42 protein-coding genes and 12 tRNA genes are annotated in these 49,128 nt (G+C 64.1%); 44 read left to right on the top strand and 10 right to left on the bottom strand.

The window, feature by feature from the left end:
• Window position 1: 1 nt before the first annotated feature.
• The 3 genes from AB7849_RS05150 to AB7849_RS05140 all read left to right on the top strand — a co-directional run bounded on the left by AB7849_RS05150 (window position 2) and on the right by AB7849_RS05140 (window position 522).
• Window positions 2-77, top strand: a tRNA-Gly gene (locus AB7849_RS05150).
• Between the two features lie 216 nt (window positions 78-293).
• Window positions 294-369 (top strand) — tRNA-Gly (locus AB7849_RS05145).
• Window positions 370-448: 79 nt separating this feature from the next.
• Window positions 449-522: transfer RNA gene (locus tag AB7849_RS05140), tRNA-Cys, on the top strand.
• 80 nt (window positions 523-602) lie between these two features.
• On the opposite strand, the gene AB7849_RS05135 is transcribed toward AB7849_RS05140, so the two are convergent.
• Together AB7849_RS05135 and nhaD are read right to left on the bottom strand one after the other, a co-directional pair.
• The gene (locus AB7849_RS05135; protein WP_008214705.1) at window positions 603-1,814 is read right to left on the bottom strand and encodes a cation:proton antiporter; all 1,212 of its coding nucleotides are present in this window, start codon (window positions 1,812-1,814) and stop codon (window positions 603-605) included.
• A 39-nt stretch (window positions 1,815-1,853) separates the two neighbouring features.
• Entirely contained in the window at window positions 1,854-3,248 is a 1,395-nt protein-coding gene (gene nhaD / locus AB7849_RS05130; protein WP_008214703.1) for a sodium:proton antiporter NhaD, read from the bottom strand.
• Between the two features lie 338 nt (window positions 3,249-3,586).
• On the opposite strand from nhaD, the gene rnk reads away from it, so the two are divergent.
• The 3 genes from rnk to epmA all read left to right on the top strand — a co-directional run bounded on the left by rnk (window position 3,587) and on the right by epmA (window position 7,859).
• Window positions 3,587-3,997: a nucleoside diphosphate kinase regulator gene (gene rnk / locus AB7849_RS05125; RefSeq protein ID WP_008214702.1), complete on the top strand. Its 411-nt coding sequence runs from the start codon at window positions 3,587-3,589 to the stop codon at window positions 3,995-3,997.
• A gap of 491 nt (window positions 3,998-4,488) precedes the next feature.
• On the top strand, window positions 4,489-6,903 hold the full coding sequence (gene ligA, locus AB7849_RS05120) for an NAD-dependent DNA ligase LigA (RefSeq protein WP_008216618.1): 2,415 nt from the start codon (window positions 4,489-4,491) through the stop codon (window positions 6,901-6,903).
• A gap of 11 nt (window positions 6,904-6,914) precedes the next feature.
• Complete coding sequence (epmA, locus tag AB7849_RS05115; protein WP_008216621.1) at window positions 6,915-7,859, top strand: EF-P lysine aminoacylase EpmA; 945 nt, start codon at window positions 6,915-6,917, stop codon at window positions 7,857-7,859.
• Window positions 7,860-7,899: 40 nt separating this feature from the next.
• On the opposite strand, the gene aqpZ is transcribed toward epmA, so the two are convergent.
• Window positions 7,900-8,634: an aquaporin Z gene (gene aqpZ, locus AB7849_RS05110; RefSeq protein ID WP_008216623.1), complete on the bottom strand. Its 735-nt coding sequence runs from the start codon at window positions 8,632-8,634 to the stop codon at window positions 7,900-7,902.
• 293 nt (window positions 8,635-8,927) lie between these two features.
• Here aqpZ and AB7849_RS05105 point away from each other — a divergent pair, with 293 nt between their 5' ends.
• Entirely contained in the window at window positions 8,928-10,253 is a 1,326-nt protein-coding gene (locus AB7849_RS05105; RefSeq protein ID WP_369500679.1) for an MFS transporter, read from the top strand.
• A gap of 182 nt (window positions 10,254-10,435) precedes the next feature.
• Here AB7849_RS05105 and AB7849_RS05100 read toward each other — a convergent pair whose 3' ends face one another.
• The gene (locus AB7849_RS05100; protein WP_008215432.1) at window positions 10,436-11,122 is read right to left on the bottom strand and encodes a DUF2461 domain-containing protein; all 687 of its coding nucleotides are present in this window, start codon (window positions 11,120-11,122) and stop codon (window positions 10,436-10,438) included.
• A 20-nt stretch (window positions 11,123-11,142) separates the two neighbouring features.
• Window positions 11,143-12,588 (bottom strand): exodeoxyribonuclease I, encoded by a 1,446-nt coding sequence (gene sbcB, locus AB7849_RS05095; RefSeq protein WP_008215431.1) that lies wholly within the window; start codon window positions 12,586-12,588, stop codon window positions 11,143-11,145.
• Between the two features lie 246 nt (window positions 12,589-12,834).
• Between sbcB and orn the strand changes: the two genes are divergently transcribed.
• The 4 genes from orn to AB7849_RS05075 all read left to right on the top strand — a co-directional run bounded on the left by orn (window position 12,835) and on the right by AB7849_RS05075 (window position 16,842).
• Window positions 12,835-13,395: an oligoribonuclease gene (gene orn, locus AB7849_RS05090; protein WP_008215429.1), complete on the top strand. Its 561-nt coding sequence runs from the start codon at window positions 12,835-12,837 to the stop codon at window positions 13,393-13,395.
• A gap of 31 nt (window positions 13,396-13,426) precedes the next feature.
• A complete protein-coding gene (folP, locus tag AB7849_RS05085) occupies window positions 13,427-14,335 on the top strand; it encodes a dihydropteroate synthase (protein ID WP_369500677.1) in 909 nt (302 codons plus the stop codon).
• 73 nt (window positions 14,336-14,408) lie between these two features.
• Window positions 14,409-15,782, top strand: a complete 1,374-nt coding sequence (gene glmM / locus AB7849_RS05080) for a phosphoglucosamine mutase (RefSeq protein WP_008215425.1) — start codon at window positions 14,409-14,411, stop codon at window positions 15,780-15,782.
• A gap of 124 nt (window positions 15,783-15,906) precedes the next feature.
• Window positions 15,907-16,842 (top strand): isopenicillin N synthase family dioxygenase, encoded by a 936-nt coding sequence (locus tag AB7849_RS05075; RefSeq protein WP_008215423.1) that lies wholly within the window; start codon window positions 15,907-15,909, stop codon window positions 16,840-16,842.
• Between the two features lie 27 nt (window positions 16,843-16,869).
• On the opposite strand, the gene AB7849_RS05070 is transcribed toward AB7849_RS05075, so the two are convergent.
• Both AB7849_RS05070 and AB7849_RS05065 read right to left on the bottom strand, forming a co-directional pair.
• Entirely contained in the window at window positions 16,870-17,544 is a 675-nt protein-coding gene (locus AB7849_RS05070) for a DUF6445 family protein (protein WP_008215420.1), read from the bottom strand.
• 55 nt (window positions 17,545-17,599) lie between these two features.
• Window positions 17,600-18,406 carry an SDR family NAD(P)-dependent oxidoreductase gene (locus AB7849_RS05065; protein ID WP_008215419.1) on the bottom strand — a complete coding sequence of 269 codons (807 nt, stop codon included), beginning with the start codon at window positions 18,404-18,406 and terminating at the stop codon, window positions 17,600-17,602.
• Between the two features lie 115 nt (window positions 18,407-18,521).
• Here AB7849_RS05065 and tpiA point away from each other — a divergent pair, with 115 nt between their 5' ends.
• The 29 genes from tpiA (at window position 18,522) to AB7849_RS04920 (ending at window position 43,504) form a co-directional block, all read left to right on the top strand.
• Window positions 18,522-19,271, top strand: coding sequence for a triose-phosphate isomerase (tpiA, locus tag AB7849_RS05060; RefSeq protein WP_008215417.1), 750 nt, complete (start codon window positions 18,522-18,524; stop codon window positions 19,269-19,271).
• A gap of 19 nt (window positions 19,272-19,290) precedes the next feature.
• Window positions 19,291-19,731, top strand: coding sequence for a preprotein translocase subunit SecG (gene secG, locus AB7849_RS05055; protein ID WP_008215415.1), 441 nt, complete (start codon window positions 19,291-19,293; stop codon window positions 19,729-19,731).
• An 18-nt stretch (window positions 19,732-19,749) separates the two neighbouring features.
• Window positions 19,750-19,834 (top strand) — tRNA-Leu (locus tag AB7849_RS05050).
• Window positions 19,835-20,030: 196 nt separating this feature from the next.
• The gene (locus AB7849_RS05045) at window positions 20,031-21,275 is read left to right on the top strand and encodes a tyrosine-type recombinase/integrase (protein ID WP_037101932.1); all 1,245 of its coding nucleotides are present in this window, start codon (window positions 20,031-20,033) and stop codon (window positions 21,273-21,275) included.
• A 101-nt stretch (window positions 21,276-21,376) separates the two neighbouring features.
• Complete coding sequence (locus AB7849_RS05040; protein ID WP_369500676.1) at window positions 21,377-26,293, top strand: DEAD/DEAH box helicase; 4,917 nt, start codon at window positions 21,377-21,379, stop codon at window positions 26,291-26,293.
• A gap of 141 nt (window positions 26,294-26,434) precedes the next feature.
• Window positions 26,435-26,713 carry a hypothetical protein gene (locus AB7849_RS05035; RefSeq protein ID WP_008215410.1) on the top strand — a complete coding sequence of 93 codons (279 nt, stop codon included), beginning with the start codon at window positions 26,435-26,437 and terminating at the stop codon, window positions 26,711-26,713.
• A gap of 8 nt (window positions 26,714-26,721) precedes the next feature.
• On the top strand, window positions 26,722-27,420 hold the full coding sequence (locus AB7849_RS05030; RefSeq protein WP_008215408.1) for a hypothetical protein: 699 nt from the start codon (window positions 26,722-26,724) through the stop codon (window positions 27,418-27,420).
• A 188-nt stretch (window positions 27,421-27,608) separates the two neighbouring features.
• Window positions 27,609-27,836, top strand: coding sequence for a helix-turn-helix transcriptional regulator (locus AB7849_RS05025; RefSeq protein ID WP_369500675.1), 228 nt, complete (start codon window positions 27,609-27,611; stop codon window positions 27,834-27,836).
• Complete coding sequence (locus tag AB7849_RS05020; protein WP_008215405.1) at window positions 27,833-28,027, top strand: hypothetical protein; 195 nt, start codon at window positions 27,833-27,835, stop codon at window positions 28,025-28,027. The genes AB7849_RS05025 and AB7849_RS05020 overlap by 4 nt, the downstream gene beginning before the upstream one ends.
• A gap of 50 nt (window positions 28,028-28,077) precedes the next feature.
• Window positions 28,078-28,500, top strand: coding sequence for a hypothetical protein (locus AB7849_RS05015; RefSeq protein WP_008215402.1), 423 nt, complete (start codon window positions 28,078-28,080; stop codon window positions 28,498-28,500).
• Between the two features lie 410 nt (window positions 28,501-28,910).
• Window positions 28,911-29,306 (top strand): hypothetical protein, encoded by a 396-nt coding sequence (locus AB7849_RS05010; protein ID WP_008215400.1) that lies wholly within the window; start codon window positions 28,911-28,913, stop codon window positions 29,304-29,306.
• On the top strand, window positions 29,303-29,935 hold the full coding sequence (locus tag AB7849_RS05005; RefSeq protein WP_008215398.1) for a hypothetical protein: 633 nt from the start codon (window positions 29,303-29,305) through the stop codon (window positions 29,933-29,935). The genes AB7849_RS05010 and AB7849_RS05005 overlap by 4 nt, the downstream gene beginning before the upstream one ends.
• Window positions 29,936-30,553: 618 nt before the next feature.
• Window positions 30,554-31,519, top strand: a complete 966-nt coding sequence (locus AB7849_RS05000; RefSeq protein WP_008215396.1) for a LysR substrate-binding domain-containing protein — start codon at window positions 30,554-30,556, stop codon at window positions 31,517-31,519.
• A 41-nt stretch (window positions 31,520-31,560) separates the two neighbouring features.
• Entirely contained in the window at window positions 31,561-32,706 is a 1,146-nt protein-coding gene (locus AB7849_RS04995) for a pyridoxal phosphate-dependent aminotransferase (protein ID WP_369500734.1), read from the top strand.
• Window positions 32,694-33,497, top strand: a complete 804-nt coding sequence (locus AB7849_RS04990; RefSeq protein ID WP_369500674.1) for an amidohydrolase — start codon at window positions 32,694-32,696, stop codon at window positions 33,495-33,497. The genes AB7849_RS04995 and AB7849_RS04990 overlap by 13 nt, the downstream gene beginning before the upstream one ends.
• A gap of 132 nt (window positions 33,498-33,629) precedes the next feature.
• Window positions 33,630-33,706, top strand: a tRNA-Arg gene (locus AB7849_RS04985).
• Between the two features lie 170 nt (window positions 33,707-33,876).
• A tRNA-Pro gene (locus tag AB7849_RS04980) sits at window positions 33,877-33,953 on the top strand.
• A gap of 22 nt (window positions 33,954-33,975) precedes the next feature.
• A tRNA-Arg gene (locus AB7849_RS04975) sits at window positions 33,976-34,052 on the top strand.
• Between the two features lie 21 nt (window positions 34,053-34,073).
• Window positions 34,074-34,150, top strand: a tRNA-His gene (locus AB7849_RS04970).
• A 13-nt stretch (window positions 34,151-34,163) separates the two neighbouring features.
• A tRNA-Lys gene (locus AB7849_RS04965) sits at window positions 34,164-34,239 on the top strand.
• Between the two features lie 228 nt (window positions 34,240-34,467).
• Window positions 34,468-34,553: transfer RNA gene (locus AB7849_RS04960), tRNA-Leu, on the top strand.
• 86 nt (window positions 34,554-34,639) lie between these two features.
• Window positions 34,640-35,932: a trigger factor gene (gene tig, locus AB7849_RS04955; RefSeq protein ID WP_008215389.1), complete on the top strand. Its 1,293-nt coding sequence runs from the start codon at window positions 34,640-34,642 to the stop codon at window positions 35,930-35,932.
• A gap of 38 nt (window positions 35,933-35,970) precedes the next feature.
• On the top strand, window positions 35,971-36,600 hold the full coding sequence (gene clpP, locus AB7849_RS04950; RefSeq protein WP_008215387.1) for an ATP-dependent Clp endopeptidase proteolytic subunit ClpP: 630 nt from the start codon (window positions 35,971-35,973) through the stop codon (window positions 36,598-36,600).
• 106 nt (window positions 36,601-36,706) lie between these two features.
• The gene (gene clpX, locus AB7849_RS04945; protein WP_008215386.1) at window positions 36,707-38,005 is read left to right on the top strand and encodes an ATP-dependent Clp protease ATP-binding subunit ClpX; all 1,299 of its coding nucleotides are present in this window, start codon (window positions 36,707-36,709) and stop codon (window positions 38,003-38,005) included.
• A 175-nt stretch (window positions 38,006-38,180) separates the two neighbouring features.
• Complete coding sequence (gene lon / locus AB7849_RS04940; protein WP_092704875.1) at window positions 38,181-40,688, top strand: endopeptidase La; 2,508 nt, start codon at window positions 38,181-38,183, stop codon at window positions 40,686-40,688.
• A gap of 343 nt (window positions 40,689-41,031) precedes the next feature.
• Window positions 41,032-41,304, top strand: a complete 273-nt coding sequence (locus AB7849_RS04935; protein WP_008215382.1) for an HU family DNA-binding protein — start codon at window positions 41,032-41,034, stop codon at window positions 41,302-41,304.
• 19 nt (window positions 41,305-41,323) lie between these two features.
• A tRNA-Val gene (locus AB7849_RS04930) sits at window positions 41,324-41,398 on the top strand.
• Window positions 41,399-41,405: 7 nt separating this feature from the next.
• A tRNA-Asp gene (locus AB7849_RS04925) sits at window positions 41,406-41,482 on the top strand.
• Between the two features lie 102 nt (window positions 41,483-41,584).
• A complete protein-coding gene (locus AB7849_RS04920) occupies window positions 41,585-43,504 on the top strand; it encodes a SurA N-terminal domain-containing protein (RefSeq protein WP_008215380.1) in 1,920 nt (639 codons plus the stop codon).
• Window positions 43,505-43,757: 253 nt separating this feature from the next.
• Here AB7849_RS04920 and AB7849_RS04915 read toward each other — a convergent pair whose 3' ends face one another.
• On the bottom strand, window positions 43,758-45,014 hold the full coding sequence (locus AB7849_RS04915) for a transglycosylase SLT domain-containing protein (protein ID WP_237711920.1): 1,257 nt from the start codon (window positions 45,012-45,014) through the stop codon (window positions 43,758-43,760).
• The gene (gloB, locus tag AB7849_RS04910; protein ID WP_008215377.1) at window positions 45,011-45,775 is read right to left on the bottom strand and encodes a hydroxyacylglutathione hydrolase; all 765 of its coding nucleotides are present in this window, start codon (window positions 45,773-45,775) and stop codon (window positions 45,011-45,013) included. The genes AB7849_RS04915 and gloB overlap by 4 nt, the downstream gene beginning before the upstream one ends.
• A gap of 205 nt (window positions 45,776-45,980) precedes the next feature.
• Here gloB and AB7849_RS04905 point away from each other — a divergent pair, with 205 nt between their 5' ends.
• The 3 genes from AB7849_RS04905 (at window position 45,981) to dnaQ (ending at window position 47,984) form a co-directional block, all read left to right on the top strand.
• Window positions 45,981-46,667, top strand: a complete 687-nt coding sequence (locus AB7849_RS04905; RefSeq protein WP_369500673.1) for a methyltransferase domain-containing protein — start codon at window positions 45,981-45,983, stop codon at window positions 46,665-46,667.
• Between the two features lie 145 nt (window positions 46,668-46,812).
• A complete protein-coding gene (gene rnhA, locus AB7849_RS04900; RefSeq protein ID WP_008209854.1) occupies window positions 46,813-47,268 on the top strand; it encodes a ribonuclease HI in 456 nt (151 codons plus the stop codon).
• Window positions 47,265-47,984, top strand: a complete 720-nt coding sequence (gene dnaQ, locus AB7849_RS04895) for a DNA polymerase III subunit epsilon (RefSeq protein ID WP_008209852.1) — start codon at window positions 47,265-47,267, stop codon at window positions 47,982-47,984. Before rnhA ends, dnaQ begins: the two co-directional genes overlap by 4 nt.
• A gap of 199 nt (window positions 47,985-48,183) precedes the next feature.
• Here dnaQ and AB7849_RS04890 read toward each other — a convergent pair whose 3' ends face one another.
• A complete protein-coding gene (locus AB7849_RS04890) occupies window positions 48,184-48,537 on the bottom strand; it encodes a hypothetical protein (RefSeq protein ID WP_008209850.1) in 354 nt (117 codons plus the stop codon).
• Between the two features lie 214 nt (window positions 48,538-48,751).
• Here AB7849_RS04890 and AB7849_RS04885 point away from each other — a divergent pair, with 214 nt between their 5' ends.
• Window positions 48,752-49,099, top strand: a complete 348-nt coding sequence (locus tag AB7849_RS04885) for a hypothetical protein (RefSeq protein WP_369500671.1) — start codon at window positions 48,752-48,754, stop codon at window positions 49,097-49,099.
• The last annotated feature ends 29 nt before the right edge of the window (window positions 49,100-49,128 follow it).

The following is a 49,128-nucleotide window of genomic DNA, read 5'->3' as shown; positions in this document are numbered from 1 at the left end:
TGCGGGAATAGCTCAGTTGGTAGAGCACGACCTTGCCAAGGTCGGGGTCGCGAGTTCGAGTCTCGTTTCCCGCTCCAGATTTCGGATTGAAGCCCCGGCCTTTTGTCGGGGCTTCGCCGTTTGATGTGCGCGAGTTTGCATGGTGGAGAGTGTCTTTTTGCTTTTGCCGAGCCGCTGGGGAGACTTCTCGCGAGGGTGCCGGAGTGCCGATGCGAGCCGGAAGACAGTGGCGAAAGATCTCGCCGCGGGGGCTTCCCATCCGGCATTCTTCTGCTAAGATAACGGGCTCCGATGCGGGAATAGCTCAGTTGGTAGAGCACGACCTTGCCAAGGTCGGGGTCGCGAGTTCGAGTCTCGTTTCCCGCTCCAGTTTTTTGCAAAACCTCGGCTTCCCGGGGTTTTGTTTTATCGGCGACTGTCATCGTCCTGATGATGGCTCGCACGCAATGGCCAGGTGGCAGAGTGGTCATGCAGCGGACTGCAAATCCGCGTACGCCGGTTCGATTCCGACCCTGGCCTCCATTGCACATCGAACAGCCGGCCTTGTCCGGCTGTTTTTTTGTCTTGCGCAAACGGAGCGCCGAGGCTCCTCCCCTTTTCGGTTACTGGCCGGATTCTCGTGCGGAGTCCGCCGAGGCATCGGCCGGCGCGGCGTGGCGCAGCAGCCACGCCAGTATCGGTGGCGTCACCATGGCGGTGAGCAGGGACATCGCCACGATGATCGCGTAGATGCGGTCGCTGAAGACACCAGCGGCCAGGCCGAGGCTGGCGATCACCACGCCCACTTCGCCACGCGGCACCATGCCGAAACCGACGATGGTGGCGCTGCGCTTGCCCAGCGAAAGTGCTCCGAGGAAGCCGCCGGCCAGCTTGGACAGAATCGCGATGACGGTGACCACCAGCAGCATCAACAAGGCTTGGCCGCTGGCCAGTTCGGCCAGGTTGATCTTGGCGCCGGTGATGACGAAGAAGAACGGGGTGAGGAACGCCAGCAACGGCAGCGTCTTGTGTTCGAGTTCGTCGCGCTGGCGTGTTTCCGAAGCGATCATGCCGGCGAGGAAGGCGCCGATGATCGCCGCCAGGCCGAAGCGGGTCGACAACCAGGCCAGGCCCAAGCAGAGGGCCAGCACCAGGGTCAGCGCCGAATGCGGGCTGATCGGCGCTTCCAGCCAGCCCGACTGGCGCCGCATCACCTTGGTTCCGCCCCAGCCGATGACGGCGACGAAGCCGATGGCGCCGCCCAGGGTCAACAACAGCGAATACACGTCCAGCGAGCCGCCGCCCTGCAGCGAGGAGACCACGCCGAGCAGCAGCATGGCGAGGATGTCGTCGATCACGGCGGCCCCCAGGATGACCCGGCTCTCGGTGCGCTGAAGCACGCCAAGCTCTTGCAGCACGCGAGCCGTGATGCCGGCCGAGGTGGCCACGAAGGCGGCCGCGACAAACAGCGACTTCACCCAGGCAAAGCCTTCGCCGTGCGCCCACAGTGCGCCGGCGCCGAAGGGCAGCAATACGCCGAGGACGCCGACCAGCACCGCGCTCTTGCCGACTTTCTTCAGGTCGTCGAGGCGGGTTTCCAGGCCCACCGAAAACAGCAGCAGCACCACGCCAAGCTCGGCCAGCACGTCCAGCGGCGACCCCGGGATGATTTGCGCGGGCTGCAGCCAGCCAAGGATCGACGGGCCGACGACGCAACCGGCGGCGATTTCTCCGACCACACCAGGCAGCTTCAGCCGTTGCGCGATCTCCGCGCCGATCTGTGCGGCGATGAAGATGATGAAGATGGTCAGCAGGATGTCACTGGCATGATGCATGGGACGGTGGCTCCGGTTTCCGTGCGGGGCAGGGCGGCGTCAATGGCCGCCGAACAGATGGGCGTTCATCCACAAGTGCAGGGCGATGCTGGCAACGTAGCCGAGTGCGATCGCCCAGCTCCAGCGCAGGTGTCGCATGAACGTGTACTGGCCGCGCGAGGCACCCATCAGGGCCACGCCGGCAGCCGATCCGACCGACAACAGGCTGCCACCGACGCCGGCGGTCAGCGTGATCAGCAACCATTGGCCCTGGTCCATCGGCGGGTTCATTTTCAGCACGGCGAACATGATCGGGATGTTGTCCACGATCGCCGACAGCAGGCCCATGATCGAGTTGGCCGCGGTGAAACCCAGGTTGCCGTACAGGTGCGTCGACGCCAGTTCCAGGTAGCCGAGCGCGGCCAGGCCGCCGACGCAGGCGAACACGCCATAGAAAAACAGCAAGGTGTCCCATTCGGCGTTGGCGATGATGCGGAAGATCGAGTAGGCCTGCGGCTCCATGCCCTGGGCCAGCGCGTAGTGCCGCTGCCGGTAATCGATGCGGGTCGCCAGCAGGTTCAACAACGCCAGTCCGGTCAGCATGCCGTAGGTGGCCGGCATGCCCAGCCATTGGCGGCCAATCACGGTGATGGCCACGGTCAGCGCGAACGTCAGGCAGATGCTGATGCCGCCGTGCTTGATCGGGCTGCTGCCTTCGGCGGGCTCAGGGCTGCCCTTGGGCAGGGCAAAGTTCATCGCCAATGCGGGTACCAGCCAGTTGACCAAGGCGGGCGCGAAGATGTGGAAGAAATCGAAGAACTGGGCCTTGTTGGCCTGCCACACCATCAGCGTGGTGATGTCGCCGAAGGCGCTCCACGCGCCGCCGGCATTGGCGGCCACCACCAGGTTGATCAGGGCCAGCGTGGTAAAGCGTCCATTGCCGGCGCCGACCGCGAGGATCACGGCGGACATCACCAGTGCGGTGGTCAGGTTGTCCAGCATCGGCGACAGGGAGAACGCCAGCAATCCGGTAATCCAGAACAACGAGCGATAGCTGAAACGGCGCCGGGTCAACTGCGTGCGCAGGGCCTCGAACACGTTGCGCTCGCCCATCGCGGTGACGTAGGTCATCGCCACGACCAGGAAGAAGAAGATTTCCGAGTATTCGAGGAACATCGCATCGAAAGCCTGCTGGGCTTCGTGCGTACCGCCGGCACCCCCGGTCATCCAGGCAATCAGTCCCCAGATCAGCGCGGCGGCAAGCACCACCGGCTTGGACTTGGCGAGGTGAATGCGTTCCTCCAGTATCACGGCGACGTAGGCGAGCACGAACAACGCCAGCGCCAGCCAGCCGACCGGGTGCGCGGTCAGGTGGAAATTGACGTTGGCGCTGGTTTCGGACGCACACGCTGGCGTGCAGCCAAACAGCGCCGCCAGGGCGATCAGCCTTCGCATGAAAACTCCTCTGGAACATGTTTCGGTGCAGCACACCGCACCGGAAAAGAGTAACAGTCCGCCAGCAACTACGGCAGCGCCATCCGTTCGCAGAGAGGTTTTTCGCGGCGTGGAATGCACGAACCCGGCGCTCGCCACGGGTACTGTCCGACGCCATGTCGTGGCGCGGCCGGTCTGATACTTGCCGTGACAGCTTGTTTTTCACGCCGTGTCTGCGCAAAGTCGGGATAGTTTCGTCTGACGCGGTCGCACCCCGGCCGCAACAAACCAGCCCTCACTATCCGCCGGTGCGGTTTCGCCCCGGCGTGTGTGTTCGCGCGACCACCACAGGAATGACCATGAGCCGCAAGCCCGCCATCACCGTTTCCCGCCTCGACCTCGATCGCATCGAGGCTTTGCTGGAGCGTCTGCCTGCCGCGCAGGCCGCGGGTTGTGCGGCGTTGCGCGATGAGCTGGACCGCGCCGAGGTGGTGGAGCCCAAGGACATGCCGAAGAACGTGGTGAGCATGAATTCCACGGTCACGTTCAAGGACGACGCCAACGACGAGAAGCTGACCTTGACCCTGGTATATCCGCAGGCAGCCGGCAAGCCCGGCACGGTGTCGATCCTGGCGCCGGTAGGCAGCGCCTTGCTGGGCCTGTCGAAAGGCAAGCGCATCGACTGGCCCACTCCCGATGGCAAGAAGCGCCGGCTGACCGTGTTGGCCATCGATTACCAACCGGAGTCGGCTGGGGAATATCACCGCTGAATCCAGTGTGGATGCGCGTACCGTACCCGAGGGGAACATCGAAAAATCTGCGTCACCCCGGCGAAGGCTGGGGTCCGGTGCCTTCAATACCTTGAAAGGCCAAGGCACTGGATTCCTGTCTTCGCCCACTGCTGTCCGGAATAATCCTGGGATGTCCTTCGAGTGAATACCCGCGCCGCTTGCACGAGATGCAACAAGGGGGCGACTCCATTTCTGGCAGCGACCACCTCTCCGGCTCGTCATCCCGGCGCAGGCCGGGATCCAGTAGCGACCACGCCTGTCCAAGCCATACGGCTACTGGATTCCGGCCTGCGCCGGAATGACGAGCGAGGGTGCGGTATCGGTACAAGTCATGCGGAACCACAGGGTTCAAAATTATTCCGGACAGCAGTGTGTCTTCGCAGGAATGACGAGCAAAACAAGCTTGTTGGAGATTCCCGAACGCACGGTTGCAAGCACGCAGGCGGTGCGGCTGTCGCTAAACTTCACGCATGAGCGAACAACCCGTACCCCAGGATATCCGGCTGCGCGCAAGCGAGTTGCGCACGCGCATCGAGCAGGCCAATTACCGCTACCACGTCCTCGACGATCCGGAGATTCCGGACGTCGACTACGACCGCATGATGCGCGAGCTGGAAGCACTGGAAGCCGCGCACCCGGCCTTGGCTACATCGGATTCACCGACCCGCCGCGTCGGCGCGCGTGCCACCGGTGGTTTTGCCGAGGTGCGCCATGCGTTGCCGATGCTGTCGCTGGGCAATGCGTTCGAACAGCCGGTGGCTGACGGCGAGCCGGACGATGATCGCAACCGTTTCCGTGAAGTGGCGGAATTCGTGCGGCGCATCGAACAGACGCTGGATCGCCGTGACCCGCTGTTTTCCACCGAGCCCAAGCTCGATGGTCTGGCGATCAGCCTGCGCTACGAGGATGGTGTGTTCGTGCAGGGCGCCACGCGCGGCGATGGCGAAACCGGCGAGGATGTCACCGCCAACGTGCGCACCATCCGCGCGATCCCGCTGAAGCTGCGCGGCAGCGGCTGGCCGAGCGTGCTGGAAGTGCGCGGCGAAGTCATCATGCTGCGCCGGGATTTCGAGGCCTTCAATGCGCGGGCCCGCGAGCATGACGAGAAGACCCTGGCCAATCCGCGCAACGGCGCCGCCGGTTCGCTGCGCCAGTTGGACCCGGCGATCACCGCCAAGCGCAAGCTGAGCTTCTTCGCCTATGCGGTGGGTATCGTGGAAGGCGGCGAGCTGCCGCCGACGCATTCGGCCACGTTGCAGCAGCTGCGCGAATGGGGCTTCCCGGTCTCGCCCGAAGTGGACACGGCACGCGGCTTCGACGGACTCGTCGCCTATTTCAAGCGCATCGGTGCCCGGCGCGACGGCTTGCCGTACGACATCGACGGCGTGGTCTACAAACTGGACGATTACGACGGCCAGCGCACGATGGGTTTCGTGGCGCGCGCACCACGCTGGGCCATTGCGCACAAATTCCCGGCGCAGGAGCAGAGCACCACGGTCGAGGCGATCGAGATCCAGATCGGTCGCACCGGTGCTGCCACGCCGGTGGCGCGCCTGGCGCCGGTGCAGGTAGCCGGTGTCGTCGTCACCAATGCCACCTTGCACAATGCCGACCAGATTGCGCGGCTGGACGTGCGCGTGGGCGATACGGTGATCGTGCGCCGCGCCGGCGACGTGATTCCCGAAGTGGTGCGGGTGATTCAAGAACACCGTCCGCCGCATGCCGTGCCATGGCAGATGCCGGTCGCGTGTCCGGTCTGTGGTTCGGCGCTGGTGCGCGAGGACGGGGCCGCTGCCTGGCGTTGTTCCGGCGGATTGGTCTGCGCGGCCCAACGCAAGGAGGCGCTGATCCACTTTGCCTCGCGCCGTGCGATGGATATCGATGGCATCGGCGAGCGCTTCGTCGAGGCGCTGGTCGACTTTGGTTGCGTGCACACGCCGGCCGACCTGTACCAGCTCACGCTGGAGGACTTCCTGGAAATGAAACGTCGCGCCGATGAGCGCGACGGCGTCACGCCGGAGACCGTGAAGCAGGGCAAGATCGCCACCAAGTGGGCCGAGAACCTGGTCGATGGCATCGAGGCGAGCAAGTCCGGCACGCTGGCCCGCTTCCTGTTCGCGCTGGGCATCGTGCACGTCGGCGAGAGCACGGCAAAGACCCTGGCGGCCTGGCTGGGTCGGCTGGATATCGTGCGTGCCATGCCGGCACCGGTGCTGCGCGTGTTGCCCGATGTCGGGGCCGAAGTGGCCACTTCCATCGCCGCTTTCTTCGCACAGGAAGGCAACCAGCAGGTGGTCGATGCCTTGCTCGCCGCCGGCATCCATTTCAGCGACGAGAGTGCTCCTTCGCCGCAATTGCGCGCACGGCTGAGCCTGGCAGTGCTGCTGGACATGGCGAACATCGCCAAGCTTGGCCCGAAGAGCAGTGCCTTGCTGGCGCAGCATTTCCCCACGCTGGACGCGTTGTTGGCAGGCGGGCCCGCACACTGGTCCACCGCAGGCGTACCGCAGGCGGCGGTGGCCGGACTGGAGGCGTTCCTCGCCGATCCAGCATCACTGGCCGAGCTGCGCACGGCCGAAACCGCCATGCAGCATCTGCTCGATGCCATCCCCGCTTCCGCATCCGCCTCTGCCACCCAGGCGCCCCTGGCCGGGCAGACCTTTGTGCTAACCGGCGCGCTGACGTCGCTCAGCCGCGACGAAGCCAAGGAGAAGCTGGAAGCACTGGGCGCCAAGGTGGCCGGTTCGGTATCGAAGAAAACCAGCGTGGTGGTGGCCGGCGAAGCGGCCGGCTCCAAACTGGACAAGGCGCGTGAGCTGGGCGTGGAGGTATGGGATGAAGCGCAGCTTGTCGCGCTGTTCGAGCGTCATGGAACATCCGCGTGAGTGCAGCGACGATGCATGCGGCCTTGCAACTGCGCGCCCACGTGTACGCCCTGGTGCGCGGATTCTTCATCGCGCGCGATGTGCTGGAAGTGGAAACGCCGATGCTTTCCGCGGCCGGCAATACCGACCTCAACATCGAAAGCTTCACCACGATGTTCAGCGGCCATGTCGACGCCGGCGCGCGCGAGCGCTGGTTGCGAACCTCGCCGGAGTTTCCGCTGAAGCGCCTGCTCGCGGCGGGCGTGGGCGATTGCTACGAACTGGGCCGGGTGTTTCGCAATGGTGAGGCGGGTGGCCGGCACAATCCCGAGTTCACCATGCTGGAGTGGTATCGCACCGGCTGGGACCATCGTCGGCTGATGCGCGAGACCATCGAGCTGGTGGAATCGGCGCTGGCGATGACGGGGCGTCGCGCCGAAGTGATGATTACAGGCTATCGCTCCCTGTTCATCGACGAGCTGGGGCTGGATCCGGCCCACGCCGCCATCGACGCGTTGCGCGCTCCGTTGGCGGAATACGGCATCGATCCGGCCGGACTGACACGCGACGACTGGCTCGACCTGTTGCTGACGCACAAGCTGCAGCCGGCATTCCCGCGTGATCGCATCACGGTGATCCACGACTACCCGGCCAGCCAGTGCGCATTGGCGAAGGTCCGCCCCGGCGATCCACCGCTGGCTGAACGTTTCGAGCTGTATCTCGGGCCGCATGAACTGGCCAATGGTTACCACGAACTCAACGACGCGGCCGAGCAACGCGCACGCTTCGAGCGGGACAATGCGCGGCGGCGTGAACGCGGCCTGCGCGAGGTGCCGATCGACGAACGCCTGCTGGCCGTGCTTGATGCCATGCCGGACTGCGCCGGCGTGGCGCTGGGTATCGAGCGGCTGCTGATGTGCCTGGCCGGCACCGATGCCATCGCCGACGTACTGGCGTTTCCGTTCGCCGACGCGTAAGCCACGGCACGCGCCCGATGGGACGCGTGCCGCCTGGGGTTCAAGCGTGATCGCCCTTGATGTCCGGCAGCGTGGGCCGGTCGTTCCACAGGAAACGGTAGATCAGCCCGCCGATGATGCCGCCGATGATCGGCATCACCCAGAAGAACCACAACTGATGCACGGCCCAACCGCCCTGGAACAGGGCCACGCCGGTCGAGCGCGCCGGGTTCACCGAAGTATTGGTGACCGGGATGCTGATCAGGTGGATCAGGGTCAGCGCCAGGCCGATCGCGATGCCAGCGAAGCCCACCGGCGCGCTCTGGTGTGTTGCGCCCATGATGATGAAGATGAAGAAGCCGGTCATCACCAGTTCGCATACTGCCGCGGCACCCATCGAATAGCCGCCCGGCGAATGGGCGCCATAACCGTTCGAGGCAAAGCCGCTGGCGGTGGCATCGAAACCGAGCTTGCCCGAGGCGATCACGTAGAGCACTGCGGCGGCAAGGATGGCTCCGATCACCTGCGCGATGATGTACGGCACCACGTCCTTCAGCGGAAAGCGGCCGCCGGCGGCGAGGCCACAGGTCACTGCCGGGTTGATATGGCAGCCGGAAATGTGCCCGATGGCGTAGCACATGGTCAGCAGGGTCAGGCCGAAGGCCAGTGCCACGCCGGCGAAGCCGATGCCGTATTGCGGGAATCCGGCGGCCAGCACGGCACTGCCGCAGCCGCCCAGGACCAGCCAGAAGGTGCCGAAGAACTCGGCCGTCATACGCTTGCCCAGATTGTGCATGGGGTACTCCTTGTCGGTTGCAGGTGGGTGAGGCGAATGCAGCACGGGAAGTGACTGCAGGCGTCATGCTTCGAAACACGCTGAAAACCAGATCGCGCGACGCTGTTGTTCCCCTTGAAACGTCGCCAGGCATGCACGTGGCCAACTCGCCGCGCCATGCCATTCGCCGGACATCCCGCCGGCAGGTGCAGCATCCGGCGACGGCGGCGCGATGTCCATAGGCATGATCCGCAATCCGGGCGATTTGCGCTAAGGTGCCGGCTCCCTCGTTCCGCCCCCGGAAAGGTCTGCCGATGACCGCTGTCAGCGCCGCCCCGTTGCCTGCCCGATCGCACGAGACACGACCGCTCGATCGACGCGATGCGCGTACCTTGCTGTTGTCCGCATTGGGCGGGGCGCTGGAGTTCTACGACTTCGTGGTGTTCGTGTTCCTGGCGTTGCCGTTGAGCGAGCTGTTCTTTCCGAAGGACACTGCGCCGTGGCTGGCGCAGGTGCAGGTCTACGGCATCTTTGCCGCTGGCTACCTGGCGCGACCGCTGGGCGGCATCGTGATGGCGCACTTCGGCGATCGCTCCGGCCGCAAGCGCATGTTCACGCTCAGCGTGTTCCTGATGGCGTTGCCCACATTGGCGATTGGCCTGTTGCCCGGCTATGCGCAGGTCGGCGTGCTGGCGCCGCTGCTGCTCTTGCTGTTGCGCGTGGTGCAGGGCATCGCGGTGGGCGGCGAGGTGCCGGGGGCGTGGGTTTTCGTGGCCGAACATGCACCGGCGCGCCGGGTCGGTTTCGCCTGCGGCAGCCTCACCGCCGGGCTGACGGTGGGTATCCTGATCGGCTCGTTGCTGGCTGCTGCGTTGAATGCCCGGCTCGACCATGCGCAATTGCTGGGCTGGGGCTGGCGCGTGCCGTTCCTGCTGGGTGGCGTGTTCGGTTTCATGGCGGTGTGGTTGCGCCGCTGGCTGGACGAGACGCCGGTGTTCACGGAAATGCGCGAGCGTCGCCAGCTCAGCCAGGGTATGCCGCTGCGCGTAGTGTTGTCCGAACATCGCGGTGGTGTGGCGGTGTCGATGCTGGTGACCTGGATGCTTACGGCGGCGGTCGTGGTGGTGATCCTGATGCTGCCCTCACTGGCGCCGAAGAGTTTCCACATCGCGCCGCGGCTGGCCTTTCTCGGCAATGCGTTGGCGGCACTGGGACTTACGCTGGGCTGCGTGCTCTACGGATGGCTGGCGGATCGCTTCGGTGAGTTGCGCGTATTGCTGGTGGGCTCGCTGGCCCTGGTGCTGGGCACCTATGCATTGTTCGGCGATCTTGCCGCGGGCGGCGCGCATTTCCTGTCGCTGTATGCGCTGGATGGGCTGCTGGTGGGCGTGGTCGGCGTGGTGCCTACGGTGATGGTGCGCGCATTTCCGCCCGAGGTACGCTTCTCGGGGCTGTCGTTTGCGTACAACGTGGCCTACGCGGTGTTCGGCGCCGGCACCGCCACGGCGATCGGCTGGCTGGCCGCGCGCGCCGGCCGCATGGCGCCGGCGCACTATGTGGCGATCACCGCCCTGGTGAGTGTCGGTACTTGTCTCTGGTTGCTCGCACGAGCTCGGGCAACTTCGCCCGAAAGCACCTGAATGAACCTCTCTCCCGCAAATCTAGAGAGGGTAATGGCAACTTTGGCTCGTCATTCCTGCGAAGGCAGGAATCCAGCGCCTTTGTGTGTAATAGCCTGGAGGCGCTGGATCCCAGCTTGACCGGCCCTTCGGCCGTTGAGAGCCGCTGGGATGACGAACAAAAAGCCGGTACTCACCGGCCACTAAAACTCCAGCTCCTGCGCGGCACACAGGTAGTCGATCATCGGCGCGATGCGCTTGAAGCTTTCCACCGTTCGCGGCAGCAGTTCGGCGGAGCAGGCCAGGGCTTCGTCGATGCTTTCGCCGGCCGCGAAATCCTTGCGCTTGAGGTCGTCGATCAGTTCGTGCTCCGGATCGTAGCCGCGTGGCGGACGGACCAGCGAATCGCCCCATAGCGTGAAGCGGTCGCGAAATGCCTTGCTGCGCGTGGCGCGCTTCCAGGCTTCGGGGTTGTCGGCGAGGAAAGCGCGGATGTGCTTGAGTGCATCCGGCTCGGGATGCCACATGCCGCCACCGATAAAGCAGTCGCCAGGTTGGATGTGCAGGTAGAAGCTGGGCGCGGGAATTTCGCGGCGTCGTTCGTGGAAGAAGCGCGAGCCCTGCCAGGGCTTGTACGGCAGCTTGTTGTTCGAATAACGGGTGTCGCGATAGATGCGGTACAGCGAGCCGCCGTTCTTGCGCGGATCGGCGCGGTAATGCGGACTGATTTTCGCCAGTGGCGCTTGCATGTCGGCGATCAGCTCAAGGAACGGCTCGCGTACATGACGCTCGTAGTCGGGTTTGTGCGCCTGGAACCAGTCGCGGCTGTTGTTGCGATCCAGCGCGCGCAGGAAGCGGAAGCTGGCGGGGGAGAAGTAGGCTTTCGACATGGTGTTGATCAGGGCATGAGTCAGATGGAAAGGCCGGTTTCGGCGGCAAGCTGTTCGCCCCAGGCCTGCAGCTGGTCGAACAGGGGGCGGCGATCGGCCAGCGCTGCATCTTCGCGCATCAGCGCCAGTTTGGCGGTGTAATCGTCCAGCGTCAGCGTGGTCAGTGGTGTGGGGCGGCTGATGCGCTCGCGGCGAAAGTGCCCCCAGCGTTCGCGTTCGGCGGCATCCAGTGTCTCGGGCCAGTTGCGGGCGCGATAGCGGAACAGCAGTTCCGGATAGCGCGGATCGCGAAACGGAAAGGTGCGCGTGCCGAGCTGCGCGGGCGGCGTGGCGCGCACTTCGGCCAGCAGGCGCTTGTCGCCATCGGGCAGGAAGCCGGCGTACAGCGCCAGCTCCGGATCTTCCGGTGGCGGCAGGTCGCTGGCGCGGGCAAATATGCGGCGCACCTTGTCGGCCAGTCCGGTGGCGGCGTGCAGGGTATCGCGATGGGCCAGGTTGCGCTCCAGGTCGAGCTGCAGCCGGCCTAGGTCCGTGCCCTTGAGCGTGGACAGCGGCGCTAGCGCCGGCGTGCGGTTGGCGCGCACGGTGCGCAGCGGGATGCGCTCGATGCCTTCGGGCAGGTCGGCGCGCGAGGTGAACACGCGATCGGCGATCTCGTCTTCGTCCAGCGCCAGCAGTTCGGCCGGATCGGTAGCCAGGTCGTAGACGATGATTTCGCCCGGGCGGCTGGGGTGCAAGGCCAGAGGCGCGATGATGGCCAGGCAATGCCGGCTGGCCGGGTAGCGCGATGAGATGTGCACCAGCGGCGTCATGTTCGCCACGTCGAGCAGTTCGAATACGCGCTGCTTGCGGCGCAGCGCGAAGTGCCAGTCCCACAGCCGCGGTTGGCGTACGCGGATCAGCCGCGCCAGGTCGATCAGCGCGTGTACGTCGGACAGCGCGTCGTGGGCGCGTTCCTGCAGCAGGTGATTGGCGGTGGCCAGGTGCTCCAGCTTGAAGCTGGGTGAGCCGTCTTCGCGCGTCGGCCAGTGGATGCCCTCGGGCCGCAGCGCCTCGCACATGCGCACCAGGTCGATCAGGTCCCAGCGCGAATTGCCGTTGGCCCATTCGCGACCATAAGGTTCGTAGAAGTTGCGGTAAAGCAGCTGCCGGGTCACTTCATCGTCGAAGCGCAGCGAGTTGTAGCCCACGCCGCAGGTGCCTGGTTCGGCCAGTTGTTCATGCACGCGCGCCGCGAACTCGGCTTCGCTCACGCCCTCGCGTTCGGCCTGCTGCGGCGTGATCCCGGTGATCAGGCAGGCTTCGGGGTGAGGCAGGCTGTCCCGTGGCGGCTGGCCGAAGAACATCACCGGCTCGCCGATGATCTCCAGCTCCATGGTGGTGCGGATGCCGGCGAACTGGACCGGGCGATCGCGCCGGGTGTCGGCGCCGAAGGTTTCGTAGTCGTGCCAGAAGAAGGTCTGCATGATGTTCCCTGAGGGCAGATACCCGATGATCGCATGGCGTGCTGATAGACTGCTCGAATCGAGCCTGCCGGGCCGGGCCAGTCAGGCTTGGCCGGTTGGGTTGCAAATCCGACTGCGCGGTCCATGTTTCCGCCGCCTCTTGATCCATGGAACCATCATGGGCCTGCGACGCGGCGATAACCTGTTCTCGCGCAGTCGAATTTTTGCCTTGACCGCCCACGTCCGACAGGCTCCCAAGGAGAGCGCATGAGCCAAGCCAACGACGAAAACCTGATCTGGATCGATCTGGAAATGACCGGCCTCGACACCGATGCCGACTCGATTCTCGAAATTGCCACCATCGTCACCGACAAGCACCTCAACGTGCTGGCCGAGGGGCCGGTGTTCGCCATCCGCCACGAGCTGGATCGGCTGGAGGCGATGGATTCATGGAACCGCAACCAGCACGGCAAGTCCGGCCTGTGGCAGCAGGTGCTGCAATCGACCACGGACCACGCCACGGCCGAGCAGGCCACGGTGGATTTCCTGCGCGAATGGGTACCGGGCGGCAAGTCGCCGATGTGCGGCAACTCGATCTGCCAGGATCGTCGTTTCATGCATCGACAGATGCCGCGGCTGGAGCGTTATTTCCACTACCGCAATCTCGACGTGTCCACCTTGAAGGAACTGGCGCGGCGCTGGGCGCCGACGGTGGCCAAGGGCTTCAGCAAGGAGTCTGCACATACCGCGCTGTCGGACATTCGCGATTCCATCGAGGAGTTGCGTCATTACCGCCAGCACATGGGCGAACTCGGCGGCCTGGGCTGAACCCGGGCCCGGACCAAGCGGAGAAAACAGCATGTCCAGCGACTTGTTCGCGCCCGTTCTCGATTGCGCCGGACGGCCGTTGCGGCTGGATCGGCCACGCGTGGTGGGCATTCTCAATGTCACCCCGGACTCGTTTTCCGATGGCGGCGCCTATGCGGACATTGACGTGGCCGTCGCGCATGGCCTGGCGATGGCGGAGCAGGGCGCCGACATGCTCGATGTCGGCGGCGAGTCCACTCGCCCCGGTGCGGCCGACGTGCCGCCGGACGAGGAACTGCGCCGGGTGATCCCGGTGATCGAGCAACTGGTGTCGCGTACCACATTGCCGATCGCCATCGATACGTCCAAGCCCGAAGTGATGCGGGCGGCCGTGGCGGCGGGCGCCGGCATGATCAACGACGTCTACGCCTTGCGCCGCGAGGGCGCGCTGGATGCCGCGGTCGAGTTGGGCGTGCCGGTGTGCCTGATGCACATGCAGGGCGAACCGCGCAGCATGCAGGACGAACCCCACTACGACGACGTGGTCGGCGAGGTGCATCGCTTCCTTACCGACCGCCTGTTCGCCTGCGAGCTGGCCGGGATGGATCGACGCAAGGTGATGGTCGACCCGGGTTTCGGCTTCGGCAAGAACCTGGAGCACAATCTGGCCTTGCTGCGGGCGTTGGAGCGCTTCGTCGACTTGGGCAGTGGCGTGTATACGGGGCTGTCGCGCAAGGCGATGATTGGCACGCTCACCGCGCGCGACATTCCCGCGGAACGTGCGGCCGGGTCGGTGGCGGCCGCGTTGATCGCGGTTCAGCGCGGCGCGCGCATGGTGCGCGTGCATGACGTGATGGCGACGGTGGATGCGCTCGCGGTTTGGCATGGTGTGCATGCCGGTGACGAGGCGCCGCGTCGCGATCCGAAGCCGGCGGCACCGCGCTGGCCGGATGACGATTGAACAACAGGCAGGGCAGGGCGGCGTTGCATGGAGCTCGCCGTCAGGGCAGGGAATCTTTCGGAAAGGCATCACGATGAGTCAACGCAAGTATTTCGGTACCGATGGCATTCGCGGTCGGGTGGGGCAGTGGCCGATCAGTGCCGATTTCATGCTGAAACTGGGGCGTGCGTTGGGCGCGGTGCTCGCCGCGCAGCAGAAAGCGCAGCAGAAAAAGACCAGCCAGCGCCCGCTGGTGCTGATCGGCAAGGACACCCGCGTGTCCGGCTACATGTTCGAATCCGCGCTGGAAGCCGGCCTGGTGGCTGCCGGTGCGGACGTTCGCCTGCTCGGCCCGATGCCGACGCCGGCCGTGGCCTACCTCACGCGCAGCCTGCGCGCCGATGCCGGCATCGTGATCAGCGCCTCGCACAATCCGCACCACGACAACGGCATCAAGTTCTTCTCCGCCAGCGGTGAAAAGCTGTCCGATGCAGTGGAGGACGCGATCGAGCGCGAGGTGGATGCGGACTTCGCCACCGTCGACTCGGACTGCCTGGGCAAGGTGGTGCGCATTGCCGATGCGGTGACCCGTTACGCCGAGTTCTGCAAGGCCACCTTGGCCGAGGACTTCAGTCTGGCCGGCATGAAGCTGGTGCTGGATTGCGCCAATGGCGCGACTTATCAGGTGGCACCCAAGGTATTCGCCGAGTTGGGCGCCGAGGTCATTGCCATCGGTGACGAACCGGATGGCTTCAACATCAATCGCGAAGTAGGTTCCACCCATCCGCGGGCCTTGCAGCAGGCCGTGCTGGAGCATGGCGCCGACCTTGGCATCGCCTTCGACGGCGATGGCGACCGCGTGCAATTGGTCGATCGCCACGGCGCCGTGGCCGACGGCGACGACATCCTTTTCGTGCTTGCCCGCAGCTGGCACGCCCGCGGCCTGTTGCAAGGGCCGGTGGTCGGCACCTTGATGAGCAACTATGGCTTGCAACTGGCGCTGGAAGGTTTCGGTGCCACGCTGTTGCGCGCCAACGTGGGTGATCGCTACGTGCTGCAGCGACTCAAGGAGCACGACGGCACCCTCGGTGGCGAGACCTCCGGCCATATCCTGTGCCTGGATCGCGCCTCCACCGGCGATGGCATCGTGGCTGCGCTCGCAGTGCTCGAAGCGTTGACGCTGTCCGGCGAAGATCTGGCCGACGTCCGCAAGGGCCTGCGCAAGATGCCCCAGATCATGCTCAACGTGCGTGCCGAAGGTGCCCGCGAAGCGTTGTCCAGCGATGCGGTGCGCGAGGCACAGGCCGAGGTGGAGCGTATCCTGCACGGCCGCGGCCGCGTGGTGTTGCGAGCCTCGGGCACCGAGCCGCTGGTGCGCGTCACCGTGGAAGCCGCCGACGAGGCCGAGGTGCGGCAGATGGCGGAACGGTTGGCAGACGTCGTAAAATCCGCGGCAGAACGCTCGTGAACCAGCAGACGCATTGACGTCTGTCTCAGGTCAGCCAGGACCCGGTCGCCAAGGAATGGCCCGACGTGCACCGCCCCTGCGGTGGCGGAACACCTTCGACCGCATGTCAACCTGGACTCGACTCATGAAAAACGTTCCTACCCTGGATATCCGCCGTTACGACACCGACCGTGCCGCCTTCGTGGCCGAGCTCGGCGCCGCCTATCGTGAATTCGGTTTTTGCTGCATCAGCGGCCATGGCATTTCCCGCGAACTGGTCGATGGCGCCTACGACGTGTTCCAGCGCTTTTTCGCGCTGCCTGCCGACACCAAGATGAAGTACCACGTGCGCGGCGGCGGCGGCGCGCGCGGCTATACGCCATTCAAGGTGGAGACCGCCAAGGACAGCCATTTCCCTGACCTCAAGGAGTTCTGGCATATCGGTCGCGAGATCCCGCGCGACTCGACCTTCGCCGACGTGATGCCGCCGAACCTCTGGCCGGCGGAAGTGCCGGCGTTCCGCCAGTACGGCTACGGCCTGTACCAGGCGCTGGACCAGCTCGGCACCCGCGTGTTGCGTGCGCTGGCCCTGCACGTTGACTTGCCCGAGAACTATTTCGAGGACAAAACCGAGCAGGGCAATTCCATCCTGCGTCCGATCCACTATCCGCCGATCACCGAAGAAAACGTTCCCAACGTGCGCGCCGGTGCGCATGAGGACATCAACTTCATCACCCTGCTGGTCGGGGCCAGCGCGGAAGGGCTGGAAGTGCTCACGCGCGAGGGCGAGTGGCTGCCGATCACCACCGAGGGCGACGCCATCGTGGTGAATATCGGCGACATGCTGCAGCGGCTGACCAACCACGTGTACCCGTCGACCACCCATCGCGTGGTGAATCCGCCGAACGAGAATGCACGCAAGCCGCGCTACTCGGTGCCGTTCTTCCTGCACCCGAACCCGGACGTGGTGCTTGATCCGGTGCCCCAGTGCATCACGCCGGACAACCCGAAGCGCTACGACACGCCGATCACCTCGCACGAATACCTGCAGCAGCGGCTGCGCGAGATCAAGCTGATCTGATCGAGCCAATCCTGCCAGGCGACCCGGTCAGGTCATCCAGAAGAACACCGCCGTCATGCGCTTGCTGGCGGCGTCTTCCAGGCCTCCGTAGGCACTGGCGCTGTGGATGATGTTGGCCTTGTACAACAACAGGCGATTGAAGCGATGCGCCACGCGCACGTCTTCGACGAAGGCATCGGGCTGCACGAAACGATTGCCCAGCGCATCGACCAGGTTGCGATGCGGCGGCATCACCAGGTTGCCGCCCAACTGGTTGCCGGCCATGCGCTGGCGGAAGAAGCTGGTGCCGCAGCGCTCGGACACCTGCGGGTTGAGGTAAAGCACGGCGGCATAGCGGCAGAGATCACGCGAATCGGTATGCGGCTTGACCGCGCCCTCGACGGCGCCGACCACCTGCACGCAGTTGTGGTTGAGTTTCAATCCCCCCGGTGCGCTGCCGACCTTCAGTTTTTTCACGCCAGTCGCCTGGCGCACGCGGGCTTCGATGCCGGCCAGCTCCGGCTCCAGCAGCGCCGGACTGGCGCGCATCCCCGGCCATGCTTCGCCGGTGTGCGGAAAGCCGTATTCCCAGTCGGTCTTGGCCAGGCAGCGATCGCGCACCGCCTGCGGATCATCCAGCACATCGTCCATCACCCAGTAATCGCGCCCTTCGACAGGTTTGCGGTAGGGCAGGGGCTGCATGCGGGTGGGGAACAGGCTCATGGTGTCCTCGTCATGGTCGATTCGACGGGTGGCAATGCGATGGCGCGTTGCACGGTCATTCCTGCTGTCGGTAGCGGCGGGCCTGGCGAGCGGAAAGACGCAGTGCCAGGCGATCCGGCATCAGCTTGAACAGGCCCTTGATGAAGCGATTCACGTGGCCGGTGACGAGTACGGCTTCGCCACGCTCCACGGCGTCGATGCCCTCCAGCACCACGTCCTCCGCCGTTTGCCACATGAAGCCGGGCAGCTTGTTCATCAGTGCGCGGGTGCCGGTGACATCATGGAATTCCGAACGGGTGAAACCGGGGCAGAGGGCGCAGACGTGGACGTCGCGGTCGTGGTTTTCCAGCGCCAGCGATTGCGAGAACTTGATCAGGTATGACTTGGTGGCGGCATACAGGGTGTGGCCGGCGGTGCCCGGCACATGGCCGGCCAGCGAGGCCACGTTGATGATGCGGCCGTACCCGCGCTGGCGCATGGCGGGCAGCAGGCGCCAGGCCAGTTCGGTGGGAGCAGTCAGCAGCACCTGCAGGGAATCGGCGTGGGTTTGCCACGCGTTGGCCACGAATGTTCCCGGTACGCCATAGCCGGCGTTGTTGATCAGCCAATCCACGGCCAGACCGCGCCTGGCCAGTTCGTCGCACAGGGTCGCCGTGGCCGCCGGATCGGCAAGGTCCGCGGTCAGCACAGTCACCGTGCTGCCGTGTTGCTGGCGCATGTCGGCGGCCAATGCTTCGAGCCGTTCGGTACGTCGTGCGGTCAACACCAGGTCATGGCCCCGGGCCGCGAGCGCGCGGGCAAAGGCGGCGCCGATGCCGGCCGAAGCGCCGGTGATCAGGCTGAGCGGGCGAGCAGATGACATGGCTGGTTTCCGATGAGGCTGAACGTGCATGATGGCATGCGCGTGCATGGCGTTGCCGCAAGTTGCTTCGATCGGTACCCTTCGCGCTTTGAACGCAATGGAATAAGGCAACGGCATGCGCAAGAAACTCGTCGCAGGCAACTGGAAGATGCACGGCAGCCATTCGATGGCCGAAGCGCTGGTCGGCGAGATCGCCGCCGCCAAGCCGGCGGATATCGACGTGCTGGTCTTCCCGCCGTTCCCTTACCTGTCCGGTCTGGCCCGGCAGTGCGCCGACAGCGGCCTGGGCATCGGTGGCCAGGATGTCAGCGAGCACGAGGGGCAGGGCGCCTATACCGGTGAGGTATCCGCCGCCATGCTGGTTGACGTCGGTGCCCAATGGACTTTGGTCGGCCATTCCGAGCGGCGCCACTATCACGCCGAGAGCAATGAGCTGGTAGCACGCAAGTTTGCCGCCGCGCGTGCGGCTGGGCTTACCCCGATCCTTTGCGTCGGCGAAACACTGGAGCAGCGCGAGGCAGACCAGACCGAAGCGGTGATCGCGGCGCAGTTGCAGGCCGTGCTGGCACTCAACGGCATCGCCAGTTTCGATACTGCGGTGATCGCGTACGAGCCGGTGTGGGCCATTGGTACGGGCCGTACCGCCAGTCCGGAACAGGCGCAGCAAGTGCATGCCTTCATCCGTAGCCAACTGGCGAAAGAGGATGTTATGATTGCCGGTCTGACGCGGCTGCTTTATGGCGGCAGCGTGAAGGCGGCAAATGCCGCGGAATTGTTCGCGCAGCCGGATGTGGATGGAGGGTTGATCGGTGGAGCCGCCTTGGTGGCCGCCGATTTCCTGGGCATCTGCGCCGCCGCGCACTAGTGCCAGGGCCTGCACCTACATGTTTGTAATCTTCAGCGTGTTCTACATCCTGATCGCTGCGGCGATGATCGTGCTGATCCTGATGCAGCGCGGCGCGGGCGCCGATGCGGGCTCGGGTTTCGGCGGCGGTGCCTCGGCAACCGTGTTCGGTGCGCGTGGCTCGGCGAACTTCATGTCGCGTGCCACGGGCGTGCTGGCCACGTTGTTTTTCCTGCTCAGCCTCGGCATGGGCATTTACCTGAAAGTCAACGGCGCACCGCAGCAGGCTGCGAACAGCGATCTGGGCGTGATGGCGGGGCTTGGCAATCAGCCCGCGAAGTCCCAGAATGCGCAGCCCGCGAAGCAGGCGGCACCGGCCAAGGCGGAAACGCCGACCCCGGCCGCTGCCAACAGCGACGTGCCGGCCGCGCCGGCTGCGAAAACGCAGCCTGACGTACCGAGTGCGCCTGCCAAGCATTGACGGATCAGCAAGACACCTGCCCAGGTGGCGGAATTGGTAGACGCACTACCTTGAGGTGGTAGCGACGAGAGTCGTAGGGGTTCGAGTCCCCTCTTGGGCACCAATTAGACATCACGAGATGTCACGCAACACCCCTAAAGCCCCGTTCTGCGGGGCTTTTTCTTTGCCTGAGTGCCTGGATACGTCACGGAAGCTGCCCGAGTTACCCTATACATCACCCAAGTTTGGGGGTAGTTTTTGGGGGAACTGGCCAGCTTGGGGGTAGCCCGAAGCGGCAGTTACCCCCAAAGGTAGCCATCATGCCCAAGCGTGTTCCCGAGCTTTCCCCGTCTGCCGTGGCGAACGCCAAGCCGCAGGCCAAGCCGTACAGGCTGACCGATGGCGGCGGCCTGTTCCTGCTGGTCCAGCCGTCCGGGGCGAAGTGGTGGCGCTGGAAGTATCGGCGTCCGGACACTGGCAAGGAAAACACCCTGAGCTTGGGCACTTACCCCGAAGTGAGTTTGCGGATTGCACGCGAGCGACGCGGGAGCGCGCGGGCGCAGGTGGCTGCTGGCATCGACCCCGGCGAAAAGCGGCAGGAAGCCAAGGCCGCCAAGGTCGAGGCCGCGACGGCGGCGGGCGATACATTCGAGGCAGTGGCGCGCGAATGGCTGGCGCGACAGGACTGCGCCGAGGTCACCTTGCGCAAGTCGCGGTGGACGCTGGAAACCTGCCTGTTCCCCGAGATTGGCAACTTGCCGTTGACTGAGGTCACCCCGCGCCTGCTGCTGGACGCCCTGCGCAAGATCGAGGCCACCGGCAAGCTGGAAACCGCCAAGCGCGCCCGGATCAAGGCGGGGCAGGTGTTCCGCTGGGCGATTCTGGAAGGTAGGGCCGAGCTAGACCCCACGGCCAGCCTGCGCGGCGCTTTGAAGTCGCCCAAGACCAAACACCACTCCACCATCACCGATCCCGCCCGCATCGGTGAACTGCTGCGCGCCATCGACGGCTTCACCGGCCAGCCCGTGACGCTGGCCGCCTTGAAGCTGGCACCGCTGGTATTCGTGCGCCCCGGCGAACTGCGGCAAGCCGAGTGGTCGGAGTTCGATCTTGCCGATGCCATGTGGCGCATCCCCGGCGCGCGCATGAAGATGAAGGCCGCGCACATCGTGCCGCTGTCCACGCAGGCTGTGACGATCCTGCGTGATCTGCAACCGCTCACCGGCGAAGCGCGTTACGTGTTCCCCGGCCTGCGCACGATCAATCGCCCCATGAGCGAAAACACCGTCAACGCCGCGCTGCGCCGGCTGGGCTACGGCACCGACGAAATGACCGGCCACGGCTTCCGCAGCATGGCCGCCAGCCGCTTGAACGAAATGGGCTGGAACGCCGACGCCATCGAGCGCCAGCTAGCCCACGCCGAAAACAACAAGGTGCGCGAGGCGTACACCCACGCGGCGCAGTATCTGGACGAGCGCACGCGCATGATGCAGGCATGGGCCGACTACCTGGACGCCCTGCGCGCGGGCGGCAGCGTCGTGCCGTTCAAGCGCAAGGCAAGCTGATCGCATTCCGGCGGTGACAGCGCGGCACGCGCTGGGCATCATGGGAGGATAGCGCGCTGCCCTAAGTGGGCGGCCTGAGCACCCATGGAGCTACACCCCGCATGACGAATGCCACCACGCCGCTGTCCCGCTTGCTGGACACCTACCGCCAACTGGCCGTCACCGAGCGCGAGAAAGGCACCTACTTTGAAGACCTGACCCTGTGCTATCTGCAGCACGAGGCCACCTACCGCGACCTGTACGCCAAGGTCTGGCGCTACGCGGATTGGGCTAGGGAGCAGGGGCAGGACGCACGCGACACCGGCATCGACCTGGTGGCCGAAACCGCCACCGGCGACGTGCACGCGATCCAATGCAAGCTGTACGCCGCCGACCACACGCTGCAGAAAAAGGACATCGACAGCTTTTTCACCGCGTCCGGCAAACGCCCCTTCGCCCATCGCGTCATCGTCTGCACTACCGACAAGTGGAGCGAACACGCCGAAGACGCCCTGCGCGATCAGCAACCGCCGGTCAGCAAGATCGACCTGCACGACCTGGAAGCCAGCCAGATTGAATGGGCGCGCTACCAGCCCCGCGCCGAGCCGGCGCTGAAACCCCGCAAGGCGCTGCGCCCGCACCAGACATCGGCAGTCGCCGGCGTCGCGGCAGGGCTGGCCGAAGCCGAGCGCGGCAAACTCATCATGGCTTGCGGCACCGGCAAGACGTTTACCGCGCTGAAGATCGCCGAGCAATTGGCGGGCGCGGGCAAGCGTGTGCTGTTCCTGGTGCCCAGCCTGTCGCTGCTATCGCAGACGCTCACCGAGTGGACGCAAGAAAGCGCCACGCCCCTGCACAGCTTCGCCGTGTGTTCGGACAGCGACGTGGGTAAGAAACGCCGCGCCAACGACGACGAAGTGCAAACCTACATCCACGAACTGCGCTACCCGGCCACCACCGACGCCAAGCGGCTTGCGGGCGAGATGGCCAAGCGCCACGACGCTCAGCACATGAGCGTGGTGTTCTCCACCTACCATTCCATCGAGGTCATCCACCGCGCCCAGCACGACCACGCGCTGGCGGACTTCGACCTGATCGTCTGCGACGAAGCCCACCGCACCACTGGAGCCACTTTCGGCGACGACGACGAAAGCGCCTTTGTGCGCGTGCACGACGCCGCCTACATCCGAGGCGCCCGACGGCTCTACATGACCGCCACGCCGCGCATCTACGCCGACAGCGCCAAGGCCACCGCCATGCGGGACAACGTGGCCTTGTGTTCCATGGACGACGAAGCCCTGTACGGCAAGCCGCTGCACGTGCTGACCTTTTCCGAGGCGGTCAAGCGCGACCTGCTGGTGGACTACAAGGTCATCGTGCTGGCGGTGGAGGAAAGCCACGTCAACGCGCGCCTGCAAAAGCTGCTGGCCAGCGACGACAACCAGTTGAAGGTGGACGACGCCGCCAAGATCGTCGGCTGCTGGAAGGCACTCGCCAAGCAAGGGCTGGCCGACGACCTGGTGGGCGACGACCACCCCATGCAGCGCGCCGTGGCGTTTTGCCAAGTCATCGACCCGGCCAAGAGCGCCAAGGTGCACAAGGTCAGTTCCAAGAACATCGCCGGCATGTTCCAGTCGGTGGTGGAGGAATACCAGCGCCAGGAAGCCGTGGAACCCGCCGCGCGCCTCACCTGCGAGGCCGAGCATGTGGACGGCGGCATGAACGCCAGCGCCAAGGAAGCCAAGCTGGACTGGCTCAAGGCCGACGTGCCCGCGCAAACCTGCCGTGTGCTGAGCAACGTGCGCTGCCTGTCCGAAGGCGTGGACGTGCCGGCGCTGGACGCCGTGCTGTTCCTCACCCCGCGCAATTCGCAGGTGGACGTGGTGCAGTCCGTGGGCCGCGTCATGCGCAAGGCCGAGGGCAAGCGACGCGGTTACGTCATCCTCCCCGTGGTCATCCCGGCGGGCGTCACGCCGGAACAGGCGCTGGGCGACAACACCACTTACGCCGTGGTGTGGCAGGTACTGCAGGCGCTACGCTCGCACGACGACCGCTTCGACGCGATGGTCAACAAGCTGGAACTGATCGGCCACGACCCGCGCAAGATGGAAGTCATCGCCATCACCGACAAGGTGCAGCGCAAGCCCGCCCACGCCCGCGCGGACGGCGCCAGCAACGGCAAGGCCGGACGCGGCAGCTACGGCATCGGCGAGCAAGCCCCGCAGTACGGCGACAAGGGCACGGCGGCGCTGCCGTTCGAGATTGGCGAGATCGAGCGCGCCATCTACGCCAAGGTGGTGCAGAAATGCGGCAACCGCCACCACTGGGAAGACTGGGCCAACGACATTGCCAAGATCGCCCGCACCCACATCGACCGCATCCACGCCATCCTCGCCAGCCCGGACAACACCGCCGAGCGCCAAGCCTTCGACGCCTTCGCCGAGGAACTGCGCGACGACTTGAACCCCAGCCTGAGCGACGACGAAATCGTCGAAATGCTGGCCCAGCACCTCATCACCAAGCCGGTGTTCGACGCGCTGTTTTCCGGGTACAGCTTCGCCCAGCACAACCCCATGAGCCGGGCCATGCAGGACGTGCTGGAAAAGCTGCAGGAACACCGCCTGGACAAGGAAGCGGACACGCTGGAAAGCTTCTACGACAGCGTGCGCCAGCGCGCCGAAGGCATCGACAACGCCGCCGGCAAGCAAAAGATCGTGGTGGAGCTGTACGACAAGTTTTTCCGCAACGCCTTCCCCAAGATGACGGAGCGGCTGGGCATCGTCTACACCCCGGTGGAGGTGGTGGACTTCATCCTGCACAGCGTGGCGCACCTGCTGCAGGCCGAGTTCGGGCAGACCCTGGGCAGCCAGGGCGTGCACATCCTCGACCCGTTCACCGGCACCGGCACCTTCATCACCCGCCTGCTGCAATCCGGGCTGATCGACCCGGCCCAGTTGCCGCACAAGTACCGGCACGAAATCCACGCCAACGAAATCGTGCTGCTGGCCTACTACATCGCGGCCATCAACATTGAGGCCACCTACCACGAACAGGTGGGCGGCGAGTACGTGCCGTTCGAGGGCATCTGCCTCACCGACACCTTCCAGATGGACGAAAAGGACGACCTGGTGGACGCGTTGCTGGTGGACAACAGCGCGCGGCGCAAGCGGCAAAAGAGGCTGGACATCCGCGTCATCGTGGGCAACCCGCCGTATTCGGTGGGGCAAGGGGATGCGAACGCCAACAACCAGAACGTGCCTTATCCCAAGTTGGACGAAAGCATCCGTAGCACCTACGCGGCGCGATCCAAAGCAACCCTGAAAAATGCGCTCTACGACAGCTACATCCGCGCCATCCGCTGGGCCAGCAACCGCATCGGCGAGGCGGGCGTGATCGGCTACGTCACCAATGCCGGCTGGCTGGACGCGAACACCGCCGACGGCCTGCGCCAGTGCCTGGCGGAGGAGTTTTCCAGCATCCATGTGTTTCATTTGCGGGGCAATGCGCGCACATCGGGCGAGACGCGCCGCAAGGAAAAGGACAACGTGTTCGGCATGGGCAGCCGTGCCCCGGTCGCCATCACCTTGCTGGTGAAGAATCCCGCCGCTGCCGAACACGGCGTGATCCGCTTCCACGACATCGGCGACTACCTGAGCCGCGAGGACAAGCTGGCCGCCATCGACGCCTACGCTTCCATCGACGGCATCGGCAAGGCCGGCGGTTGGCAAACCATCACGCCGGACGCGCATGGCGATTGGCTGCGTCAGCGTGACGACAGCTTTGGCCAGTTCATGGTGCTGGGCGACAAGAAAGGCGGCAGTCCGGCAATCTTCGGAAACTACTCGGGAGGCGTAAAGACTAATCGTGACGCTTGGTGCTACAACGCCAGTCGGCAAGCGTTAGCTGACAACATGACCAGCATGATCGCCTTCTACAACGGCGAGGTGCAGCGCTTCGACGCCGCACACCCCGGACTGGACGGCAAGGCGCGCGCGGCGAAGGTGGACGGTTTCATCGACACCAACCCGAGGGAAATCAGTTGGAGCGCCAATTTGAAGCAAGAGCTGGCGAAGGGGCGACGCTTCGATTTTGAACCCGGCTGTTTGGTGCCTAGCCTGTATCGCCCATTCACCAAGCAGTGGCTGTATTTCAACCGCCGCTTCAACGAAAGGGTGTTGCAGATACCGCGCATCTTCCCGCATTCGGAGGCGGAGAATCGAGTGATTTGTCTGACCGGCTTAGGTGAGGCGGCAGGATTCAGTTGCCTCATGTCGGCTTCTATTCCCAACTTCCACTTCGTCGCGGGCTCGCAATGCTTCCCGTTGTACCTGTACGACGAAGCGGTCGACGAGTCGGAAGCCGGCGGCCTGTTTGCGCCGCCATCCGGTGCCGCCACGGGCCACACCCGCCGCGATGCCATCACCGATGCCGGGCTGGCGCATTTTCAGTCCGCGTATCCTGGCGAATCTCTTACCAAGGAAGACCTGTTCTATTACGTCTACGGCCTGCTGCACTCGCCCGACTACCGCGCGCGCTACGCCGACAATCTCGCCAAGGAACTGCCGCGCATCCCCGCCGTGAAACAGGCGGCGGACTTCCGGGCCTTCGCCAAGGCTGGCCGCGCACTGGCCGAACTGCACCTGCACTACGACAACGTACCCATGTACGCCGGTGCCGCCATTGACACCGGCGGCAAGAAACTCGCCGACGCCGACTACCGCGTGGAAAAGATGTGCTACGGCGGCAAGGGCCGTGAAAAGGACAAGACCACCCTGATCTACAACGACCACCTCACCGTGCGCGGCATCCCGCTGGACGCCTACGACTACGTGGTCAACGGCAAGAGCGCGCTGGACTGGATCGTCGAGCGCCAGCGTGTAGAACCCGACAAGGACAGCGGCATCGTCAACGACGCGAACGCCTGGGCCATCGACACCATGCACAACCCCCAGTACCCGCTGGAACTGTTCCTGCGCGTCATCACCGTCAGCCTAGAAACCCAAAAGATCGTCAACGCACTGCCCGCGCTGGATATCTGACCTCAGCGGTCGCAGGTCATGCGACGATGTGACGGGACACTGCACCGCCAACGATTCACGCCGCGCCTAGGCTGATCCCCGAAGACCCAGACACCCTGCCGGGCTGGCGCGGCACCTCTCGACAGGGGCGTGAGGGTGCGCATGAGCGTGAAGGCATTTCTTGCCAAGGAAGATGGTGACTTTGTCAGTCTCGACGAGGTGTTGCGCGGCATGATGCGGGCGAACGATTGCAGTTACCAGGAGGCAGCCATCACGATACTGCGGCTGCTGGCGCGTGAAGACTTTCCACCCACCTTTCTATCCATGAGCAGGGTGTATGGGGTGCGAGAAGACGTTCGAGGTCGCGAGTTTGTGATGGATCTACTGCGTGTGGCGGCCATACACGGAGAGCCTGCCGACGAGAGTGAAATACCATTTTAGGAGCTCACATGGAGCACTTCAAAATTGACTACGAGGGCGTCGGTTTCCGCCCGAGCGAAATCCTTGCCCTTCTAAAGTTTCACGACATCCCTGTTGAACTTGAGGGCGATGTGCCAGCGGATACTTCACCCCAGGAAGCCTTCCCGGAGTGGAAGCGAGTCATGTCGCTGGATTCCACTTTCGTACTGTTCGACGTGGTTTGCGCGATCATCGGTATTGATCCGTATGACAGCCAATTTTTCCCCGACGATGCGCAGGCTGACTTTCGGCGCTACGAAGACCTGCTGCACAAGGCCATTGCCCGTGGGGAGTTGGCGGCGACAGAGGTCACCACGAAGCGGAACGATAAAACGTGGCAAATGGATGCCTCTGCGTTGCTGGCATGGTGCGAGGCAAAAGGAATTGTGTACCCGCTTCCGCTGCCTGCATCTCTGCCCATGCCGGTGTTGCCAAAGCCGAGCGCACTTGTGGCCGGTCGATGGCCATGGGGCGAGCACACCACGAAGGCACTGGCGCTTTTGGCCGATGCAGCCAGGCAGTGGTGGAGTACGTACGACCCTGCCGAACCCCAAACTGCGCCCACCAATAACGAGGTGGTCGAACATCTGGTTGCAAAGGGAGCCAGCACAAAACTGGCGGAGTCCATTGCGTCGATTTTGCGCGCCGATGATCTGCCGACAGGGCGTCGAAAAAGCAGCGCTGATTGAAAGGGTTCGCCCTCTTTCAGCGGCACTACAAAGCCATTTCTACCAGGTCAAGGTGACGAAAGGGCTGCCCTCTTTTCCGTGCCGTTGGCTGGAAAGGGGTGAATCGCTTCGGCTATTCACAACGCGAAACATGACCAAAATGGCGAACCATGTTCAACGACGGCCAACACGGGCCGAAGGAAGTCAACATGGTGAAGCCCCAACCCATCGCCAAGCTGGAACCCGGTGACCTTGTAACCGAACGCGAAGCCGCCGCCAGTCTCGGCGTTGCTGTCCGCACCCTGCGCAACTGGCGCGCCCTACGAAAAGGCCCGCACTATCGCAAGATCGGCACTCGGCTGGTGCGCTATCACCGCGCCGACCTAGCCGAGTTCCAGCGCATCATGGTAGGCGAATCCGGCGAGGCTGCCGCATGATCGCCACCACGCTCGGCACCGACCGGCAACCCGCACACCCGCTGCGGCTGGCCGTGCTCGCCACCGACGAAGTGCGCCAGCACCTGCGCGAGTACGCCGACGCTACCCACCGGCCCGCCTGGGAAGCCATGCACGCCGCCAACTTGTTGGACACCGTGGCTGATCTGCTGGACAAGGCGGTGGCCCGATGACCAGAACACGACGGAAGATGAAGGGCCGAGCCGGGGGCGGCGGGTTTCTCATGCTGCCGCACGCGGTGATGGATTCGCCGAGCTATGGCAGCTTGTCCGGCAGCGCCGTGAAGCTGCTAAATGATCTTGGGCGCCAGTATCGAGGCCACAACAACGGCGACTTGAGCGCGGCGTGGAACGTCCTGCGGGGGCGTGGCTGGAAGTCGCGCGATACGCTTGCGCGTGCACTGTCCGAATTATTGGAACTGGGCCTGATCGAGAAAACGCGGCAAGGTGGCTTGCACCTGTGCAGTCTCTACGCATTGACGTGGTACGCCATCGACGAATGCGACGGCAAGCTGGACGTACCGGCGACGCGCGTAGCGTCCGGCTTGTGGAAGCAGCCGAAGCGCTGCGACGAAAACATGAGCGCCAGCACGGAATCCGTGTCTACAAGGCCCGGAATCCGTGTCTACGGGAGCAAGGCGGCATGACCGTAGGCCCGGAATCCGTGTCTAAACGGCCTGTTTTTGCACCTGCTTAGACACGGAATCCGTGCACCTATCTAGATATCTACCAAGCGGGAGCGCACGCGGACGCTTGGGCTGTTGCTGGTGCTGTTGCCTTGGACTTGATCTTGAGGCTTTGGACGCTGGCGACGCGAACATCACGAATGAAGGCGACGAACGATGAAGGCGACACTACCGGGCGACGTGCTGCTGGCGCTGGAGCAAGCGAAGCGCACGGCAGGGTGGAACATGCGACGCGGCGACGTGCAGCGATTTACGCTTGCGAGCATGGAAGGGCACGCACCGTGCCGGTTGTATGTTGTGCCCGCACGACGCTGGGCCTATCGACGCTGGGAGCGCCAAACCGCTGAACTGCGGCAGCGAGGTAATGCGGCATGACCCGCAAGACGAACACCGACCCGATGCTGCGCGGCAGCGTCACGCACCGGCGCACGCAATCCGATTACCTGCGCACGCTGCTGGATCGCGTCACGCTGGAAACCTGGGGCGACGTGGTGGAAGCCACCGTTACCCACGCGAAGGAAGGCGATGCGCAGGCCCGTGCGTTCCTGGCTTCCTATCTTGTCGGCAGGCCCGCGATGGATGCGCCTTCGCCGCTGGCTGTCATGGTGCAGGCCATCGGTGGCGATGATCCGCTGGTGTCGGCACTGGCGGAGCCGGCCATTGATCGCTTCAAGTACCCGACACTTCACGCGGGCGACGAAGCGGAGGCCACGATAAAGGCCATGATCGCCGACGAGCTGCCCGACCACCTGCAAGGTAATCCGTGAGCTATCCCGGCGGCTGGCGACCGCACATCGAATCGGCCACCTGCCTGGACGTGCGGCGCATGCTCAAGCTGGGGGCGCTGGTGCCGAACTGCGAGATGCGCGGCAGTTGGCAATGGACGAACGGCGACGGCGAGAAAGTCGCCAGCGTGAACTACCACGCGACGCTCACCGAGACGGCGGGCCTGCTGGTGCTGGACTACACGTACCGCGAGCGCGACACCGGCGAGCGCCAGCCGGAGACCTGCCGCATTGCCTTGGAGTCGCTGCCATGCCATTACGGCGGGCGACGCTGGTATGCCCGCTGCCCGTACTCACTGCGGCTCGCGGTGAGGCTCTACAAGTGGAACGGCATCGCGCAGTTCTGCCACCGCGACGCGATCAAGCCCCGGCCCACCTACGCCAGCCAGCGCGTGAGCGGTGCGGAACGCATAATGGACCAACGCTGGGCGCTTCGCCGCAAGCTGGGCGACGAGTACAGCGACCTTTTCGGCCAGCCGTTCAAACCGAAATGGATGCGCCAGCGCACCTTCGACCGCTACGCCGCCCGCGATGCCGAACTGGCCGCCCGCGAGTTCGGCCATTTCGCCCGGTTGCTGGGCAGGTTCGGAGCGCCTGGCTTTGACGAATAAACGGGCGGTTAGCCATTGGATTTAGGTTTGCTGGGCGAGGCGCCAGACCCAGCATGTCGCCCAAGCCGCCCACATCGCGCGCGTACGCGCGCGAGGGAATGGCGGGAAACCTGATAAAACCTCACATCTTGGCTTGCGCTACCATTCCGGCCCCACCCTTATCTCGCCCACTTTCCAAGACCGATTGAATGACCACAACAGACCGACCGGCAGCCGCTGACCAGCCACCCCACACCGGCCACTTGCCCAAGCCTTCGCCGTGCGACCTGGACGCTGAGGCCACCGACTGCGCCGAGGCGCTGGCGCGCGAGGAAGCGTTGCGCGGGTCAACCCTTCGCGTGCCGCGATGAAGGGTGTCGCGCACGGGATGGGGTAACTTTGGGGAGAACTTTCAAAACGAGCCTTCGCAAGCCGCGCCATTGCTGGATTTTCGATGCCCCTCTTGCACCAACAACCGTGGATTCGATGCCGATTCATCCGGTATCCCACGAGCAAAAAAGCCGCCGCATGGCGGCTTTTTTGTGCGCAACATGACCCGTTCATCGCTTTCCACGGGGCTGGTACGACGCCCCTGTGCGTGGGCTAGAATGCGGTCATTGTTTCATCAGGGAAACGATTGTGACCGTACTCGATGGTGCGCTGCAGGATCTCAACGATCTGTACTTCTTTGCGGCCGTGGTGGAGCACGGTGGCTTCTCGGCGGCGGGGCGGGCGCTGGGCATTCCGAAGTCGCGCCTGAGCAAGCGCGTGGCCCAGCTGGAGGATCGACTGGGTGTGCGGCTGCTGCAACGGACCACGCGTCGCTTCGTGGTCACCGAGGTGGGTGAGCGCTTCTATGGACACTGCCGTGCCGTGCTGGAGGAGGCGCGCGCCGCCCAGGATGCCGTGGATGAGCTGCGTGCCGAACCACGCGGCGTGGTACGGATCAGTTGCCCGGTGTCGCTGACCCAGACGGTGCTCGCGCACGTATTGCCGGATTTCATGGCGCGCTATCCCAAGTTGCAGGTGCGCGTGCAATCCACCAATCGACGGGTGGACCTGATCGGCGAGGGGGTGGATCTGGCGATCCGCGTGCGCAGCAAGCTGGATACCGATGCCAACATGATCGTGCGCAGCTTCGGCATGTCGCGCGTGCTCGCCGTGGCCAGCCCTGCCTTGCTGAAGGCCGAGGGGCGCCCGGAACATCCTTCGGACCTGTCCCGCCTGCCGGCCTTGTCGATGCAGGAGCACGAGGGGGCGCAGATGTGGGAGCTGATCGATGGCGAAGGGCAGCGCGTCAACGTCGAGCTGCAGGCGCGCCTGGTCAGTGGCGACTTCGCGATGCTGCTGGAAGCCGCGCGCCGCGGCATGGGCGTGACCCTGTTGCCGGAGTTTGTCTGCGCGCCGGCCATCGCCGCGGGCGAGCTGGAGGTGGTGTTGCCGCAGTGGAGTGCGCCGGACGGTACGATGCATTTCGTGTATCCGAGTCGCCGCGGCATGCTGCCCGGGGTACGTGCGCTGGTGGACTTCCTGGCCGAGCGCCTGCCCGAGACGGCGTGGCAGAAACATGAAGAGTGCAAGCAGCGCCCGTTGTCCCCGGTCTGAGCGTGCTAGGCTTTTGGTTTGGCCATCCAAACGACTCCATGATGCGTATTGATACCAAGCTTCCGAAGGTCGGCACCACCATTTTCAGCGTGATGAGCCAGCTGGCGATGGAGCACAAGGCGGTGAACCTCGGGCAGGGCTTCCCTGACTATGAGCCGCCCCGGGCATTGCGTGACGCGGTGACCCGTGCGATGGGCGAGGGTTGCAACCAGTACGCCCCGGGCATCGGCCTGGCTTCGCTGCGAGAACAGATTGCGTTGAAGACCGAGCGCCTATATGGCCGTCGGGTCGACCCGGTTTCCGAGGTGACGGTCACCTCCGGCGCCACCGAGGCGCTGTTCTCGGCGATTGCCGCAGTGGTGCGCGCAGGCGACGAGGTGATCGTGTTCGATCCGGCCTACGACAGTTACGAGCCGGCGATCGAGTTGCAGGGCGCGCGTGCGGTGCACATTCCATTGACGGTGCCGGCATTCTCGATCGACTGGCAACGCGTGCGCGATGCAGTGACCGCGAAGACCCGAATGATCCTGGTCAACAGCCCGCACAACCCGTCCGGCGCGACGTTGTCGGCAGCCGATCTCGACGAACTGGCAGCGATCGTGCGCGATACGGATATCGTGGTGCTGTCCGACGAGGTGTACGAGCACATCGTCTACGACGGCGCCACGCACCAGAGCGTGCTGCGCCACGCCGAACTGGCCGAACGCAGCATCGTGGTGTCCAGCTTCGGCAAGACGTATCACTGCACCGGCTGGAAAGTGGGCTACGCGGTGGCGACGAAGGCGTTGTCGGCGGAATTCCGCAAGGTGCACCAGTACCTTACGTTCTGCACGTTCCATCCGGCCCAGGTGGCGTTCGCCGAATTTCTGGCCAGCGACCCGCAGCACTATCTCGAGTTGCCGGCGTTCTACCAGGCCAAGCGCGATCGCTTCCGCGAACTGCTGAAGCCGTCCCGGCTGAAGTTGCTGGATGTGCCGGGTGGCTATTTCCAGTTGGTCGATTATTCGGCCATTCGCGATGAGGACGATGTGGTGTTCGGCGAATGGTTGGTGAAGCAGGGCGGGGTAGCGGGCATCCCGCTCTCGCCGTTTTGCGACAAGCCACCGGGCACGCGCCTGCTGCGGCTGTGCTTCGCCAAGAACGACGCCACGCTGGAGGCCGGGGCGGAGCGTCTATGCAAGCTCTGACCGTTACGCTGGTGCAGGGTGCCACGCGCTGGCACGATGCGCCGGCCAACCGCGATTACTACGGCGGGCTGGTGCGTCAAGCCGCGGGGCAAAGTGATCTGATTGTGCTGCCGGAAACGTTTCTTTCGGGCTTCAGCAACGATACGGGTGTCAGTGCCGAGGTGATGGACGGCGAGGGCGTGACCTGGCTGCGTGCGCTGGCGGCTGAGGTCGGCGCCGTGATCTGCGGCAGCCTGGCGATACGCGAAGGCGGCACCGTGTTCAATCGCCTGCTGTGGATGCGTCCTGACGGCACGCACGAGCAATACGACAAGCGTCATCTGTTTCGCATGGCGAGCGAGCACACGCGCTACGGCGGTGGCGATGAACGACTGATCGTCGAGCTCAACGGCTGGCGCATCCTGCCGCAGGTTTGCTACGACCTGCGCTTCCCGGTGTGGCTGCGCAATCGCCGCCGAGAGGAGGCCGAGGGCGGGATGGATTACGACCTCGCCTTGTTCGTGGCGAACTGGCCGGCACCGCGGCGCCAGCCATGGCGAACCTTGCTGCGTGCGCGTGCGATCGAGAATCTGTGTTGCGTGGTTGGCGTGAATCGCGTCGGTGTCGATGGCAACGACTTGCCGTATGCGGGCGACAGCGTGGCCATCGATCCGGTGGGCGAGCCGTTGCTGGAGCTGGGCGCGCAGGAACAGGTGGCCACGGTGCGATTCGATCCGGCGGCCTTGCTTGCGCACCGCGAGCGCTTCCCGGCGTGGATGGATGCGGATGACTTCACGCTGGTTAACAAGTAAGCAGAAGGCACTTCGAGTGAAAAAAAATTACGAAAAGTGTTGACGCAGGCGCCTCTAATCTGAATAATTCCGCTTCTCGCTTCGGCGCCTCCGGGATTTCCGGAAAGCGATTGAAGAAAGACGGTTTCAAGTGCGCCCGTAGCTCAGTTGGATAGAGTACCAGGCTACGAACTTGGTGGTCGGGAGTTCGAATCTCTCCGGGCGCACCATTTTTTTGAACATGATGTTTGCGCATCATGGATGGGCCGCAAGCAAGACACCGCTTGCGGAGCCGGACAGAGTTTGAAGTTCGGTGTGCTTCGATACGGATTGACTGAGCGAGGTGTCACCCGTAACATTCGAAGGCTTCGGTGACCAAGTGTGATCGTTGCATTCGGAACGGGGTATAGCTCAGTCTGGTAGAGCGCCAGCTTTGGGAGCTGGATGTCGTGGGTTCGAATCCCTCTGCCCCGACCAGCAGGCGTTAAGCTTGATTCAAGCGCCTGTAGCTCAACCGGATAGAGCATCGGCCTTCTAAGCCGACGGTTGCAGGTTCGATTCCTGTCAGGCGCGCCAATCAAAATAGTTGTTGTTCTGGTGGGCGTAGCTCAGTTGGTTAGAGTCCCGGATTGTGATTCCGGATGTCGTGGGTTCGAATCCCATCGCTCACCCCAAATTCAAGTTTCAGGGCCGTTAGCTCAGTTGGTAGAGCAGTTGACTCTTAATCAATTGGTCGAAAGTTCGAATCTTTCACGGCCCACCAAACGGAACGAAGGCTCGCGGCAACGCGGGCCTTCGTTTTTTTATCGTCTGCATCACGCTGCGAGCTTGTGCTGGGCTGCCGGGCAACCGTAAAATGGCCCGCTTTCGTGCAAGGGAATCATCGACTTAGCGGGCGCGGATGTGGATGCACAAGCAGCCATGGCGAGGGCAGGCGGAAATGCCTGTCGGATTGCCCGGTTGCAGAGGCGCCAGTTGGGGTGTTGCGCGTGCGAAAGTGGCGGAACTGGTAGACGCACCAGATTTAGGTTCTGGCGGGTAACCCCCGTGCGGGTTCGAGTCCCGCCTTTCGCACCATTCCCTTGGGTTTTGTTTTTTTGATGAGGCGGCGGGGCCGCCGCGGCACCGTGACAGGGCCACTACAGGTCATTCCAGGAGACGTCATGCAGGTTTCGGTTGAGAACGTCGGCAAGCTCGAGCGCAAGCTCACGGTGAAGTTCCCGGCGGAGCGATTCGACACGCAGGTGAACGAGCGCATCGCGGAAATGGGCCGCACCGTGCGGTTGAAGGGCTTCCGTCCGGGCAAGGTGCCGAAGACGGTCATCCAGCAGCGCTATGGCGATCAGGTTCGCAGCGAGGTGCTCTCCGACCTGATCGGCAGCACGCTGCGCGAAGCCTTCGCGCAGGAAAAGCTGCAGCCGGTGGCCAATCCGTCCATCGACACCACGGGCAAGCCGGAGAACGGCGAGATTGCCTACACGGCCACGTTCGAGGTGATGCCGGAATTCCCCGAGGTCGACGTCTCCGCACTGGAAATCCAGCGCCCGGTCGCCGTGGTCTCGGATGCCGATATCGACAAGATGATCGAAACGCTGCGCCTGCAGCGCCGTAGCTTCGACCAGGTGGATCGCGCCTCGGCCGAGGGTGATTTCGTGATGTTCGAGTACAGCGCGGTTGCAGGCGACTATCGCTTCCCGGCCGAAGGCCTGGAGCGCGCCGGCAGCGTGCTGGGTTCGGGCAGCCTGTTCAAGGCCCTGGATGAAGCCCTGACCGGGCATGCGGCTGGCGATGAGTTCGAATCCGACGTGGCTTTTCCGGAAGATTTCCGCAACGAGAGCCTGGCGGGCCAGACGGCCAAGGTCAGCTTCAAGATCATCAAGGTGCAGGAGCCGAAGCTGCCCGAGGTGGATGCCGAGTTCGCCAAGCTCTTCGGCATCGCCGACGGCGACCTGGAGACCTTCCGCAAGGAAGTTCGTGCCAACCTCGAGCGCGAGCTGAAGGCAACGCTGCTGGCCCGCCTGAAGTCCGAAGTGGCCGAGAAGCTGGCCACTGCGCACGCCGAGCTGGATGTGCCGAACATGATGGTGCAGTCCGAGGCCCGCAATCTTGCCAGCGGCAGCGTGCCGCAGGGCCAGCAGCCGCCGCAGCAGCTGATCGAGGCCGCCCAGCCGATGGCGCGCAAGCGCGTGATCGCCGGCCTGCTGATGGGCGAAGTGGCGCGCAAGCAGGAAATCAAGCTGGACCGTACCCGCGTGGCCGAGCAGCTGGCCGCGATCGCCTCGACCTACGAGGAACCGGAAAAGGTCGTTGAACTCTATAACAATGACCCCCAACTCATGTCGGGTCTGCAGAACCGCGTGATCGAGGACCAGGTGGCCGAGTGGGTGGCGGAACATGCCAAGACCACCGTGCAGGACCTGAGCTTTGACGAAGTGATGCGACCGGTCGGCGCTTGAGGCCGTTCTTCCCCAGTCACCCATCGAGAGCGAGAAGCATGGCCACGGACCCGATCCAGAACCTCAACCTGATTCCCATGGTCGTCGAGCAGACTGCTCGCGGCGAGCGGTCCTACGATATCTACTCGCGCCTGTTGAAGGAGCGGGTGATCTTCCTGGTCGGCCCGATCGATGACAACGTGGCCAATGTGATCGTGGCGCAGATGCTGTTCCTGGAGTCGGAGAATCCGGACAAGGACATCCACTTCTACATCAACAGCCCCGGCGGCGTGGTTACCGCCGGGCTGGCGATCTACGACACCATGCAGTTCATCAAGCCCGATGTCAGCACGATGTGCATCGGCCAGGCCTGCAGTGCCGGTTCGCTGTTGCTGATGGCTGGCGCGGCAGGCAAGCGCTTTGCGTTGCCAAACTCGCGGGTGATGATCCATCAGCCGTCGGGCGGCGCGCAGGGCCAGGCCACGGACATCGAGATCCATGCCAAGGAAATCCTCTATCTGCGCCAGCGCCTGAATGGCCTGTATGCCCACCATACGGGCAAGCCGATCGAGGAAATCGCCCATGACATGGAGCGTGACCGCTTCCTGAGCGCCGAAGATGCCAAGACCTATGGCCTGATCGACCAGGTGCTCGACAAGCGTGCGGTCGACACGGTGAAATCGGCCTGATTCCGACTCTTATCCACCCGGGTTGCGAGCGGGCTCCGCGTCTGGATGCAGACGCGGAGCCCTGTGCTATTCTCGCGACGCAACCGATTTACAGCAGGGTTACAGCATGAGCGACGAGCGGCAGGGCCGTTCCAACGACGGCGGCAAGATTCTCTACTGCTCCTTCTGCGGCAAGAGCCAGCATGAAGTGCGCAAGCTGATCGCGGGTCCGTCCGTGTTCATCTGCGACGAGTGCGTGGAACTGTGCAACGACATCATTCGCGAGGAGCTGGAGGAGAAGGCCGCTTCCGGCCGCACCCAGCTGCCGAAGCCGAAGGAAATCATGGAGACGCTCAACCAGTACGTGGTTGGGCAGACGCGCGCCAAGAAGGCGCTGTCGGTGGCGGTGTACAACCACTACAAGCGCATGGAATCGCGCCAGAAGAACGAGGAAGTCGAGCTGGCGAAGTCGAACATCCTGCTGATCGGACCGACCGGTTCGGGCAAGACATTGCTGGCCGAAACGCTGGCACGCCTGCTGAATGTGCCGTTCACCATCGCCGACGCGACCACGCTGACCGAGGCGGGCTACGTGGGCGAGGATGTCGAGAACATCATCCAGAAGCTGTTGCAGAAGTGCGACTACGACGTCGACAAGGCGCAGTCGGGCATCGTCTACATCGACGAGATCGACAAGATCTCGCGCAAGAGCGAGAACCCGTCGATCACCCGGGACGTGTCGGGCGAGGGCGTGCAGCAGGCGCTGCTGAAGCTGATCGAGGGCACCTTGGCCTCGGTGCCGCCGCAGGGTGGCCGCAAGCATCCGCAGCAGGAATTCCTGCAGGTTGACACCAAGAACATCCTGTTCATTTGCGGCGGTGCATTCGCCGGCTTGGAAAAGGTGATCCAGCAGCGCTCCGAGACCACCGGCATCGGCTTCGGCGCCGAGGTCCGTTCCAAGGAACGCACCGAGAACCTGGGCAAGTTGCTGGCCGAGGTGGAGCCGGCGGATCTGGTGCGTTTCGGCCTGATCCCCGAGTTTGTCGGCCGCCTGCCGGTGGTTGCCACGCTGGACGAGCTGGACGAGGACGCGTTGGTGAAGATCCTCACCGAGCCGAGGAACGCGGTGACCAAGCAGTTCAAGCGCCTGTTCGAAATGGAAGGCGCCGAGCTGGAGTTCCGCCCCGAGGCCCTGTCGGCAATCGCCAAGAGGGCGCTCAAGCGCAAGACCGGCGCGCGTGGCCTGCGCACGATCCTCGAGCAGGTGCTACTGGACACGATGTACGAGCTGCCCTCGCTGGAACACGTCAGCAAGGTGGTGGTGGACGATGCGGTGATTGACGGGCAGGCCGAGCCCTACCTGATCTATCGCGGCAACCTGCAACAGCAGCGCATCGGTGGCGATGGCGGCGACGCCGCTGCCTGACTCCATCGCTTTCCGGCAATGTCGTCGGCCCCGGCGTTTCGCGTCGGGGCCGTTTCGTTTTTTGCGGGGGTGCGCGCACTTGAGTGCACGTGTCTTCGCCTCCACTTGACGTACTTGGGGCCCCGGCGCAGTGTCGGGGTCGAGCCCGTCCATACATCGCGAGAGAGCCCTTTCGATGGCAAAACATGCCGCATCTTCCGCAGCCACTTCCGCCACGCTGGACGCCTTGCCGGTGTTGCCGTTGCGTGACGTGGTCGTCTACCCGCACATGGTGATCCCCCTGTTCGTGGGGCGCGACAAGTCGATGCGCGCACTCGAACACGCGATGGAGAACGAGCGGCAGATCCTGCTTGTTGCGCAAAAGAGCCCGGATATCGACGATCCCGTCGTCGATGACCTGCACGCCATCGGCACGCTGGCCAGCGTCCTGCAGTTGCTGAAATTGCCGGATGGCACGGTCAAGGTGCTGGTCGAAGGCCAGGCCCGCGTCGATATCGAGGACTATCACGACGAAAGCGGCATGCTCAGCGCACGTTCGCGCGTGATCGAGCCCGTTTACAGCGGCAAGGAGCGCGAGCTGGACGTGGTTTCGCGTACGTTGATCTCGCTGTTCGAGCAGTTGGTCAAGCAGAGCCGCAAGCTGCCGCCCGAAGTGCTCACCACGTTGTCCGGCATCGAGGATCCCTCGCGCGTGGCCGATTCCATCGCCGCGCATTTGTCCGTACGCATGGCCGACAAGCAGAAGGTGCTGGAGACGGTCGACGTCGGCCAGCGGCTGGAGCTTCTGATTGGCCTGGTCGATGGCGAGATGGACCTGCAGCAGGTGGAAAAGCGCATCCGCGGCCGGGTCAAGTCGCAGATGGAGAAGAGCCAGCGCGAGTACTACCTCAACGAGCAGATGAAGGCGATCCAGAAGGAACTGGGCGAGGGCGAGGACGGCCCCAACGAAATCGAGGAACTGCAGAAGAAGATCGAGTCGGCCGGCATGCCCAAGGTGGTGCTGGCCAAGGCCCGGCAGGAGTTCGGCAAGCTGCGCCAGATGTCCCCGATGTCGGCCGAGGCCACGGTGGTGCGCAACTACCTGGACTGGCTGGTGGGCGTGCCGTGGAAGAAGCGCAGCAAGGTGCGCAAGGATCTGGCGCTCGCGCAGGAAGTCCTCGATGCCGATCACTTCGGGCTGGAGAAGGTGAAGGATCGCATCCTCGAGTACCTCGCCGTGCAACAGCGCGTGAACACCATGAAGGGGCCGATCCTGTGCCTGGTCGGGCCGCCTGGCGTGGGCAAGACCTCGCTGGGGCAGTCCATCGCCAAGGCGACCAACCGCAAATTCATCCGCATGTCGCTGGGCGGCGTGCGCGACGAGGCCGAGATCCGTGGCCACCGCCGGACGTATATCGGCTCGATGCCGGGCCGCATCGTGCAGAACATCAACAAGGTCGGCACCCGCAATCCGCTGTTCGTGCTGGATGAAATCGACAAGATGTCGATGGACTTCCGCGGCGACCCGTCGTCGGCACTGCTGGAAGTGCTGGATCCGGAGCAGAACCACACGTTCAACGACCATTACCTGGAGGTCGACCTCGACCTGTCCGAGGTGATGTGGATCGCCACGGCCAACTCGCTGAACATTCCGGGCCCGTTGCTCGACCGCATGGAGGTGATCCGCATTCCGGGTTACACCGAGGACGAGAAGCTGGCGATTGCGCAACGTTACCTGTTGCCCAAGCAGCTCAAGGCGAATGGCCTCAAGCCGGAAGAGCTGAGCGTGGGCGAGGACGCCATCCGCGATATCGTGCGTTACTACACGCGCGAATCCGGCGTGCGCAACCTGGAGCGCGAGATTTCCAAGATCTGCCGCAAGATCGTCAAGCAGTTGACGCTGGGTGAGATCGTGCCGGCCAAGGCGAAGAAGTCGCCGGCAAAGGCCGTAAAGACGGCCAAATCGAAAACGGTGAAGCCGGCAGCCGCAGCTCACGTCGATGCCGACAACCTCGAGCGCTACCTGGGCGTGCGCCGCTTCGATTTCGGTCGCAAGGAACAGCAGAACGAAGTCGGCCTGGTCACCGGCCTGGCCTGGACCCAGGTGGGCGGCGAGCTGCTCAGCATCGAAGCCTCGGTGGTGGCGGGCAAGGGACGCCTGGTGAATACCGGACAACTCGGCGACGTGATGAAGGAGTCGATCCAGGCCGCCTTGTCGGTGGTGCGCACGCGCGTCGGTCCGTTGGGCATCGAGCCGGATTTCCACGAAAAACTGGACCTGCACATCCACGTGCCGGAAGGCGCCACACCAAAGGATGGTCCCAGCGCAGGCATCACGATGTGCACGGCGCTGGTGTCGGCTTTGACCAAGATTCCGGTGCGCTCGGAAGTGGCGATGACGGGCGAGATCACCCTGCGTGGTCGCGTGCTGCCGATCGGCGGTCTCAAGGAAAAGTTGCTGGCGGCCCATCGCGGCGGCATCACCACGGTGATCATCCCGGACGATAACCGCAAGGATCTGGCCGACATCCCGGCCAACATCACCGACTCGCTGGAGATCCATCCGGTGCGCTGGATCGACGAAGTGCTCGATATCGCGCTGGAACGTCCCCTGCAGCCGCTGGCGGCCAAGCCTGTGCAAGCGGCGGCCAAGACGCCGAAGCCGCGCAAGGGTGGCTCCGAGGCGCAGACGCGCACGCATTGATCCTGGCGGTTCCGGATCGACCTTCCGGCCGGCGGCAATTGCGTTGCCGGCCGAAGGCGGTTTTGCGCATGTTTGCGGAGCTTTTCCATACGGCTTTGCGCAGTCCGGTGCAAGTGCTTCCCGGATATCACCTGAACCGTGGGAAGCCTTGGTATTCCTAGTGTTGCGGAGCCTGAGGGGCACTGGTATAAAGAGTCACCGCAACCAATGCACCGCCGTTCGAGGGTGTTGCGATGCGGGGCCGCGAGGCGGCACCTTCGAGGAATCAACCATTCGATGGTGGTGTCGTTTCGTCCCAGACTGACCATGCGGGCCGCACAAAAACGTTTAAGGGAGTGACTCAATGAATAAAACCGATCTGATCAACGCCATCGCCGAGAAGGCCGAGCTCACCAAGGCCGATTCCGGCCGTGCCCTCGAGGCTTTCTTTGAAACCGTCCAGAAGGCCCTGAAGAAGGGTGACGACGTTTCGGTGGTCGGCTTCGGCACCTTCACCGTGCGCAAGCGCGCTGCTCGTACGGGTCGCAATCCGCGCACCAACGAGACGATCAAGATCAAGGCTTCGAAGGTTCCTGCCTTCAAGGCTGGCAAGACGCTCAAGGACGCCCTAAACTAAGCGGCTTCCGCTTGGTTTTGGGTGCTTAGCTCAGCGGTAGAGCGTCGCCCTTACAAGGCGGTGGTCGTAGGTTCGATCCCTACAGCACCCACCAGAAATGCGGAGCGGTAGTTCAGCTGGTTAGAATGCTGGCCTGTCACGCCGGAGGTCGCGGGTTCGAGTCCCGTCCGCTCCGCCAGAGAACGCAAGGGCGCCCACGTGGCGCCCTTGTCATTTATGCTAGGGGTTCTTGTGCCCGGCCTTCCGGGTACCACCATCATTCGAATTGCGGGAAGAGTTCATGCTGCAGGCAATGAGTGAGAAGATGAAGGGGTGGCCAGCCATCATCGTGCTGGGCGTTGCCACCTTCGCGATGTCGTTTTTCGGCATCGAGGGTTATTTCAGTTCGCGCGTGGATACCTACGTGGCGAAAGTCGGCAAGCATGAGATCAGCCAGCAGCAATTCCGCGACCGGATGAACCAGATCCGCCAGCAGGCAATGGCCCAGGAAGGCGACCAGTTCGATGGTACGGCCTTCGAGAAACCCGCCAACAAGCGCCGTATCCTGGATGCGATGGTAGACCAGCAACTGCTGCTCAAGGCCAATGGCGACCTTGGCATGCGCGTGTCGACCCAGGCGCTGCGCGACGCCATCGCGAACGTGCCGGCCTTCCAGGTCAATGGCAAGTTCGATCCCGAGACCTATCGTTCGGTGCTGGCCGCCAATCGCATGACGCCGGAAATGTTCGAGGAGCAGCAGAGCTCCAGCATGGCGGTTGCGTTGTTGCCCGATGCGATCAACGACAGTGCCATCGTCACCGACGCGGACATGGACCGTTACCTCGACTTGCAGCTGCAGCGTCGCGACGTGCAGTACTTCACCTTGCCCCGTCCCGCGCCGGCAAACAGCAGCGTGACCGACGACGAGATCGCCAGCTACTACAAGGGTCATCAGGCCGATTTCATGCGGCCGGAACAGGTATCGCTGAAATACATCGAAGTGAACGACGCCGACCTCAAACTCGATGCGCAACCCAGCGAGGACGAGCTGAAGAAGCGTTACCAGGACGAAAAGTCGCGCTTCGTACAGCCGGAACAGCGACTGGTTTCGCACATCCTGATCAACGTGCCGAAGAATGCCACGCCGGCGCAGCAGAAGGCCGCACTGGCCAAGGCCGACAAGATCGCTGCCGAAGCCACGCCCGCCGATTTTGCCGAATTGGCCAAGAAGGATTCGGACGACCTGGGTTCGAAGAGCCAGGGCGGCAACCTGGGCTGGCTGCAGAAGGGCGTGACCAACGCCGCCTTCGACACGGCCATGTTCTCCTTGAAGAAAGGCGAGATTTCCAAGCCGGTGCTGTCGCCCGAGGGTTACCACATCATTTACCTGCGTGATGTCCAGAGCGGCAAGATCAAGCCGTTCGACCAGGTACGGGCCGAGCTGGCGCAGGAAGCCATCAAGGCGGACCGCGAGCACAAGTTCAATGAAGTGGCGGGCAAGCTGGCCGACGCGAGCTACCAGACCCCCGGCTCGCTGGACACGGCGGCCAAAAACCTGGACCTGCCGGTCAAGACCACCGGTCTGTTTTCCCACAGCGGTGGCACCGGGATTGCCGCAAACGCCAAGGTCATCGCCGCGGCGTTCTCGGACGACGTGCTGGCCCAGGGCAACAATTCCAGCCTGATCAACCTGGGCACGGATGACGCCGTGGTGGTGCGTGTGGACAAGCACGAGCCGAAGGCCGTGCGCCCGTTGGCCGAGGTCAGCGACAGCATCAAGCAGAAGATCCTCGATGATCGCGTGATTGCCGCCGCGAAGCAGCGTGCCGATGGCTTGCTTGCACGCCTGCGCAAGGGCGAGGACATCCAGGCCGTGGCGAAGTCCGCGGGGGCCAACGTGGTAAGCGTCAGCGATGCCATGCGCATGCCGCGGGCGCCGTCAGCCCAGAGCATGCCCGCGCAGGTTCGCAGCCAGGCCTTCCTGTTGCCGCATCCGGCCAAGGACAAGCCGGAGTTCTCCAGCGTGGCCGTGGGTGACGGGGTCTTCGCCATCGTGGGCGTGGACAAGGTGCAAGGTGGCGATCTCGCCAAGATCACGCCAGCCCAGCGTGAGCAGTTGCGCAATCAGATGGCTCAGGCATTCGGCAATATGGCGACGCACGGTTTCATCGACATCCTGAAGGCGAAGACGCCGGTCAAGATTGCCGAGGATCGGATGTAATCCCGACGAATACGGTGAATCCGTGACGGATTGAAAAGGGCAGCCCGCGGGCTGCCCTTTTTGCATGGGCGTTTGCGGTGTGGGGACGGGGTTGGGTGATTCGTGCGAGCGACCCGGGGACGGCGGTCCAAGACAAAAGCCATCGAGCGCATCATGGATGCATGCCGACGGGAGCACGGTGCCGGAATCAGTCGCCTGTGCTGTCCCTGGTTGCGCGTCGAATCCAGGCGCCCGGGGTCGTGCGAGACCGTGATCAGCCTGGTGCGCTGACCTTGAGCACCTGGCCGGGTTTGATCTTGTGCTTGCGCAGGTGGTTCCAGCGTTCGAGCTTGGCCACGCTTATCGAATAATGGCGGGCGATCGACCACAGGCTTTCGCCGGGGCGCACGGTGTGATGGCGCGTTGGCGTGGAGGATGCCGATGAATCCAGCGGTGGGGATTGCTCGACCTCGCTCTGCGACGTCGGACCGTTGTCTGGAGACGACAGCGAAGGCAGCGTGATCGGCTGCGGCATGACGCTGGCGGTCAGGTTGCCGTCTTCGGCCTGCCGGGCGCCATCGCGCCATTGCGTGGCGCGGTGGCGAGGAAGCAGCAGATGCGCCGGTGTGCTGGCTACCGCGATGTGTCCATTGCGGTAGGCCGAATTGAGGTGCTTGAGCTTGCGCAAGGGCATGTCCGCGCGCGCGGCTGCCTTGCTCAACGGCATCGGGTGTTTCACTTCGACCGTTTCCAGATGATCCCCTGCTGGCAACAATGGCAGGCTGACATGGAAGCGGGACGGTTCGCGTACCACGCAGGCGATCGCCAGCAGCTTGGTCAGGTGTTCGCGCGTCGTGCGTGAAACCGGCAGTTTGGGAATCACGGGCTCGTCTGCTGGCGCGCCATGCTGCTGCACCAACCGGCGCACTGCGAATTCGCCACGGTTGTAGGCATAGTCAACCAGCCGCCAATCGTGCAGGTCGCCATGGTAGCGACTGAGCAGGGCCATCACGCTTTCGGTGGCTGCGGGTACGTCATAGCGACCGTCATAATCATGGCCGACCTTCAGGCCGATGGCCCGGGCCGTGCTCGGTACGATCTGCCACATGCCGGCGGCCCGGTGGCGGCCGTGGCCCGATACTGGCTGGAAGTGGCTTTCCACCCAGGGCAGCAGGACAAACTCGCCGGCGACATCGTGCTTGGCGGCGACCTGCTCGACGTAGGCCAGGCGCGGCATGATCTGGCGAACATGGGCTTCAAAACGCTGCGGGTCGCGGGTGTAACGGCGGGCCCAGGAAAGAATCTGTGGGTCGGCATCGCAATCGGACATCGCGAAACTCTGTCGAAGCCTGCTCCAGACGTCCTCGGAATGAGTCGGAAGCAGGGCCTTGACGCGGGCGGGTGCCGTGGGCACGACAGGAGCCGGCAGAATGACCTGTGGCGCGTGACGGGGTCGTGGCGCCGTGGCACAGGCACCCAGCAGGGTGGCCATGGCCAGTGGCAACAGGGATCGCCAGCGCCGGTCGTTCATCCGAATGTGTCCTTGGCGCCGCGCAGCGCGGCGAAGCGGGCAATCCGGTCATCGGTGTGTACTTCGTGACGCCGGCACCAGTCGATCACCGCGTGGCTGTCGACGCGGAGGAACGGGTTGGCGGCGAGCTCGTCGGCCAGCGTGCCAGGCACACTGGGTCGGTTCGCCGCGCGAAGCGTCGCGACCTGCTGTACGCGGGCGGCAAGCGCGGCATTTTCCGGCTCGATGGTGCTGGCAAAGCGCCCGTTGGCCGCCGTGTATTCATGGCCACAGCACACCCGCGTGTCGCCGGGCAGGGCCGCGAGCCGGTCCAGCGACGCCAGCATCTGCGCCGGGGTTCCCTCGAACATGCGCCCGCAGCCCAGGCTGAACAGGGTGTCGCCACACAGCAGCACGCCTTCGCCCACGTATGCCACGTGGCTGGTGGTATGGCCGGGAACCGCGATGACCCGAAACCGTGCGGCGGGTGACGGGAGCATCACGGTATCGCCGTCAGCCACGCGTTGGGTGGCCATGTCGATGCGCTCGTCGGCGGGTGCATACACCGGCACGTCATGCGCTTCGCGCAATGCCGCCGCGCCGCCGATGTGATCGGGATGATGATGCGTCAGCAGGATCGCGCGAAGGGTCAGCCCCGAGGCGGCAAGCGCCGCCTCGACCGGAGCCGACTCGCCCGGGTCGACAACCAGTGCCGAGCCATGCCCGTCGTGCAGCAACCAGATGTAGTTGTCGGCAAGGGCCGGGATCGGTACGACGTGCAAGTGGACGCTCCGCGCAAGGGCCTGGAACAGTCGTCGTGACGGCCATGTCCAGGCGAAGTCCCCGACTATAAGGCCCGGTGTCCGCTCTCTCGTTAGGTGACGGTTAAATGCCCGTTCGGCCATTCAGCCTCGTGCGGTGGTTCGTCTTTGCATCGCCAACCAGTACACTGACCGGGTTTCCGCCCCGCGACGAGCCGTTCGACGCATGTCAAAGCGTGACCACGACATCTATGCCAGCGCGCCGATGAGGGGATTGCTGGCCGAGGAGATGGCCGCGCTGATGCCCATGCTGCAGCGCTGCGCGGGAACGCGCGGCCTGCTGGTGTCGGCCGCGCCCGATGACGCGCCGCCCGCCTTGCCGCTGCTGGGGCACTGGACCCGGCTTCGCCTGTCCGGAGAGCGACTTGGTGGTGATGTGCGCGCCAGCCCGCGGGAGCCGATGCCGTTCATCGACGACGCCTTCGACCTGGTGCTGCTTCGGCACGCGCTGGAAATGGCGCCGCTGCCGCCCGCCTTGCTCGGCGACATCATCCGATGCCTGGCACCGGGCGGCGTGCTTGCGTTGACCGGGGTGCACCCGTTCGGCGGCTGGTCGCCGTGGTGGCACTGGCGCATGCATGGCATCGAGGCTCACTTGAACACGCCATTGCAACTTGGCGGCTGGTTGCGGCGGGCCGATTTGCTGGTCGAGCGAGTCCAGCGCGTGGGCCGGTTGTGGCCGAGTCCGCAGGTCGATGCGCACGCGAACGTCCATCCGCTGGGAGGGGGGTACGTGCTGGTGGCACGCAAGCGCCGCTCCATGAGCCAGCCGATACGACTGCGCCAGCATTCCGTGCCGGCACGCGCCGGGACCAGCCTGGCTTCCGGCGCCAGGCGAAGCTCGGCCGCGTGATCCCGAGCATGGGCCGCAGAAACGTTCGAGGCGGGGTGCTTCACGACAGCGAAGCTGGCCAAGTACCTGCCTGCGAGGCCGGTTTTTCGACGGTTCGCTGGGCCATGATCACCCTTCTTTCCCCATTTGCAGGAGTTGCACCCGAGTGACTGATGTTGAAGCTTTTACCGATGGCGCGTGCCTGGGCAATCCCGGCCCGGGTGGCTGGGCCGCCCTGCTGCGGGCCGGCGGCAAGGAACGCGTCGTGGCAGGTGGCGAGCCGGATACCACCAACAACCGCATGGAATTGCTGGCCGCCATCAGTGCGCTGGAGGCATTGACGCGTCCGTGCCAGGTGGTGCTCACCACCGACTCCCGTTATGTCATGCAGGGGATCGAGCAGTGGGTGCCGAAATGGCGCGCCAACGGCTGGCGCACGGCCGGCCGCCAGCCGGTGAAGAACCAGGATTTGTGGGAACGTCTTTCCCATGCCACGGGCAAGCATCAGGTGCGCTGGCAATGGGTGCGCGGACACAACGGCCACGCCGAGAACGAGCGCGTGGACCAGGCTGCCCGTGAACAGGCCGAGCAGTATCGCGACGGCAAGCGGGACAGGGCATGAGACAAGTCGTACTCGATACCGAAACCACCGGCCTGGAAGTGCGCCAGGGGCATCGCCTGATCGAAATCGCCTGCGTCGAGATGGTCGGACGCCGCCCCAGCGGGCGCAATTACCAGACCTATCTCAACCCGGATCGTGCGATCGACGAAGGCGCGCGACAGGTCACCGGCATTGCCGACGAATTCCTGCTCGACAAACCGCATTTCGAAGATGTGGTCGAGGAGTTCCTGGCCTACATCGATGGCGCCGAACTGATCATCCACAACGCCAGCTTCGACGTTGGCTTTCTCGATGCAGAGCTGGCGCGCGCCGGTGCCCACTACGGCCGCATCGCCGACCATTGTCCGGTACTCGATACCCTGGCCATGGCGCGCGAACGCTACCCCGGCCAGCGCAACAGCCTGGATGCCTTGTGCAAACGCCTGGGCGTGGACAATTCCGCGCGCGACCTGCACGGCGGCCTGATCGATGCACTGCTGCTGGCCGAAGTCTATCTGTCGATGACGTCGGGCCAGGTCGCGATGGACCTGGGCTTCGAGGAACCCGAAGAGTCGCGCACCTCCGGGATCGTGCAACCCGTTGTATTGACCCGTCGCCCGCGCGTGCTGCGCGCAAACGCCGACGAAGCGGCCGCGCACGAACGCCTGCTGGATGCATTGGACAAGAGTGCCGGCGACGGCGGGAGCTTGTGGCGGAAGGACGAATCTGCGGCTTGATAAAGTACTGCGGGTGTCGTGCAGCCGAGCTCGGTAAAGCCAAAGGGCCTGCATGACGGCGAGGGTGGGATTGTTCGGCCCATCCTTGGGCCGAACCCCTTCGCGCGGTGCGCTACGGGGCCAGCCTGCGGCTGTCCAAATTCGCTCCCGGCGAATTTGTCGACCCGACGCGGCGAAGGCCATGCTGTTCGGGGGGCGTTCATCCCTCGCCAACCTCAGCGCCTACAGCGACGATGGTGGACACTGCCAGGCGCGTGCGCAGCGGAATACGCCGGATGGCACCGTCGGAAAACATGCGGTCGAACACGGACAGGCCGCGCAGGGATTCAAGGAACCCAGCGGCGATGATGCCGTAGCCGGCAAGGTCGGCAGCCCAAGCCGCGTCGGCCATGGTGCCGGCAGATACAGCGGAGCGCAGGGTGCGGGCCACGCGCTCATCGCCCGGCGAGGCCTCGGCGAAGTGCGCGGCATAGGCGAGCTTGCCACGTGCGCGACCTACAAGGCGAGCAAGGCGGACGAACTCGACGCCGCCAGCGGATTGATCGAGAGGCATAGGAAATTCCTTGGGCATGGTCACCGCACAACGCGATGGCGTACCGCAAGGCTGGCTTCACGCTGAGAGCGTGCTCAGTTGCCTGCGTGACGATCCGTGATGTCGTGATCGAGCAAAACTCGCCGCATGCACCGAGTTAATTTCTGCAACAATCAACACGAGCGTAACATCCTTAATCAACCGTCTGACTATCCTAAACAGATCGGGAAATAACATGAGCGGTAACAAGGGAAAGAAAAAGCGTGACAAGAAACACCGCCGGGCGAACTCGCCTTACGCTAATCACAATATTAGCGGAATAGACCAGCATCGCCGTGACGGAAATAAACTGTCGCCACCACTTAATCGTATGCCCAAGATGTCGCCAACCTCTTGGATGGATGACCATATGCCCGAGATGCTGTGGGCTGTGCTTTTGACCGGCAGTTTAGATCGAAAAACCTACCTTGCTTGCTTTAGGCTCGTGGCCAAAACATGTAGAGAATGGTTTTTAGTTAAAGGTGGAGAAGAAAAGGGCTCTCTCTCGATTCGTGTGGTTGACCTTTACCCGACCACCTGTTGAGCCGCATGCGTCCACGGGTTTTTCGGCAG

The organism is Rhodanobacter sp. FW021-MT20, assembly GCF_041107475.1.
GTDB lineage: Bacteria > Pseudomonadota > Gammaproteobacteria > Xanthomonadales > Rhodanobacteraceae > Rhodanobacter_A > Rhodanobacter_A glycinis.
Note: the sequence above shows the minus strand (reverse complement) of the source record. Positions and strands in the feature narration are given on the sequence as shown.

What these genes read in the sequence shown, in the direction of transcription:
- AB7849_RS05135 (WP_008214705.1), bottom strand. Translation starts at nt 1,814, where the DNA reads ATGCATCATGCCAGTGACATCCTGCTGACCATCTTCATCATCTTCATC.
- nhaD (WP_008214703.1), bottom strand. Translation starts at nt 3,248, where the DNA reads ATGCGAAGGCTGATCGCCCTGGCGGCGCTGTTTGGCTGCACGCCAGCG.
- rnk (WP_008214702.1), top strand. Translation starts at nt 3,587, where the DNA reads ATGAGCCGCAAGCCCGCCATCACCGTTTCCCGCCTCGACCTCGATCGC.
- ligA (WP_008216618.1), top strand. Translation starts at nt 4,489, where the DNA reads ATGAGCGAACAACCCGTACCCCAGGATATCCGGCTGCGCGCAAGCGAG.
- epmA (WP_008216621.1), top strand. Translation starts at nt 6,915, where the DNA reads ATGCATGCGGCCTTGCAACTGCGCGCCCACGTGTACGCCCTGGTGCGC.
- aqpZ (WP_008216623.1), bottom strand. Translation starts at nt 8,634, where the DNA reads ATGCACAATCTGGGCAAGCGTATGACGGCCGAGTTCTTCGGCACCTTC.
- AB7849_RS05105 (WP_369500679.1), top strand. Translation starts at nt 8,928, where the DNA reads ATGACCGCTGTCAGCGCCGCCCCGTTGCCTGCCCGATCGCACGAGACA.
- AB7849_RS05100 (WP_008215432.1), bottom strand. Translation starts at nt 11,122, where the DNA reads ATGTCGAAAGCCTACTTCTCCCCCGCCAGCTTCCGCTTCCTGCGCGCG.
- sbcB (WP_008215431.1), bottom strand. Translation starts at nt 12,588, where the DNA reads ATGCAGACCTTCTTCTGGCACGACTACGAAACCTTCGGCGCCGACACC.
- orn (WP_008215429.1), top strand. Translation starts at nt 12,835, where the DNA reads ATGAGCCAAGCCAACGACGAAAACCTGATCTGGATCGATCTGGAAATG.
- folP (WP_369500677.1), top strand. Translation starts at nt 13,427, where the DNA reads ATGTCCAGCGACTTGTTCGCGCCCGTTCTCGATTGCGCCGGACGGCCG.
- glmM (WP_008215425.1), top strand. Translation starts at nt 14,409, where the DNA reads ATGAGTCAACGCAAGTATTTCGGTACCGATGGCATTCGCGGTCGGGTG.
- AB7849_RS05075 (WP_008215423.1), top strand. Translation starts at nt 15,907, where the DNA reads ATGAAAAACGTTCCTACCCTGGATATCCGCCGTTACGACACCGACCGT.
- AB7849_RS05070 (WP_008215420.1), bottom strand. Translation starts at nt 17,544, where the DNA reads ATGAGCCTGTTCCCCACCCGCATGCAGCCCCTGCCCTACCGCAAACCT.
- AB7849_RS05065 (WP_008215419.1), bottom strand. Translation starts at nt 18,406, where the DNA reads ATGTCATCTGCTCGCCCGCTCAGCCTGATCACCGGCGCTTCGGCCGGC.
- tpiA (WP_008215417.1), top strand. Translation starts at nt 18,522, where the DNA reads ATGCGCAAGAAACTCGTCGCAGGCAACTGGAAGATGCACGGCAGCCAT.
- secG (WP_008215415.1), top strand. Translation starts at nt 19,291, where the DNA reads ATGTTTGTAATCTTCAGCGTGTTCTACATCCTGATCGCTGCGGCGATG.
- AB7849_RS05045 (WP_037101932.1), top strand. Translation starts at nt 20,031, where the DNA reads ATGCCCAAGCGTGTTCCCGAGCTTTCCCCGTCTGCCGTGGCGAACGCC.
- AB7849_RS05040 (WP_369500676.1), top strand. Translation starts at nt 21,377, where the DNA reads ATGACGAATGCCACCACGCCGCTGTCCCGCTTGCTGGACACCTACCGC.
- AB7849_RS05035 (WP_008215410.1), top strand. Translation starts at nt 26,435, where the DNA reads ATGAGCGTGAAGGCATTTCTTGCCAAGGAAGATGGTGACTTTGTCAGT.
- AB7849_RS05030 (WP_008215408.1), top strand. Translation starts at nt 26,722, where the DNA reads ATGGAGCACTTCAAAATTGACTACGAGGGCGTCGGTTTCCGCCCGAGC.
- AB7849_RS05025 (WP_369500675.1), top strand. Translation starts at nt 27,609, where the DNA reads ATGGTGAAGCCCCAACCCATCGCCAAGCTGGAACCCGGTGACCTTGTA.
- AB7849_RS05020 (WP_008215405.1), top strand. Translation starts at nt 27,833, where the DNA reads ATGATCGCCACCACGCTCGGCACCGACCGGCAACCCGCACACCCGCTG.
- AB7849_RS05015 (WP_008215402.1), top strand. Translation starts at nt 28,078, where the DNA reads ATGCTGCCGCACGCGGTGATGGATTCGCCGAGCTATGGCAGCTTGTCC.
- AB7849_RS05010 (WP_008215400.1), top strand. Translation starts at nt 28,911, where the DNA reads ATGACCCGCAAGACGAACACCGACCCGATGCTGCGCGGCAGCGTCACG.
- AB7849_RS04995 (WP_369500734.1), top strand. Translation starts at nt 31,561, where the DNA reads ATGCGTATTGATACCAAGCTTCCGAAGGTCGGCACCACCATTTTCAGC.
- AB7849_RS04990 (WP_369500674.1), top strand. Translation starts at nt 32,694, where the DNA reads ATGCAAGCTCTGACCGTTACGCTGGTGCAGGGTGCCACGCGCTGGCAC.
- tig (WP_008215389.1), top strand. Translation starts at nt 34,640, where the DNA reads ATGCAGGTTTCGGTTGAGAACGTCGGCAAGCTCGAGCGCAAGCTCACG.
- clpP (WP_008215387.1), top strand. Translation starts at nt 35,971, where the DNA reads ATGGCCACGGACCCGATCCAGAACCTCAACCTGATTCCCATGGTCGTC.
- clpX (WP_008215386.1), top strand. Translation starts at nt 36,707, where the DNA reads ATGAGCGACGAGCGGCAGGGCCGTTCCAACGACGGCGGCAAGATTCTC.
- lon (WP_092704875.1), top strand. Translation starts at nt 38,181, where the DNA reads ATGGCAAAACATGCCGCATCTTCCGCAGCCACTTCCGCCACGCTGGAC.
- AB7849_RS04935 (WP_008215382.1), top strand. Translation starts at nt 41,032, where the DNA reads ATGAATAAAACCGATCTGATCAACGCCATCGCCGAGAAGGCCGAGCTC.
- AB7849_RS04920 (WP_008215380.1), top strand. Translation starts at nt 41,585, where the DNA reads ATGCTGCAGGCAATGAGTGAGAAGATGAAGGGGTGGCCAGCCATCATC.
- AB7849_RS04915 (WP_237711920.1), bottom strand. Translation starts at nt 45,014, where the DNA reads ATGAACGACCGGCGCTGGCGATCCCTGTTGCCACTGGCCATGGCCACC.
- AB7849_RS04905 (WP_369500673.1), top strand. Translation starts at nt 45,981, where the DNA reads ATGTCAAAGCGTGACCACGACATCTATGCCAGCGCGCCGATGAGGGGA.
- dnaQ (WP_008209852.1), top strand. Translation starts at nt 47,265, where the DNA reads ATGAGACAAGTCGTACTCGATACCGAAACCACCGGCCTGGAAGTGCGC.
- AB7849_RS04890 (WP_008209850.1), bottom strand. Translation starts at nt 48,537, where the DNA reads ATGCCTCTCGATCAATCCGCTGGCGGCGTCGAGTTCGTCCGCCTTGCT.
- AB7849_RS04885 (WP_369500671.1), top strand. Translation starts at nt 48,752, where the DNA reads ATGAGCGGTAACAAGGGAAAGAAAAAGCGTGACAAGAAACACCGCCGG.